At 66.8% G+C, this 54,414-nt stretch carries 59 protein-coding genes and 1 tRNA gene (2 of these 60 cut by a window edge); 39 read left to right on the top strand and 21 right to left on the bottom strand.

Annotated elements, in window-relative coordinates:
- The 5 genes from ACTOWJ_RS10805 to ACTOWJ_RS10785 all read right to left on the bottom strand — a co-directional run.
- A protein-coding gene (locus ACTOWJ_RS10805) for a hypothetical protein (RefSeq protein ID WP_441334609.1) crosses the window boundary here: on the bottom strand, positions 1–85 show its 5' end (the start). 794 nt of this gene lie to the left of the window's left edge; only the first 85 of its 879 coding nucleotides appear in the window; its start codon is at positions 83–85; the stop codon falls past the left edge of the window.
- A gap of 148 nt (positions 86–233) precedes the next feature.
- Entirely contained in the window at positions 234–1,364 is a 1,131-nt protein-coding gene (locus tag ACTOWJ_RS10800; protein WP_441334608.1) for a slipin family protein, read from the bottom strand.
- Positions 1,365–1,870: 506 nt separating this feature from the next.
- Positions 1,871–1,940 (bottom strand) — tRNA-OTHER (locus tag ACTOWJ_RS10795).
- 771 nt (positions 1,941–2,711) lie between these two features.
- Entirely contained in the window at positions 2,712–3,278 is a 567-nt protein-coding gene (locus tag ACTOWJ_RS10790; protein ID WP_441334607.1) for a cysteine hydrolase family protein, read from the bottom strand.
- A 61-nt stretch (positions 3,279–3,339) separates the two neighbouring features.
- Positions 3,340–3,702: an antibiotic biosynthesis monooxygenase family protein gene (locus tag ACTOWJ_RS10785; RefSeq protein ID WP_441334606.1), complete on the bottom strand. Its 363-nt coding sequence runs from the start codon at positions 3,700–3,702 to the stop codon at positions 3,340–3,342.
- A gap of 138 nt (positions 3,703–3,840) precedes the next feature.
- Here ACTOWJ_RS10785 and ACTOWJ_RS10780 point away from each other — a divergent pair, with 138 nt between their 5' ends.
- A complete protein-coding gene (locus ACTOWJ_RS10780; RefSeq protein WP_441334605.1) occupies positions 3,841–4,275 on the top strand; it encodes an Lrp/AsnC family transcriptional regulator in 435 nt (144 codons plus the stop codon).
- Between the two features lie 102 nt (positions 4,276–4,377).
- Here ACTOWJ_RS10780 and ACTOWJ_RS10775 read toward each other — a convergent pair whose 3' ends face one another.
- The gene (locus tag ACTOWJ_RS10775) at positions 4,378–5,367 is read right to left on the bottom strand and encodes a polysaccharide deacetylase family protein (RefSeq protein ID WP_441334604.1); all 990 of its coding nucleotides are present in this window, start codon (positions 5,365–5,367) and stop codon (positions 4,378–4,380) included.
- Positions 5,368–5,494: 127 nt separating this feature from the next.
- Positions 5,495–5,818: a DUF6249 domain-containing protein gene (locus tag ACTOWJ_RS10770; RefSeq protein ID WP_441334603.1), complete on the bottom strand. Its 324-nt coding sequence runs from the start codon at positions 5,816–5,818 to the stop codon at positions 5,495–5,497.
- Positions 5,819–6,071: 253 nt separating this feature from the next.
- Between ACTOWJ_RS10770 and ACTOWJ_RS10765 the strand changes: the two genes are divergently transcribed.
- The 10 genes from ACTOWJ_RS10765 to ACTOWJ_RS10720 all read left to right on the top strand — a co-directional run bounded on the left by ACTOWJ_RS10765 (position 6,072) and on the right by ACTOWJ_RS10720 (position 12,518).
- Positions 6,072–6,638 (top strand): RNA polymerase sigma factor, encoded by a 567-nt coding sequence (locus tag ACTOWJ_RS10765; protein ID WP_441334602.1) that lies wholly within the window; start codon positions 6,072–6,074, stop codon positions 6,636–6,638.
- Positions 6,635–7,135 (top strand): hypothetical protein, encoded by a 501-nt coding sequence (locus ACTOWJ_RS10760; RefSeq protein ID WP_441334601.1) that lies wholly within the window; start codon positions 6,635–6,637, stop codon positions 7,133–7,135. Before ACTOWJ_RS10765 ends, ACTOWJ_RS10760 begins: the two co-directional genes overlap by 4 nt.
- A 342-nt stretch (positions 7,136–7,477) precedes the next feature.
- A complete protein-coding gene (locus ACTOWJ_RS10755) occupies positions 7,478–8,035 on the top strand; it encodes an RNA polymerase sigma factor (RefSeq protein WP_441334600.1) in 558 nt (185 codons plus the stop codon).
- Positions 8,036–8,162: 127 nt separating this feature from the next.
- Positions 8,163–8,396 (top strand): RebB family R body protein, encoded by a 234-nt coding sequence (locus ACTOWJ_RS10750; RefSeq protein ID WP_441334599.1) that lies wholly within the window; start codon positions 8,163–8,165, stop codon positions 8,394–8,396.
- Between the two features lie 73 nt (positions 8,397–8,469).
- The gene (locus ACTOWJ_RS10745) at positions 8,470–9,420 is read left to right on the top strand and encodes a hypothetical protein (protein ID WP_441334598.1); all 951 of its coding nucleotides are present in this window, start codon (positions 8,470–8,472) and stop codon (positions 9,418–9,420) included.
- 279 nt (positions 9,421–9,699) lie between these two features.
- Positions 9,700–9,936, top strand: coding sequence for a hypothetical protein (locus ACTOWJ_RS10740; protein ID WP_441334597.1), 237 nt, complete (start codon positions 9,700–9,702; stop codon positions 9,934–9,936).
- The gene (locus ACTOWJ_RS10735) at positions 9,937–10,629 is read left to right on the top strand and encodes a hypothetical protein (protein ID WP_441334596.1); all 693 of its coding nucleotides are present in this window, start codon (positions 9,937–9,939) and stop codon (positions 10,627–10,629) included.
- A gap of 57 nt (positions 10,630–10,686) precedes the next feature.
- On the top strand, positions 10,687–11,010 hold the full coding sequence (locus ACTOWJ_RS10730; protein WP_036109022.1) for a RebB family R body protein: 324 nt from the start codon (positions 10,687–10,689) through the stop codon (positions 11,008–11,010).
- Between the two features lie 137 nt (positions 11,011–11,147).
- Positions 11,148–11,483: a RebB family R body protein gene (locus ACTOWJ_RS10725; RefSeq protein WP_441334595.1), complete on the top strand. Its 336-nt coding sequence runs from the start codon at positions 11,148–11,150 to the stop codon at positions 11,481–11,483.
- A 261-nt stretch (positions 11,484–11,744) separates the two neighbouring features.
- Entirely contained in the window at positions 11,745–12,518 is a 774-nt protein-coding gene (locus tag ACTOWJ_RS10720; RefSeq protein WP_441334594.1) for a Crp/Fnr family transcriptional regulator, read from the top strand.
- 196 nt (positions 12,519–12,714) lie between these two features.
- On the opposite strand, the gene ACTOWJ_RS10715 is transcribed toward ACTOWJ_RS10720, so the two are convergent.
- A complete protein-coding gene (locus ACTOWJ_RS10715) occupies positions 12,715–13,527 on the bottom strand; it encodes an arylesterase (protein ID WP_441334593.1) in 813 nt (270 codons plus the stop codon).
- 125 nt (positions 13,528–13,652) lie between these two features.
- Here ACTOWJ_RS10715 and ACTOWJ_RS10710 point away from each other — a divergent pair, with 125 nt between their 5' ends.
- Positions 13,653–14,339, top strand: a complete 687-nt coding sequence (locus ACTOWJ_RS10710; protein WP_441334744.1) for an ABC transporter ATP-binding protein — start codon at positions 13,653–13,655, stop codon at positions 14,337–14,339.
- A gap of 3 nt (positions 14,340–14,342) precedes the next feature.
- Entirely contained in the window at positions 14,343–16,847 is a 2,505-nt protein-coding gene (locus ACTOWJ_RS10705) for an ABC transporter permease (RefSeq protein ID WP_441334592.1), read from the top strand.
- Positions 16,848–17,315: 468 nt separating this feature from the next.
- Here the strand turns inward: ACTOWJ_RS10705 and ACTOWJ_RS10700 are convergent, their stop codons facing one another.
- Positions 17,316–17,573, bottom strand: coding sequence for a hypothetical protein (locus ACTOWJ_RS10700; protein WP_441334591.1), 258 nt, complete (start codon positions 17,571–17,573; stop codon positions 17,316–17,318).
- Positions 17,574–17,704: 131 nt separating this feature from the next.
- Positions 17,705–18,481: a hypothetical protein gene (locus ACTOWJ_RS10695; protein WP_441334590.1), complete on the bottom strand. Its 777-nt coding sequence runs from the start codon at positions 18,479–18,481 to the stop codon at positions 17,705–17,707.
- An 84-nt stretch (positions 18,482–18,565) separates the two neighbouring features.
- Between ACTOWJ_RS10695 and ACTOWJ_RS10690 the strand changes: the two genes are divergently transcribed.
- Genes ACTOWJ_RS10690 through ACTOWJ_RS10680 form a run of 3 tightly spaced genes read left to right on the top strand, consistent with a single transcriptional unit; the run spans position 18,566 to position 21,052 of the window.
- Complete coding sequence (locus ACTOWJ_RS10690; RefSeq protein WP_441334589.1) at positions 18,566–19,645, top strand: class I SAM-dependent methyltransferase; 1,080 nt, start codon at positions 18,566–18,568, stop codon at positions 19,643–19,645.
- Positions 19,642–20,343: a pseudouridine synthase gene (locus ACTOWJ_RS10685; protein WP_441334588.1), complete on the top strand. Its 702-nt coding sequence runs from the start codon at positions 19,642–19,644 to the stop codon at positions 20,341–20,343. The genes ACTOWJ_RS10690 and ACTOWJ_RS10685 overlap by 4 nt, the downstream gene beginning before the upstream one ends.
- Entirely contained in the window at positions 20,336–21,052 is a 717-nt protein-coding gene (locus ACTOWJ_RS10680) for an HAD family hydrolase (RefSeq protein WP_441334587.1), read from the top strand. Before ACTOWJ_RS10685 ends, ACTOWJ_RS10680 begins: the two co-directional genes overlap by 8 nt.
- A 168-nt stretch (positions 21,053–21,220) precedes the next feature.
- Here the strand turns inward: ACTOWJ_RS10680 and ACTOWJ_RS10675 are convergent, their stop codons facing one another.
- The gene (locus ACTOWJ_RS10675; RefSeq protein ID WP_441334586.1) at positions 21,221–21,772 is read right to left on the bottom strand and encodes a DUF1415 domain-containing protein; all 552 of its coding nucleotides are present in this window, start codon (positions 21,770–21,772) and stop codon (positions 21,221–21,223) included.
- Positions 21,773–21,779: 7 nt separating this feature from the next.
- Entirely contained in the window at positions 21,780–22,262 is a 483-nt protein-coding gene (locus tag ACTOWJ_RS10670; protein WP_441334585.1) for a YajQ family cyclic di-GMP-binding protein, read from the bottom strand.
- A gap of 237 nt (positions 22,263–22,499) precedes the next feature.
- On the opposite strand from ACTOWJ_RS10670, the gene ACTOWJ_RS10665 reads away from it, so the two are divergent.
- The 4 genes from ACTOWJ_RS10665 (at position 22,500) to ACTOWJ_RS10650 (ending at position 26,236) form a co-directional block, all read left to right on the top strand.
- Entirely contained in the window at positions 22,500–23,555 is a 1,056-nt protein-coding gene (locus tag ACTOWJ_RS10665) for an NAD(P)-dependent alcohol dehydrogenase (RefSeq protein WP_441334584.1), read from the top strand.
- A gap of 155 nt (positions 23,556–23,710) precedes the next feature.
- Entirely contained in the window at positions 23,711–24,247 is a 537-nt protein-coding gene (locus ACTOWJ_RS10660) for a DUF1453 domain-containing protein (protein ID WP_441334583.1), read from the top strand.
- Positions 24,248–24,418: 171 nt separating this feature from the next.
- Complete coding sequence (locus tag ACTOWJ_RS10655; RefSeq protein ID WP_441334743.1) at positions 24,419–25,261, top strand: DMT family transporter; 843 nt, start codon at positions 24,419–24,421, stop codon at positions 25,259–25,261.
- A 174-nt stretch (positions 25,262–25,435) separates the two neighbouring features.
- Positions 25,436–26,236, top strand: a complete 801-nt coding sequence (locus ACTOWJ_RS10650) for a VOC family protein (protein ID WP_441334582.1) — start codon at positions 25,436–25,438, stop codon at positions 26,234–26,236.
- Between the two features lie 165 nt (positions 26,237–26,401).
- Here ACTOWJ_RS10650 and ACTOWJ_RS10645 read toward each other — a convergent pair whose 3' ends face one another.
- Positions 26,402–27,031: an OmpW/AlkL family protein gene (locus ACTOWJ_RS10645; protein ID WP_441334581.1), complete on the bottom strand. Its 630-nt coding sequence runs from the start codon at positions 27,029–27,031 to the stop codon at positions 26,402–26,404.
- Positions 27,032–27,395: 364 nt separating this feature from the next.
- Here ACTOWJ_RS10645 and ACTOWJ_RS10640 point away from each other — a divergent pair, with 364 nt between their 5' ends.
- The 6 genes from ACTOWJ_RS10640 (at position 27,396) to ACTOWJ_RS10615 (ending at position 34,090) form a co-directional block, all read left to right on the top strand.
- Positions 27,396–27,590 (top strand): hypothetical protein, encoded by a 195-nt coding sequence (locus ACTOWJ_RS10640; protein WP_441334580.1) that lies wholly within the window; start codon positions 27,396–27,398, stop codon positions 27,588–27,590.
- Between the two features lie 130 nt (positions 27,591–27,720).
- Entirely contained in the window at positions 27,721–28,485 is a 765-nt protein-coding gene (locus ACTOWJ_RS10635) for a DUF2884 family protein (RefSeq protein ID WP_441334579.1), read from the top strand.
- Between the two features lie 524 nt (positions 28,486–29,009).
- The gene (locus ACTOWJ_RS10630) at positions 29,010–30,428 is read left to right on the top strand and encodes a dihydrolipoyllysine-residue acetyltransferase (RefSeq protein ID WP_441334578.1); all 1,419 of its coding nucleotides are present in this window, start codon (positions 29,010–29,012) and stop codon (positions 30,426–30,428) included.
- A 130-nt stretch (positions 30,429–30,558) separates the two neighbouring features.
- Complete coding sequence (locus ACTOWJ_RS10625) at positions 30,559–31,239, top strand: hypothetical protein (RefSeq protein ID WP_441334577.1); 681 nt, start codon at positions 30,559–30,561, stop codon at positions 31,237–31,239.
- Between the two features lie 145 nt (positions 31,240–31,384).
- Complete coding sequence (lpdA, locus tag ACTOWJ_RS10620) at positions 31,385–33,253, top strand: dihydrolipoyl dehydrogenase (protein ID WP_441334576.1); 1,869 nt, start codon at positions 31,385–31,387, stop codon at positions 33,251–33,253.
- Between the two features lie 126 nt (positions 33,254–33,379).
- Entirely contained in the window at positions 33,380–34,090 is a 711-nt protein-coding gene (locus ACTOWJ_RS10615) for a hypothetical protein (RefSeq protein ID WP_441334575.1), read from the top strand.
- Positions 34,091–34,185: 95 nt separating this feature from the next.
- On the opposite strand, the gene ACTOWJ_RS10610 is transcribed toward ACTOWJ_RS10615, so the two are convergent.
- Together ACTOWJ_RS10610 and ACTOWJ_RS10605 are read right to left on the bottom strand one after the other, a co-directional pair.
- Positions 34,186–34,992 (bottom strand): hypothetical protein, encoded by an 807-nt coding sequence (locus ACTOWJ_RS10610; RefSeq protein ID WP_441334574.1) that lies wholly within the window; start codon positions 34,990–34,992, stop codon positions 34,186–34,188.
- Positions 34,993–35,283: 291 nt separating this feature from the next.
- On the bottom strand, positions 35,284–35,511 hold the full coding sequence (locus tag ACTOWJ_RS10605) for a DUF2061 domain-containing protein (RefSeq protein WP_441334573.1): 228 nt from the start codon (positions 35,509–35,511) through the stop codon (positions 35,284–35,286).
- A 321-nt stretch (positions 35,512–35,832) separates the two neighbouring features.
- Here ACTOWJ_RS10605 and ACTOWJ_RS10600 point away from each other — a divergent pair, with 321 nt between their 5' ends.
- The 9 genes from ACTOWJ_RS10600 (at position 35,833) to ACTOWJ_RS10560 (ending at position 43,287) form a co-directional block, all read left to right on the top strand.
- Complete coding sequence (locus tag ACTOWJ_RS10600) at positions 35,833–36,201, top strand: hypothetical protein (RefSeq protein WP_441334572.1); 369 nt, start codon at positions 35,833–35,835, stop codon at positions 36,199–36,201.
- Between the two features lie 10 nt (positions 36,202–36,211).
- The gene (gene atpB / locus ACTOWJ_RS10595) at positions 36,212–37,048 is read left to right on the top strand and encodes a F0F1 ATP synthase subunit A (protein ID WP_441334571.1); all 837 of its coding nucleotides are present in this window, start codon (positions 36,212–36,214) and stop codon (positions 37,046–37,048) included.
- A gap of 78 nt (positions 37,049–37,126) precedes the next feature.
- Positions 37,127–37,414, top strand: a complete 288-nt coding sequence (atpE, locus tag ACTOWJ_RS10590; RefSeq protein ID WP_441334570.1) for a F0F1 ATP synthase subunit C — start codon at positions 37,127–37,129, stop codon at positions 37,412–37,414.
- Positions 37,415–37,503: 89 nt separating this feature from the next.
- Positions 37,504–37,974, top strand: coding sequence for a F0F1 ATP synthase subunit B (locus ACTOWJ_RS10585; protein WP_441334569.1), 471 nt, complete (start codon positions 37,504–37,506; stop codon positions 37,972–37,974).
- A 17-nt stretch (positions 37,975–37,991) separates the two neighbouring features.
- Positions 37,992–38,519, top strand: coding sequence for a F0F1 ATP synthase subunit delta (locus tag ACTOWJ_RS10580; RefSeq protein WP_441334568.1), 528 nt, complete (start codon positions 37,992–37,994; stop codon positions 38,517–38,519).
- Positions 38,520–38,660: 141 nt separating this feature from the next.
- A complete protein-coding gene (gene atpA / locus ACTOWJ_RS10575) occupies positions 38,661–40,211 on the top strand; it encodes a F0F1 ATP synthase subunit alpha (protein WP_441334567.1) in 1,551 nt (516 codons plus the stop codon).
- Positions 40,212–40,346: 135 nt separating this feature from the next.
- On the top strand, positions 40,347–41,210 hold the full coding sequence (gene atpG, locus ACTOWJ_RS10570; protein ID WP_441334566.1) for a F0F1 ATP synthase subunit gamma: 864 nt from the start codon (positions 40,347–40,349) through the stop codon (positions 41,208–41,210).
- Positions 41,211–41,279: 69 nt separating this feature from the next.
- Positions 41,280–42,707 (top strand): F0F1 ATP synthase subunit beta, encoded by a 1,428-nt coding sequence (gene atpD, locus ACTOWJ_RS10565; protein ID WP_441334565.1) that lies wholly within the window; start codon positions 41,280–41,282, stop codon positions 42,705–42,707.
- A gap of 154 nt (positions 42,708–42,861) precedes the next feature.
- Positions 42,862–43,287: a F0F1 ATP synthase subunit epsilon gene (locus ACTOWJ_RS10560; RefSeq protein WP_441334564.1), complete on the top strand. Its 426-nt coding sequence runs from the start codon at positions 42,862–42,864 to the stop codon at positions 43,285–43,287.
- Positions 43,288–43,482: 195 nt separating this feature from the next.
- Here ACTOWJ_RS10560 and ACTOWJ_RS10555 read toward each other — a convergent pair whose 3' ends face one another.
- Positions 43,483–43,866 (bottom strand): GtrA family protein, encoded by a 384-nt coding sequence (locus ACTOWJ_RS10555; protein ID WP_441334563.1) that lies wholly within the window; start codon positions 43,864–43,866, stop codon positions 43,483–43,485.
- A 150-nt stretch (positions 43,867–44,016) separates the two neighbouring features.
- Here ACTOWJ_RS10555 and ACTOWJ_RS10550 point away from each other — a divergent pair, with 150 nt between their 5' ends.
- On the top strand, positions 44,017–44,940 hold the full coding sequence (locus ACTOWJ_RS10550; protein ID WP_441334562.1) for a glycosyltransferase: 924 nt from the start codon (positions 44,017–44,019) through the stop codon (positions 44,938–44,940).
- 21 nt (positions 44,941–44,961) lie between these two features.
- On the opposite strand, the gene ACTOWJ_RS10545 is transcribed toward ACTOWJ_RS10550, so the two are convergent.
- Complete coding sequence (locus tag ACTOWJ_RS10545; protein WP_441334561.1) at positions 44,962–46,599, bottom strand: hypothetical protein; 1,638 nt, start codon at positions 46,597–46,599, stop codon at positions 44,962–44,964.
- 101 nt (positions 46,600–46,700) lie between these two features.
- On the opposite strand from ACTOWJ_RS10545, the gene glmU reads away from it, so the two are divergent.
- On the top strand, positions 46,701–48,065 hold the full coding sequence (gene glmU, locus ACTOWJ_RS10540; RefSeq protein WP_441334742.1) for a bifunctional UDP-N-acetylglucosamine diphosphorylase/glucosamine-1-phosphate N-acetyltransferase GlmU: 1,365 nt from the start codon (positions 46,701–46,703) through the stop codon (positions 48,063–48,065).
- Positions 48,066–48,104: 39 nt separating this feature from the next.
- Positions 48,105–48,854, top strand: coding sequence for a hypothetical protein (locus tag ACTOWJ_RS10535; RefSeq protein WP_441334560.1), 750 nt, complete (start codon positions 48,105–48,107; stop codon positions 48,852–48,854).
- 144 nt (positions 48,855–48,998) lie between these two features.
- Here ACTOWJ_RS10535 and ACTOWJ_RS10530 read toward each other — a convergent pair whose 3' ends face one another.
- Positions 48,999–49,745: a glucose 1-dehydrogenase gene (locus ACTOWJ_RS10530; RefSeq protein WP_441334559.1), complete on the bottom strand. Its 747-nt coding sequence runs from the start codon at positions 49,743–49,745 to the stop codon at positions 48,999–49,001.
- A gap of 102 nt (positions 49,746–49,847) precedes the next feature.
- Between ACTOWJ_RS10530 and ACTOWJ_RS10525 the strand changes: the two genes are divergently transcribed.
- Positions 49,848–50,228, top strand: coding sequence for an ArsR/SmtB family transcription factor (locus ACTOWJ_RS10525; protein ID WP_441334558.1), 381 nt, complete (start codon positions 49,848–49,850; stop codon positions 50,226–50,228).
- A 43-nt stretch (positions 50,229–50,271) separates the two neighbouring features.
- Here the strand turns inward: ACTOWJ_RS10525 and ACTOWJ_RS10520 are convergent, their stop codons facing one another.
- The 3 genes from ACTOWJ_RS10520 to ACTOWJ_RS10510 form a co-directional block, all read right to left on the bottom strand.
- On the bottom strand, positions 50,272–51,576 hold the full coding sequence (locus ACTOWJ_RS10520) for a sensor histidine kinase (protein WP_441334557.1): 1,305 nt from the start codon (positions 51,574–51,576) through the stop codon (positions 50,272–50,274).
- A 9-nt stretch (positions 51,577–51,585) separates the two neighbouring features.
- Positions 51,586–52,947, bottom strand: a complete 1,362-nt coding sequence (locus tag ACTOWJ_RS10515) for a sigma-54-dependent transcriptional regulator (RefSeq protein ID WP_441334556.1) — start codon at positions 52,945–52,947, stop codon at positions 51,586–51,588.
- A gap of 138 nt (positions 52,948–53,085) precedes the next feature.
- Positions 53,086–54,414, bottom strand: partial view of a DUF885 domain-containing protein gene (locus ACTOWJ_RS10510; RefSeq protein ID WP_441334555.1) — the 3' portion only. It continues 561 nt past the right edge of the window; 1,329 of the gene's 1,890 nt are visible here — the last part of the coding sequence; the start codon falls outside the window, past its right edge — the gene reads right to left on this strand; it ends in the stop codon at positions 53,086–53,088.

Here is a 54,414-nt window from a genome sequence, read left to right as displayed (position 1 = left end):
CTTGCCGGTCGTAAGGCGGGCGCGAGGAGTGGAAACCTCCGCGGCGCGGCCGCTCGACGATTACTTTGTACATGTCCTTACGCATATAGATGGAAATCCGATAGATATCCCCGCGCCGCGGTCCACGACCGCGCACGGTGAGATGGCCGCCCCGCGGGGCGGCGCTCGCGTTTTGCTTGGCGGCGTGCGCGCTATCGGAAGCCGGACGGCGATGGCGCCGTCCGATCCTGCGTTCAGCCGTTTCCCTTGAGGCTGACCAACTGCTTCATGACTCCCTCCAGACCGCCGAACACGGTCAACTTGTCGATCTTCTCGGTGATCTTCTCCAGCGCCTCGAGTTCCTTCAGGCGCATCAAGACCGGGCTTTCCTCGATCAGCTTGGCGGTGTTGAGCAAGCTACGCGTCGCATTCGCCTCTTCGCGGCGACGGATCACGTTGGCCTGGGCGGTCTTCTCCGCCTGCACCACGCCGTTGAGGATATCCTTCATCTCGCCCGGCAGGATCACGTCCTTGACGCCGACGCCGAGCACTTCCACGCCGACCGCGCCGATCGGGCCGCGCACGTAGGCGAAGATGTCCGCGTCGAGCGAAGCCTTGTCGCCGAGCAATTCGTCCAGGGTCTTGGACGAGATCGCCTTGCGCAGGCCGTACTGCAGCTCGCGGTAGACATGCTCGGTGTACTTGGCCACCTGCGTGCGCGCGGCGACCGGGTCGGTCACGCGCAGGCTCGCGGCCAGGTTCACGCGCAACGACACCTTGTCGCGGGTCAGCAGTTCCTGACCCGAGACTTCCATCGACTGGACGCGAAGCTCGACGATTTCCACCGCGACGTTCTTGCGCAGGTTCCAGAACGCGTACGCGCCCGCCTCCAGACGGCGCAGGAACTTGCCGTCGACGAACAGCAGGCCGGCCGACTCGGTCGGCACGTTGCCGGCGACGGCGACGCGATCGAGGTAGCCGAGCTGGCGCAGGCCGTTGACGACCTCGCGTTCCATCTCCAGACCGTCGCTCAAGGCGATGGCGCGGATCTCGATGGTCGCCAGGCCCTTCCAGTACAAACGGCGGGTACCCGGCGCGAGCACATCGGCGATGCGACCGTTGCGCAGCATCAGGCCGACTTCGTCGTTGCCGATATCGGCGAGCACGAAGTAGTCCTGCAGCTTGTCGCCGAGACTCGGGATCAGCGATTCGCCGTCGTTGCCGGCGTACTGGCTGTTGGCGATGGAATGCACGGCCAGTTCCAGATCGCGCTTGAAATCGTTGAGCTTGTGCACGCCGGGGCCGAGCACGCGCTCGATGCGGCGGTTGCGGTACACCAGGACGCGTTCGGCATCGCCGACTACGACCTTCTTCATCCAGAACATGACGGTCTCCTTGAGGTTCCGGTGGATCCGATCCGTGGCGGTGGCCGTTGCGACCGAATCGGTTGCCGCAAAGGCGCAGTGAACGCCGCGCACCAGGCGCAGCGGGGCTCGCGTCGTGCGCGCCGCGCGCGCAAAACGTGGGTGGGGTCCGTCGCATTCGGCGACGAACGGGATAAGGCGGAAACGCCCCTGACGCCGGCATCGCGGAACCCGCGCGCTGTTTGCGCGGAGCCGGCGCCGCCGGACATCGCGACGATCCTTGTCGCCGACGTCCGTGCCGCGCCGTTCCTTCGCCTTCAAGGCGCGGGTCCGGCGATGTCGCCGCTGCTGCGTTCCGTTACGCGTCCTGTAACAGCGACGTTTGACGAAACGCCGCACGGGGCGTTTCCTGGGTTGGAACTTTCGTTCCTGTGCAACTGCGTTTCAGGCAGTTTGGAGGGATAGCAGGAATTGAACCCGCGACCACAGCATCGCTGCTGCGCTCTACCAACTGAGCTATATCCAATGTGAAAGGGCCGGATTCGAACCGACGACCTGCGCACTACGTCGCTGCTCTACCGACTGAGCTACCTTCCTGGAGCAAAACCCAACCGCGCACTTCGGCATACGCCACGGCAAAGCCGCGCGCACCGGACGGGATCGCAACCCGTACCGCTGTAGTGCGTTTATGAGGTTCTGCTTATTGCCGTCCGTTGCCGAACGGCAATGCGTTCGGGCGCAAGCGCCCATTCCCGGTCGATCCCTCGCACCGCTCGTGCCGAAGCATCCAGGCACGGCGCTGTAAGCGCCTTTACGGTCGAACCCCTTCATCTCGGATGCTTCGGGGCCGCGCGATCGAACTGATTTTCAAGGGTTTTCCGATGTTCCTTTGCGGACGCTGAAACGAAAACGCCCCCGGTGTTGGACCGAGGGCGTCAGCGTTCCTCGGGAGATCGGGGCGACCGATCTCCCTGGCAAGGAGATCAATCCGGCGTGTGCAGCACCTGGCTGCGACCGCGCATCGACAGCGCGCAGTCGAACCCGCCGGGGCACGAGGGCCGCGGTGCGTTCTGCTTGGCGATGTGGTTGTCGAAATGCATGGGAAGGCGGTCGGTTGGATTGCGTCGCAAGGACGATGGGCGCGAACTCTACGCGCGCAAAATTACGGATGCAAGACCGTTCGTCGTCTCGCGAAAGGTTTTTCGCGGTCGATGTGATCGATGCGGATCGATTCACGTCGGCAGGTCGTGAGTGCATGTCGCTTCGAAATCGATCGGAGCCCCGTTCCGCGCGTGGGAGAGGGAGCAGGAGCGGCGGAAAGTTCGCGAGGTGCGGGGCGATGCGATTGCGTTGCGTGCATGCGATCGATCAGGACTCATCGATACTCGCCAGCAGCGCATCGGTATCGGTCACCTCGGCGAATTCCGCGCGCAAGGTCGCCAGATGCGCGCGGCTGATCTGCTCGGCGGGAATCGTCGATCCGTCGGCATCGATCAGATCGAAGCAATAGCAGGCATCGCCGACCACGACGGTGCGATAGCCCAGATTGCTCGCCATCCGCGCCGTCGTCGATACGCACATGTCGGTGCTGATGCCGAACAGCACGACGCGGTCGACACCGAGCCGTCGCAGACGCAAATCCAGATCGGTGCCGATGAAGGCGGCATTGACCGATTTGGCGACCACCGTTTCGCCGTCCAGCGGATCGAAGCCGTCGCGGAAAGCGTTGCCCGGATGCGAGGGACTCAGCGGCGATCCGGGCTGCACCGAATCGTGGCGGACGTGGATCAGCGGCCAGCCGCGTTGGCGCCAGGCCGCGAGCAGGCGTTGTCCGTTGTGTTCCATCGCCGGATTGCCGCGACGGCCCCAAGGCGGATAGTCGAAACCACGTTGGACGTCGATGGGAATGAGAGCGGTGTTGGCGGTAAAGCTCATGGGGGTAGTTTCGGTCTGTGGGTGGGGAACAAGGTGGCGGCGCCTGGATGCGATGCGGCGGTCACGGCGCCGCGCCGCGCGGTCCGCCATAGGCGCGTTGCACGATCGCCACGCGCTGCTCGAAGCGCCGGTACCAGCGACGATGGCCCAGATCCCGCACCGCCGCGTGTTCGGCGTGCTCGCGCCAGGCGCGGATGGACTGTTCGCTGTCGAAGTAGGCCACGGTGATGCCGAAGCCTTCGCCGTCGCGCACGGACTCCATGCCCAGGAAGCCGGGTTGCTGGCGTACCAGTTCGACCATGCGATCGGCCGCGCGGGCATAGCCGGCTTCGTCCTCGGCGCTGCGCTGGGACGAAAAGATCACGGCAAAGTACGGCGGCGGGGGCAGGTCGGCGAAGCGAGCGCTGGGATCGTGGGCGGACATGGCGGGAGCATCGGCTGCGCCGGCGGGCGAGGGCCCCATCCTGCGGATTCGCCCGCGCCGGTCTCAACCCGGCAGAATGACGGTTCTGGCCGGCGCGGCCGGGTTGCCGCCCCTCATGTAATCACGATGGTCACCACGATGAAGACGCTGGACGAAGTCGACCGCAAGCTGATCGCCCTGCTGCAGGACAACGCCCGTCTGTCGACGGTGGCCCTGGCCAAGGCGGTGGGCCTGTCGCGCAGCACCGTGCAGGAGCGCCTGCAGCGCTTGGAAACGGCCGGCGTGATCGCGCAGTACACCGTGCGCCTGGGCAGCGGCGGCGATCCGCTGTGCGCCTGGCTGTTGTTGCGCTACGCCGAGGGTTTCAGCTGCGACGACATCGTGCCGCCGCTGGCGCAGTGGCCGCAGGTGCGGCTGGTGCACAGCGTGGCCGGCGAGACCGATCTGATGGTGTTGGTGGAAACGCGTTCGCCCAGCGAACTGGCCGATCTGCGCGAACGCGTGGCGGCGATGAAGGGCGTGGACGACGTCACCACGATTCCGATTCTGCGCACGGCCTTGGATCGTTTATAGCGCCCAGGTTTGTGGTGTCGTGGTCGCGGCTTGCGCCGCTCCTACAACATCTCGTCTGCAGGAGCGGCGCAAGCCGCGACCGCGACACCGCACCGCCCGGCGTCACTCCGATTCAAGCTGGGCCAGACTCATCACCCACGCGGGCACCTCCGGCTCGTCGGCGAAGAAACTCGCCGGTTTCTTTTCGCCGATCGCCCAACGATGCAGCCAGCTCGGACCGGCCGGGCCGGTGTAGGCGTCGGTGCGCTCGTAGGCCCGATCGCGCATGGCCTCGTCCAGGCCGATGAAACGGTAGCCGCGCTTGCGCGCCATCGCGATCAGATCGCCGTAGCTGGCCGCGTTGAGCGCATTGGCGTGGATCAGCCAGATATGCGGCAGGTTGTAGCCGAGCAGGGCGATGGACTGTTGCTCGTAGTAATCGAGTTTGAGCCCCATGTAATGGATGTAGTCGCGGCGCAGCTTCGACTTCAGCTTTTCGGCCTTGGGCGAGGCGTCGGCGCGCAGATACGCGGCGGCCCAGATCCAATCGGAGTTGTCGACCGTCACCGGCGCGATGCGGTAGCCGTGCGCGGACAGGAACTGGGCCAGATCGATCTTGTCCTGCGCGCTGCGTCCGGCGCGCAGATACGGATGGCGGAACCAGTGCGGGGTCTGTCCGCGGCTTTGCAACAGCGGGCGCAGTTGGCGTTCGCCGCGCAGGATGTCGTCGCGATACGCCGGCAGGCCGACCGCATGCAGGTCGGCGTGGCTGTAGCTGTGATTGCCGAGCGTGGCGCCGGCGTCGAGCCAGTCGCGCAGCATCGCCAGGCGTTCGGGCTCCACTTTGCCGTCGGCTTCGAGTTTGCCTTCGTTGACGAAGCCGATCGCCGGCACGCCGGCCTGGCGGATCGCCGCGACCAGGCGGCGGTGGTCGGCGATGATCGATGCGGTCGACACTGCGGGCAGTCGTACCCAGGGCAGGTCGTCGATGGTCATCGCGATGCGCCGGTCCGGCGCGGTCTTGTCTTTGCCCGGATCCTTGGCCGCCGCCGCGGCGAGCGCGGGCAGGGCGAGGATCAACAGGCTGGCGAGCAGCGAAGCGAACGGGCGCATGCGGATCTCCGGTCGGGGACGCAGCGATCATCGCCGCGTCCGCGCCGCATGCCTACCGTCCGACCTCGCAGCTGCGCACTGGGTCGCGCAATCGCCGCGGGCGGCCGATCGCGCGGCGTCGGAGCGCTCAGTCGAGTTTGCGCGAAATGACGTAATAGACCAGATTGCCGATCCCGACCGCGGCGAGCAGCACGGCGATGGTGCCGGCGTTGACGTCGCGCCAGCCGGCGCCTTCGATGATGGCGAAGCCGATCGCGAGCAGCACCATCACGATGCCCCAGCGCAGCGCGCCATGTCGGCGGCGGATGTCCTCGTCGCGGGCCATCGAGCGCAACAGCTCTTCGGCGCCGCCGGTCTGCAGCGCCTTGCTGCGGAAACGCGCTTCCACGACGATCTTGATCGCCAGGACGATGCAGACGAACAGGGTGATGGGGACGAGGATCTCGGGCATGGCGGCAGTCTCTTCGGTTCGGGGCTTGCGGCAATGGATACGGGCCGGTCGATGTCGGTTGCAGCCGTTGCGGGCAGGGTCGGCGAGCGCCGGGGCGCGCGCTGCGCCGGGTTCCGGCCGCCGCCCCGTTCAGCCAGCGGGCCGGAGCGGGCGACGGACAAGTGACAGGTATCATCGCGTGAGCGGTGGCCTCGCCACTGCAACCGCCGGCCGCCAGACCGCATCCTGTTTCTCCGATGACCGGTCTTACCTCATGAACGACGATCGCGCCCTGGTCGAAGCCGTCCTGGCTCGCACGCCGGGCGCGTTCGAGCGCCTGGTCCGCGAGTACCAGGGGTTGTGCTGGCACATCATCCAACGGATGGTCCGCCACCCCGACGACACCCGCGAGCTGTGTCAGGAGGCGTTCTTGCGTGTGCACCAGTGCCTGCACCAGTACCGGTACGAGAGCGCGCTCAAGTCCTGGATCGGCCAGGTGGCCTATTCGGTGGCCAAGCGGCATCTGGAGCGCAAGCGGATTCCGATCGTGGAAACCTCGGCCGACGAAGACGCGCTGTCGCCGTTGGAGATGGTCGGCGACGGCTTCGATCTGGAAGCGGCCTGCGCCGACGAGGAGATCGCCGCCGGTCTGCACGCCGAGATCGAGGCGTTGCCGCCGTTGCAGCGGACCCTGCTGACCCTGTATCACCTGGAAGAAGTGCCCATCGGCGAGATCGCGAAGATGACCGGCCTGGCCGAGGGCACGATCAAGAGCCACCTGTTCCGCACTCGCGCGCGTCTGCGCCAGCGCCTGGAAGCCCGGCTGGGAGAAATCGCATGAACCGTAAACCCGACGCTCACGCCGCCGCCGCCGATACGGTGCGCTGGGACGATCCACGCATCGCTCGCGAGTGGCAACTGCAAGAGCGCGCTCAACGCGATGAGCGCGCCGGCGCGCCGATGGCCGAGGCCGATCCGCGGCTGGCCCAGTACCGATTGCTGACCCGGGCCTTGCGCGCGCCGGTGATGGAGCCGATTCCGTACGGGTTCGCCGAACAGATCGCGCGACGCGTCGAGGCCGCCGCTGTCGGCAACGACCGGGTCGAGCGCTACCTGCAGCAGCTTCTGCTCGGTGTGCTGGTGGTGCTCGGCGTGGGCATGGCCTGGTCGACCGCCGCGAGTTGGTTGCCGAGCGTGCAGGCGCCCTTGCAGCAACTGCCGCAGGGCAGTCTGACCTGGGGCGCCCTGGCCGGCGCCTGTTGCCTGCTGACCTGGGGATGGGACCGCGTGGTCCGTATCGTCGGTTCGAGCAGGCCCGACGCAGGGCGCGCGGCCTGAGCCGCATCGCCGCGCCGTGCACGGTATTTGCCGCATCGGAAACCTGGCCGGCGCTTGAGCAACTTCGCTGCGTCGGCGCGCATCGCGCGTGGCCGAGGAGCGCGAATGTGAGTCTGGGCCTGCTCTAAACAGTCCTTCGCGCAAGCGCGCACGCCGCAGCATGCGTCGCGCGCGCTTGCGCCGGCGCGATGCGGTTGGCCAAGGACGCGGAAGAATTCCTGTATCGCGACGGCGTGCGCAGTTCGCTGCCGTCAGCGCCTCGCGTGTGTCACCCAAGTAACAGCCATTGCCGGACCCCCTCACCAGACTCGGTTCACATGCCGACAACAGGAGAGGCGAGTGATGGAACGTACCCGGCCGGAACGTCCTGATTTCAGGGCCGCAGATGAGATGTTCGCCAAGGCCTGGCGGGTCAGCCTGCCCGAACTGGAGGCGCGCGCGCGACGCTTCGCCGAAGGTCAGCGCGACCGCGCCGAGGAACTGCTGGCCAATACCGCGATCAAGGCGCTGTTGTTCATGCGCCGCTCGCCGGAGACCGTCACCGACCCTTGCGGATTCTTGTTCGTAGTGCTGCGGCACGTGTTCCTGGACAGCGTGCGCCGGCGCGGGCGCGACCGCGAAGTGTTCGACCGCAATCGAGAGGTCGACGGCGAGGTCGGCGGATTCGCCCACGACGGCCTCTCGGCCCTGCAGAAACTGGAGCTGGATCAGCAACTGGACCGGGTCGTGGCCGCGGTGGCGCGGATGAGCCGCGAGCAACGCCGGCTGTTCGCCTATCGCTTCATCGACGATCTGCCTTACCCGGTGATCGCCGAGAAGCTGCACATCAATCAGCCCTTGGCGCGCAAGCGGGTCGAGCTGCTGCGCAATCGGCTCAAGCTGGTGATGCGCGCAGATTGATCCGGCGCCGGCGCGTGGCCGCTCGCGCGCGGCCGCATCGTTGGTTCCGGCGTCGGGTTTCACAAGCGTGGCCGGACCGCGTTCCACCCGGATAGACCCGCAATGAACTCAACCCAAGGACAGGCTCATGGCCGATACCCCCGTCAACTCGCAGATCACCGACGCCGTCACCCAGACCAACGTCAAGGTGGTCGCCGAAGCGCCCGCGCAAGCCATCGCTTCGCTGTATCAGGTGTCCAGCCATTCCACCGGCTTGGCGTTGCAGAACGCCGTGCACAGCCAGCAAGTGCTCAATCAGATCTCCAGCGCGGTGGTGTCCAAGGCGGTGCAGTTGATCATGGCGGTAGGCGACAAGCCATGAGGCGTGTCGCCGGGCGGTCGGGGCGGTCGGGTAAGGGGCGGGTGGGATCGATTCGGCGCGCGGGAGAATCGCTATGAAGTTCTGGTTCGGTAAAGACAAGAATCCACCGGCGGCACCGGCCACTGCGACCGCTGCTCCGGCAGCGCCGGCCTCGGCGAACGCGCCCGCAAACACCGGCGCCAATACCGGCGCGAACGCAGGCGCGACGCCGATGGCGGTGAGCGCGCCGATCGCCGCGGCGCCGAGCCTGGCGTCCGCCGCCGCTTCGCCGCCGCCGGCTGCGACGGATGTGCCTGCGGCGACACCTTCCTCTGCCGCGGCCGCCGCGCCATCGCCGTCATCCGCCGGCGGCGCGACCGCGCCGGCCGATTCGTCCTCGGCGGCGTCGAGCGCCGCATCCGCGCCGCCATCCGTACCCGCCGGCGGTGCCGCGTCGACTTCGGCCGCGGCCGCCGCTCCTGCATCTTCGGCTTCGTCGAGCGCCGGCTCGGCGCCCGCGTCCAATGCGGGCAACGGTTCCAACGGTTCCAATGCGTCCAACGCTTCCGGCCCTGCGCCCGCGCCTAAAGCGCCGTCGTCGCCGGGCGGCTCGGGCGGCGGTGCGACGACGGCGACCGATGCGCTCAATCAGCAGATCGTGCAAGCGGTGCAGTTCACCAACGCCGAGACCGCGTCCTACGCGCCGGCGCAGATCGCCACCGGTCCGGACATGATGATCAGCCAGGCCGCCGGCCTGGTCGCGCAATCGGCCGCCGCGTATTTCGATGGCGTCACCAAGATCGCCCTGGCCAGCCAAGGCGTGCTGATGAAGCAGATGACTCAGGACCTGGTCGAGAACAAGCCCGTGCAAGCCGCCGAGGACGCGCTGGGCATTCTCGCCACCGACATCTTCATGGGCGCCGCGGCCGCGGTCGCCGCCGCCGCGGGCGCAATGGAAGCCGAGTCGGCGAAGTTCGCCATCGACCGCATCGACCAAAGCATCGAGAAATATTCGGCGCTGTTGAAGAACCAAAAAGGGACTTGAGCGATTCGGCTCCGGCCGCATCGTCGGAGCCCGATACCAGGCCCTGCTGGATCGTCGCCGTCGCATCCGGCGCCGGGGTTCACCGTCCTCGTCGCGAGCGGACGCCCGTTGGGCGGCCGCGATGCCGGAGCGTGGCGGCGATTTCGGCTCGTGTCGGACCACCACGACCGATGTCGGCCGCAAGCCGCCGGCCTGGGTCGCCGCCGCGATGCGCAGCCGGCCCCGGCCTGATCGGCGGCCGCATTGCGTATCGCATGACTTGTAGGACCGGAGTAGGCCATGAACGAGAATCTGCGCTATCTGTTGCATGAAGAGCTTGAAGATCTGTTCGATCCGCCCGCCGCGCAGGCGGCCGGCGAGCACGGCGACAGCGACGAGGCGAGGCCGCAACGTATAACGGCGCCGATTCCGGCCGCGCAAGCGCTCCGCTCGATCCACCCATTCGAGGCCATGGCGGACCGGCCGCGCGAACGCGCGCTGCTGCCCAGGTGGCGGTGTCCATGGGGAGGGCGCTGAATGTCCGCCGCCGCGCAAGATCCGATCGCCGCGCAAGCCACGCGCGCCGCGCTCGACGACCAGGTGCGCCGCTTCGCGCGCAATTGGCTGGGCCGCGAGCTCGATGAGAACGAGCATGCGCAACTGGCGATCTTTCTCGCCGCGCTCGACCCGGCTTCGCGCGATCAGGCCAGCAATCTGCCGATGGCCACCGGCCTGCGCGATCAAGCCGGTAACACCATCGATGCGGGGCGCCAACGCATACAAAACATGATCCGGCAGAGTCTGGGGCGTACCCAGGCGGCGGTGATCGGCAACGCCAAGGCCGAGCGCGCGGCCGAAACCGCGGTGCTCGGCGCAGTCGAACGCGCCTCCTCGTTGCAGGATCTGCGCCCGACCAAACCGGCCGCGGGCGCCGCGGATTCGCGCGAAGATCCGTTGATCGCGCAGATCGCCGGTCGTCTGACCGAGCTGATCAAGATCGAGGTCGAGGCGTGCTTCCAACAACAGTTCGGCCCGCTCGCGCTGCAACTGCAAGCGGTGATCGAAGCGGCGCAGGCCAGCGGATTGCTGCCGAAAGCCGAGTCCGACGCGGCGGCGGAATTGCCCGCGAAGCCCACAGAAAACAGCGGAAAAACAGCGGCTGCAGGTGCGCACGCCGATGCCGCGGAAAAACCCGCGGCAACCTCCGTGCCGGCTTCACAAGCCGATTGATGATTCGTTCTTCAGCAACGTACGGCATCGGCCGTACCTCATCCTAAGGAGCTCGACATGGCATTCCCTACCGCCGTCAACGATCAAATCACCGATGCCGTCACCCAGTCCAACGTCAAGGTCATCGGCGAAGCGCCGGCCTTCGCGATGGGTTCGATCTACCAGTCGATGGCCCACTCCACCGGTATCCTGTTCGAGAACGCAGTGTCCGCGCAGCAGCAGCAGAACACACTGGCACAGGCGGCGGCCAACCAGGGCGTGATGCAGATCTACAGCCTCGACACCACCGCCGCCGCCGGCGCCACCGAGAAGGTCGCCCAGACCGGCGTGTCCGACAACCTCACCAGCCTGCTGACCGTGCTGCAGGCGTTCAAGCCCTAAGCCGTAGAACGCCACGATCCGTCCGTGCCGGCCGGATCGCAGATGCCGGCTCGAGTCTCGCTTGAGCCTGGCCGGCATCGGCTCCGCGCCGCTCACCGACCGTCGCAATCACGATCACCGTAACCGAGGATTTCCACATGGCCTATCCAACCGCAGTCAACAATCAGATCACCGACGCCGTCACCCAGTCCAACGTCAAGGTCATCGCCGAAGGTCCGGCCTTCGCGATGGGCTCGATCTTCCAGTCGTCGGCCCACTCCACCGGCATCTTGTTCGAAAACTCGATCGCCGCTCAGCAGCAGCAGAACACCCTGTCGTTGGCCGCGGCCAACCAGGGCGTGATGCAGATCTACAGCGTCGACACCACCGCCGCGGCGGGCGCGACGGAGAAGATCGGCCAGACCGGCGTGTCCGACAATCTGACCAGTCTGCTCACCGTGTTGAACGCGTTCAAATCGCCGTCCGGCCTGTAAGCCGCGACGGACGCGATGCCGGACCGCAGCGCGGCGCCGGCATCGTAGCCGCCGCGCGCGCCGCGGACGGCGGTACGGCCACGACGCCGCGACTGCGCGGGAGCCATCGCTCCACGCCGGGCTTCGTCCTCGCCGCGGCTTTCGAACGAAGACGTCCACAGGGGGCGTTATGAAACCTGCCATCGGCCGCGGGTGCGGCCGTCACGACCCGTGCGAGCCCGCCGATCGCCTTGCCGATCGCTCCGGCTCGCGGCCCGCGCTATGTCGCTGACACCCGACGACGGCGTCGCCGTGCGCCGGCGGCGCTGGGGCCTGGACCGCTGCGCGCTGCTGCGCGGCCTGCCGGCGACGCTGCTGGAGCACATCGCGCGCCACAGCACCGAACTGAATCTGGAAGAAGGCGACGCGCTGTTCTTCAAGAACGATCCCAGCGACTTTCTCGCCTTCGTCGTGCACGGACGCATCTACAAGCTGCTGTACGGGCCGGATGGACAGGAATTGATCGTCGATACCATCGAAAGCGGCGAAACGGTCGACGAAACGCCGTTGTTGGACACCCACTCGCACACCTTCACCGCGGTGGCCTACAGCCCGACCCGGGTGCTGCTGTTCTCGCGCCGGCATTTTCCCAGCCTTACCAGCGATCCGGTGGTGATGGACCGCGCCCACGTCTGCCTGTGCCTGCGTCTGCGGCATGCGGTGGAGAGCCTGGAAACCATGTGCCTGCACCGGCTGGAATCGCGCCTGGCGCGCTATCTGCTGTCGCTGATGAACACCCAGCCGCGGCCGCGCGACGGCGATTTCGAAGTCGCGCTTCCGCCCACCCAAAGCATTCTGGCGGCGATGGTCAACGCAAGCCGGCCGAAATTGAACGCGCAGTTGCAGACCTGGCACCGCAGCGGACTGGTCAGCCGCAAGCGCAACATCCTGCGCATCAACGATATCGACCAGTTCCGTTGCAAGGCTTATCTGAGCCGCGATACGGATCGATCGAATCCGCAAACGCGTTCGACCGCGGCGCGGCGTTTGGCTTGAGTGTTTTGCAGTCGCAGTCGCAGTCGCGATCCGCAACGCCCGGCCACCAGACCCGAGTACTCCCTCCGAAGCGTTCCCCCCTTTGAAAAAGGAGGGCAGGGGGATTTGCTTTGGCTTCGAAGCAAAAGCAAATCCCCCACGTCCGCTGCGCGGCCGTTCGCCCCCGTTTTTCAAAGGGGGCAACAGCTCATAGTGCTTACTTCAGCATCGGCCCCAACTTGCTCCACACATGATCGCGCAACTTGGGTTGCGCGCTGGCGATAGGATGCAGGTTGTCGGCCTGGAACGCGTTGCGGTCCAGCGCGATGGGTTCGAGCAGGAACGGCAGCAGCTGGGTGCGATATTGCTGCGACAACTCGCGGTAGTTGCGCTCGAAGCCGTCGGTGTATTCCTTGCCCAGGTTCGGCGGCATGCGCATGCCGATCAGCAGCACCTGCGCCTTGGCCGCTTGCGCGGCCTGGATCATGCGCTGAAGGTTGGCGCGGCTCTGCGCCAGTTGCAGGCCGCGCAGGCCGTCGTTGGCGCCGAGTTCGATCACCACCACCGCCGGGCGGTTGCGCTGCAGTTCGCCGGCGATGCGCGAGGCGCCGCCGGCGGTGGTTTCGCCGCTGATGCTGGCGTTGACCACGCGCCAGCCCGGCTGGGTCTTGGCGATGCGCTCGGCGGTCAGCGACACCCAGCCCTGCGACGCGGCCAGGCCGTAACCGGCCGAAAGCGAATCGCCCATGAACAGCACGGTGCGCGCGGCCTTGCCGGCGGGGGCGGCGACTGGGGCCGCGGCCGCCGCCTTGACCGCCGTGGCGGGCTGCGCGGACAGCGGTGCGGCGGCGCTGAACAACGAGACGGCGGCGATCAGCGCCGCGACCGCGCCCATGCCGAGGCGGCGTCCAGTACCGATGGCCCATTGAACCCGGCCGCCGGGTACCGCATATCCTGTTCTCGTGCGGGTATTTTCATTGCGATCGGCGGCGCCGCGCTCGGCCCGACCGTCCAGATTCTTAAAGATCATTTAATAACGTCTCCCGAAGATGCGGCGAGGCAAGCAGAAGGACGATCATGGCAGCTTCCAATCTCGCTGATTCGATCATGGCGCAGGACATCGTGAAAGGCGTCGACGAACCGCAAGCTGAAGCGATGCGGCCGGCGGCGCGCGTGGCGACGCTGGAAGTCGACGGTCTGGGCAAGCATGTCGCGCTGCCCTCGGGCGAACTCACCATCCTCGATGGGGTCGGTTTCTCGATCGCCAAGGGCGATACGGTGGCGATCGTCGGCGCGTCGGGTTCGGGCAAGAGCACCTTGTTGTCGCTGTTGGCCGGACTGGATTCGCCGAGCACCGGCACGGTCAAGCTCGACGGCGAAACCATCTCCGCGCTCGACGAGGACGGCCGCGCGCGAGTGCGCAGCGAGAAGGTCGGCTTCGTATTCCAGAGCTTCCAATTGCTGCCGTCGCTGACCGCGCTGGAAAACGTGATGCTGCCGCTGGAACTGCGCGGCGATCGCGATGCGCAGACGCCGGCGAAGGCGATCCTGGCCAAAGTCGGCCTGGACCAGCGTCTGGATCACTATCCGCGGCAGTTGTCCGGCGGCGAACAGCAACGCGTGGCCTTGGCGCGCGCGTTCGTGACCCGGCCCTCGTTGTTGTTCGCCGATGAACCCACCGGCAATCTCGATACCCACACCGGTCAGGCGATCATCGAACTGCTGTTCCAGCTCAACGCCGACGCGGGCACCACGCTGATATTGGTGACTCACGACGAACACCTGGCCGAACGCTGCCATCGGCGCATTCGCCTGGACAGCGGCCGTCTGGTGCAGGGCTGAACCATGGGCCGCACTTTAGCGATGGCGTGGCGGCAACTGGGCCGCGATCTGAAAGCCGGCGACGTGCGCATCCTGCTGGCCGCGCTGGTGTTGGCGGTGCTGGCGGTGACCGCAGTCGGCTTCGTCACCGATCGCGCCGAACGCGCGCTGGCGATCGAAGCCAATCGCCTGCTCGGCGGCGATGCGGTGATTCGCGCGGATCAGCCGATCCGGGGCAAGCTGCGCGAAGCGGCATCCGCACCGGAACTGCGCCGCGCCGAAGCCACCGAACTGCAGACCATGATCCGCGTCGGCAATCGATTGCAGTTGGGCGATCTGCGCGCGCTGGGCAGCGGTTTCCCGCTGCGCGGCAGCTTCCGTATCGCCGACCGCGCCGGCGCCGTCGAGCGCGATGCGCAAGGCGTGCCCGCGCCCGGCACGGTGTGGATGAGCCAGGCCGGCGCCGACACGCTCGGCGCGCAGGTCGGCCAGGAGATCGCGATCGGCGATTCGCGCCTGCGCCTGGCCGCGCTGGTCACGCAAGAACCCGATGCGTCGCTGGACTACTTCAACATCGCGCCGAAGGTCTTCCTCAATTTGTCGGATCTGCCGGCCACCGGCCTGATCCAGCCAGGCAGCCGCATCCGTTATCGCTTGGTGATCGCCGGCGCGCCGGGCGCGGTCGAGCGTTTCGTCGCCGCGGCCAAGCCCACGCTCGGCCGCGGCCAGCGCCTGGAAACCATTTCCGATGCGCGTCCGGAAGTACGTTCCGCGCTGGATCGCGCCGGCCGCTTCCTCGGCCTGGCCGCCCTGGTGTCGGTGGTGCTGGCGGCGGTAGCGGTGGCGATGGCCGCGCGCCGACACAGCGAACGGCATCTGTCGGGCACCGCGGTCATGCGCTGCCTGGGCGCGAGCCAGCGCACCCTGGTCGGCATCCATGTCGGCGAGATGCTGTTGCTGGGCCTGATCGCCAGCGCGATCGGCGTGGCCTTGGCGTTCGGTCTGCAATGGGCGATCGGCGGTTGGCTGGAACAGAGTTTGAAGATGTCGATCCCGGCCGCGAGTTGGTTGCCGGCGTTGCAGGGTTTCGGCGTCGGCCTGGTGGTGCTGCTGGCCTTCGGTGCGCCGCCGGTGCTGGCGCTGCGCCGGGTGCCGGCGTTGCGGGTGTTGCGTCGCGATCTGGATCCGACCGAGCCCAGCGCCTGGCTGGTCGCGGTGGCCGGTTTGATCGGGCTGAGCGCGCTGCTGTGGTGGAAGGCCGGTTCGGTCGCCTTGGGCGCGTACATGCTGGCCGGCATCGCCGCGACGCTGGCGGTGTTGGCGCTGTTGGCCTGGGCGCTGATCGTGGTGGTGCGCCGCTTGCGCTCGCGTCTGCGCGGCAGCCTGCGTTACGGCCTGGCCAACGTCAGTCGCCGCGCCGGCACCAGCATCGCGCAGGTGTCCGCGCTGGGTCTGGGCCTGATGGCCTTGTTACTGCTGACCTTCGTGCGCACCGATCTGCTCGATCGCTGGCAGTTGGCTCTGGCGGCGGACGCGCCGAACCGCTTCATCATCAACGTCCAGCACGATCAACTCGACGACGTGCGCAAGTTCGTCGGCACGCGGGGGTTGGCCGCGCCGACGTTGTTCCCGATGATCCGCGCGCGCCTGGTCAGCCACAACGGCAAGCCGGTGACCGGCGACAGCTACATCGAGCGCGGCGATCGCGCCAAGCAGCTGGCCGAACGCGAGTTCAATCTGTCGGTGGGCGACACCCTGCGCGCGGACAACAAGCTGGTCGAAGGCAAGTTCTGGGCGTCGCGCAAGTTGGCGCAGCCGGAGGTTTCGGTCGAGGAAGGTTTCGCCGAGACGCTGGGCTGGAAGATCGGCGACCGCATCGGTTTCGATATCGCCGGGCAGAACTTCAGCGCCAAGATCACCAGCCTGCGCAAGGTCGACTGGGAGAGCTTCCGACCCAACTTCTTCGTGGTCGCATCCCCTGGATCGATGGATGGTTACCCGGCCAGCTACATCACCGCGATCAGCGTACCGGCGCAGCAGACCCGCTTCACCTCGCAACTGGTCGAGCAGTTCCCGAACCTGTCGGTGATCGATGTCGAGCAGGTGCTCAAGCAAGTGCGCAGCACCGCCGACCAGGTGTCGACCGTGGTCGAGGTGGTGTTCTATTTCTCGCTGGTCGCCGGCTTGTTGGTGTTGATGGCGGCGGTGAGCGCGAGCCAGGACGAGCGGCTGCTCGAAGGCGGAGTGATGCGCGTGCTCGGCGGCAGCCGGCGGCAGTTGCGGCTGGCTCAGGCGTCGGAGTTCGCCGCGATCGGCCTGCTCTCGGGCTTGACCGCGTCGATCGCCGCCTCGGTGCTGGCGGGCGTGGTCGCGGTGCAGGTGTTCGACCTGCCTTGGGAGTTCGATTGGCGCATGACTGCGGCCGGCGGCGGCCTGGGCGTGTTGGCGGCGCTGGCGGCGGGCATGTATGCGACTCGCCGCGTATTGGACGCGCCGCCTTCGGTGACGTTGCGTGAGTTGCAAGGGTGAGCGAGCGCACGCTTGCGAGCCACCGGCTCGCGCGCTCGCGAACGCCCGACGCACTGCGTCGGGCCGGGTCGTAGTATCGGCCGAGGTGTTGCCTCGCTTGCGAACTCCACCGGCTCGCGCGCTCGCGAACGCCCGACGCACTGCGTCGGGCCGGGTCGTAGTATCGGCCGAGGTGTTGCCTCGCTTGCGAACTCCACCGGCTCGCGCGCTCGCGAACGCCCGACGCACCGCGTCGGGCCGGGTCGTAGTATCGGCCGAGGTGTTGCCTCGCTTGCGAACGCCACCGGCTCGCGCGCTCGCGAACGCCCGACGCACTGCGTCGGGCTGGGTCGTAGTATCGGCCGAGCTGTTGCCTCGCTTGCGAACTCCACCGGCTCGCGCGCTCGCGAACGCCCGACGCGTCGGGCCGGGGCGTAGTAGCCGTAAGGACGCCGCTTCGCTACGCAGCTTAGTCTTCCGTGTGAAAGCTCAGACGTTGAGTTGCGGCTGCGCCTGAAACCTGCGCGCATAGCCGCGTTCTTCCGCGACTCGTTCGACTTCGGTGTCGGCCAGCTCGGGCGCGGCATACACCGCGTACACCGGCGCACCCTCGCGCAAACCGACATGATGCAAACGGTAGCGCTGCGCGCCGCTGCCGGTATCGGGCGGATAGTGAAGCGGCGGTTGGCCGCCGTCGAAATCGAGTTCGCTGTTGTCGACGGTGCCGCCGACGAATAAGGCTCGCATCGCGGGTCGCTCCTCAAGCAATGAACCGTGTTCCATGCTCGCGGCCGCGGCGTTGCGAGGGAATGAAGTTAGCGTCTAATGCGCGTATTGCGCGCTAAACCGCGCGATCGCGTTCATGAGTGCGACGCGATTCATTCGCCCGGCGACAAATGCCCGGAGAACACCCGATGGCGCGGATGCAGGCGCAGCCACAGCGTTTGCGCCAGCAACAGCGCGCCGATCGCCACCGCGCTCCAGGCCGCGATGTCGGCGCCTTCGAGCGCGGATTCGGATTGTTTTACGTAAACGCCGGCCAAACCCCACAGCGCGGCGAGCGCATAACCCAGGCTGCCGCGCATGCGCGCGTTCAACACCCACAACAGCAGCGCGGCGGTCGTCAGCAGGGCCAGGCTCCAAACCAGACGGTCCACGCCCGACAACAAACCGTAGGCGACGATCACCTGCGCGGTGTTCAGGAACGCCGCCAACGACAGCCAGCCGGCATGCAGCGAGAGCGCGAACTTGGCCCACACCGCTTGCCCCGGCAGCGGCGTGGGATCGCGCGCCAGCACCACCGCGGCCCAGGCCATGCAGGCCAGCGCCAGCCAGATCACCGCCAGCGCCAGCCAGAACCACTGCTGCGAGAAGATCGGCATCCACAGCGCGGTCAGGGTGAACCCGGCCGCCGCGGCCGGGCGCACCCGCAGCAAGGTCTCGTCCTGGCTGACCCGCGAGCGCAGCTGCCACAGCGCGAAGGCCAGATCGAGCAGGAAAATCAGGCCCCAGATCGAGAACGCATAGCCGGCCGCGACCAGCAAAGTGGGGTAGCGGTCGGAGATTTCGCCGTTATCGGGGCCGAAATAGCCCTGCTGCGAGAACCAGGCCATCGTCGGCATCAGCACGGCCGCGGTCAGGACGGGCAGGCGCACGGCATCCTCCTTGCGATCCAATGCCACACCCTAGCGCGGGGCCGCGTAAAATCGGCGCGATGACTCAATCCACCGCTACCTGCCATGCGCGTTGACGCTTCAGACGACGCACTCGACACCCTGTTCCAGCCATTCGCCGACGGCGTGCTGAGCTGGCCCGAACACGGCGGCGCGCTGTTCCTGCGCGCGCGCGACGGCGTGGGCCTGCGCCAGCGGCCGCGCCCCGGGCTGGTCTGCGAGCAGGACTACAAGCCCGCGGTCGATGCCCTGCATCGCGGCGGCCTGGACACGGTCGAGCTGGAATCGCTCGACCCGGCGCTCAAATATCCGTTGGTGCTGGTGCTGCCGCCGCGTCAGCGCGAGGAGGCGCGCGCGCTGTTCGCCCAGGCCATCGCGCGCACCGCGCCGGGCGGGCGGGTGCTGGCCTGCACCCGCAACGACGAGGGCGCGCGTTCGGGCGAGGACGACCTGGGCCGCATCGCCGGCAAGGTCGGCAGCCTGTCCAAGCGCAAATGCCGGGTGTTCTGGACCGCGCCGCTGGACGGCCCGGCCGACCCGGAGCTGGCGCGGCAATGGGCCGCGCTCGACGCGCCGCGCGAGATCCTCGGCGGCCGCTTCCGCAGCCGTCCAGGCGTATTCGCCTGGGACCGGATCGATCCGGCCTCGGCCCTGCTGGCCGCGCATCTGCCGGCCGATCTGAGCGGCCGCGCCGCCGATCTGGGCGCCGGGTACGGTTATCTGTCGGCGGAGCTGCTGGCGCGTTGCCCGCGCATCGCCGCGCTGGATCTGTACGAGGCCCAGGCCCGCGCCCTGCAACTGGCGCAGGTCAATCTGCAGCGCGCGCAGACCGCGGTGCAGCTGGAGTTCCTCTGGCACGACGTCACCGCCGGCCTGACCAAGCGTTACGACGTCATCGTCAGCAACCCGCCGTTCCATGCGCAGGGTCGCGAAGAACGCCCCGACATCGGCCGGCGTTTCATCGCAGTGGCCGCCGAGGCGCTCAATCCCGGCGGCCGCCTGTGGCTGGTCGCCAACCGCCATCTGCCGTACGAAGTCGTGCTCGACGAGCGTTTCGGTCAAGTCCGCACGGTCGCCCAGCAGGGCGGTTTCAAGGTGGTCGAGGCGATCAAGGCGACCAAGGCCGCGGGCAAGGCGCGCGCATGAAACTGGTCAAACTGATCGCCAACCTCGGCTACGGCAGCCGCAAGGATGTCACCGCGATGTTCCGCTCCGGCCGCATCACCGATGCGCAGGGCGAGGTGTTGTACGCCGACGACAAAGTCGAGCACGACACCATCCGAGTCGACGGCGAGCCGCTCGATCCGCCCGCGGGACTGGTGATCGCCCTGAACAAACCAGTCGGCTACACCTGTTCGACCAAGGATCAGGGCCGCATCGTCTACGACCTGCTGCCGCCGCGATTCCGCCTGCGTTCGCCGCTGCTGTCCACGGTCGGCCGGCTCGACCGCGACACCAGCGGCCTGCTGTTGTTCACCGACGACGGCGGTCTGCTGCACAGAATCGTGTCGCCCAAGGCAAACCTGGCCAAGGTCTATGAGGCTACGCTGGCTTCGGATCTGAGCGGCGAGGAAGGCGCGATCTTCGCCAGTGGCGAGCTGATGCTGGAAGCGGAGAAGACCCCGCTGGCGCCGGCCGCGCTGGAGGTGTTGGAGCCGCGCCGAGCGCGCCTGACCCTGACCGAAGGCCGTTATCACCAGGCGCGGCGCATGTTCGCCGCGGTCGGCAATCACGTCGAAGCGCTGCATCGTTCGCGCATCGGCGGTTTGACCTTGCACGATCTTCCGGGCGGGCAATGGCGCACGCTCGATTCCACCGACATCGAGACCTTGTTCCGTGGCTGAGTCCGCATTGCGTCCCATCGAATCGATCCCCGCGGCGGTGTTGTTCGACATGGACGGGCTGATGCTCGACAGCGAACAGGCGATGCTGGAAACCTGGCGCGAAGCGGCGCTGGCCGAATCCATCGACGCCGACGACAGCCTGTGGCTGGCGATGGTCGGCGTGCACGACCGCGCCAGTTTCGCGATGCTGACTCAGCGGCTCGGCGAAGACGCGGCCACGCGGCTGCGCGACACCAGCTACCGCTTGTACGACCAGCGCGTGGTGGCGGGTCTGCCGCGCAAGAGCGGCTTGCTGGAATTGCTGGATCTGCTCGAAGCGCACGGCATTCCCAAGGCGGTGGCGACCTCGACCCGGCGCGAACGCGCGCTGAGCAAACTCGCCGCGAGCGGGCTGATCGACCGCTTCGCGGTGATCGTGACCGGCAGCGATGTCGAGCATCCCAAGCCGGCGCCGGACATCTATCTGCTGGCTGCGCGCGAACTCGGCGTGGACCCGCGCCGCTGCCTGGTATTGGAGGATTCCGAGCCCGGCGTGCGCGCCGCCTTGGCGGCCGGGGCGATGCCGATCCAGATACCGGATCTGATCGAGCCGGGCGAGGAACTGCGCGGCTTCGGCCATCGCATCGCCGCTTCGCTGGAGCAGGTGCGGGAGATGCTGGCTGGGGTGCTGGGTGGGGGTGGTGCGTCGGCGGTGGCTGTTCGCGGTTAAAAGCAAATCCCCCCTTGCCCCCCTTTTTCAAAGGGGGGAATCGATAGGCTGGTTATGGGCGAGCTTGCCGGCAACGAAGCCGCATCGCCTCAGCCACTTCGAAACACCAAGACATTCCCCCCTTTGAAAAAGGGGGGCAGGGGGGATTTGCTTTTGGCTCTCAACTACTCAAGACGCCAACAACTTCCGCCATCCCTCAAACCCCAGCCGATCCAGCGTCTCCAGATTCCGCTCCACGATCACCTCCGGATCCGGGAACGCCGCCACCGCGCGTTCCACGCTGGCTTCGCGCAACAGATGCAGGGTCGGGTAGGGCGAGCGGTTGGTGCAGTTGCCGACCTCGTCGAAATCGGTGCCGGCGAATTGATAGTCGGGATGGAAACTGGCGACCTGAATCTCGCCTTCCAGATCCAGCGCCGCGATCGCGCCGTCGGCCAGTTCCAGGAAGTCGTTGAAGTCGAGGAAATCGGCGAACACCCGCGGGTGGATCAGCAAGGTGGTGTCGATCTTTTCCGGATCGCTGCGCTCCAGCAATTCCAACTCCGAAGCCAGTTCCTCCAGCAACGCCTCGCCGGTCTGCGCCTGGCTCAGCACGAAACGCACCTGGCCCTTGGCCAGCACCGCCTTGGCGAACGGACACAGGTTCAGCCCGATCACCGCGCGTTCCAGCCAGCGGCGGGTCGCGGCGATCGGGTCTTCGGGCGGCGCGGCGTCGCTCACGGCGCGCTCAGTCGCGGAAGTTGTCGAACTGCAGCGGGCGTTCGAAATCGCCGGCCTTCAGCAGCGCGATCGCGCCCTGCAGGTCGTCGCGCTTCTTGCCGTTGACTCGCAGTTTGTCGCCGTTGATCTGGGTTTCGACCTTGAGCTTGGCGTCCTTGATCGCCGCGGCGATCTTCTTGGCCAGCTTCTGCTCGATGCCTTGCTGCACGGTGATCTTCTGCCGCGCGCCGGCCAGATTGGATTCGACATCGCCGAATTCCAGGCAGCGCGCATCGATCTGCCGCGCCGACAGGCGTTGGCGCAGGATCAGGGTCATCTGCTCGAGTTGGAACTCGCTCGGCGCGGACTGGGTGATCTGCTTGTCGTCGAGCACGAACTTGGCGTCCACGCCCTTGAAATCGAAGCGGGTCGACAGTTCGCGGTTGGCTTGGTCGACCGCGTTGGTCAGTTCATGGGTGTCGACTTCGGACACGACGTCGAAAGAAGGCATGGCGCACTCGCAGTGATGGGGGAAACGCGCAAAGGGTAACGCAAGCGCGGCGGCGATACGCAGCGTTGCAGCGGAGATGCGGTCAAGTATCCGGCGGTTTGACGCCGCAGCCACGCCGCGCGCCTAGAATGGACCGATCCGCTTCGGCCCCGTCGCGCGATCGCTCGAGTTCGCGCCGCGGCCGGCGCGCCGGCCCTGGCGCCGTCGCGTCCCGTCTCCACGCCACCTGGAACCCCCATGTCCAAGACCGCCGCTTACGCCGCGCAGAACGCGCATTCGCCCCTGGCCCCGTTTTCGATCGAACGCCGCGAACCCGGCCCGGACGACGTGCTGATCGACATTCTCTATTGCGGCGTGTGCCATTCCGACATCCATCAGGCTCGCGACGAATGGGGCGGATCGACGTTCCCGATGGTGCCGGGCCACGAAATCGTCGGCCGGGTGGTTCGGGTCGGCGCCGAGGTCCAGGGCTTCAAGCCCGGCGACGCGGTCGGCGTGGGTTGTTTCGTCGACTCCTGCCGCGAATGCGCGCAGTGCAAGGCCGGCGAAGAACAGTACTGCGACCAGGGCATGACCGGCACCTACAATTCGCACGAGCGCGGCACCGGCGCGCCGACCTACGGCGGCTACTCGACCCGCATCACCGTCGATCAGGCCTATGTGCTGCGCATTCCCGAGTCGATTCCGCTCGACCGCGCCGCGCCGCTGCTGTGCGCGGGCATCACCACCTATTCGCCGCTCAAGCATTACGGGGTCAAGGCCGGCGACGAGGTCGCGGTGGTCGGCCTGGGCGGCCTGGGCCACATGGCGGTCAAGCTGGCGGTGGCGATGGGCGCGCGGGTGACCGTGCTGAGCACCTCGGAATCCAAGCGCGAAGCCGCGTTGGCGCTGGGCGCGCACGCCTTCGCCGCGACCCGCGAGAAGGGCACGTTCAAAGCCTTGTCGCGTTCGTTCGACTTCATCATCGATTCGGTCTCCGGCGATCACGACTACAACGCCTATCTGGGGCTGTTGAAATTCGACGGCACCATGGTCCTGCTCGGCATTCCCGAGACACCCTCGACGGTGGCCGCGGGCGCGTTGATCATGCAGCGGCGCAAGCTCGGCGGCTCGCTGATCGGCGGCATCCGCGAAACCCAGGAAATGCTGGATTTCTGCGCCGAACACGGCGTGGCCTCGGACATCGAGCTGATCGATATCGCGCAGATCAACGAGGCTTACGAGCGCATGCTCAAGGGCGATGTGCGCTATCGCTTCGTGATCGACATCGCCAGCCTCGACAAGGCGGCCTGAGGCGAGGGTAGGCACCCGACTGTAGGAGCGGTGCGAGCCGCGACCGCGTGCTGGCCGGTCGCGCCGCATGCGTGGTGTCGCGGTCGTGGTCGCGGGTCGCGCCGCTCCTACAGTCGGACACCTGCCAGGCACGCCGCCGAGGTTAAGCTGCCCCCATGCCGCTGCTCCTGATCCCCTTGGCGCTGTTGATCCTGCTGGCCCTGTGGGCGCTGCTGATTCCGATCGGCCTGATCCAGCGCTACCGCTACGGCAAGGCACGCCGGCGCGCGTTGCCGTGGGCGGTGAGCCTGGCGGCGGGGTTGTCGTTCGCGTCGCTGCTGCTGTTGTTCCTCAGTGCCTGGGCAATCGGTCACTGGGTCGCCGATGCGCCGACATACGCCGCCACGGGCTTTCTCGGCGGCGGTGTGCTCGGCGTGATCGGTCTGGGGCTGACCCGTTTCGAGGACGAAGCCAAAGGCTTGTTCTACACGCCCAATCGCTGGCTGGTGCTGGGCCTGACCCTGCTCGTCGCCGCGCGCATCGTCTACGGTCTGTGGCAGACCGCGCACGCCTGGGGCGACGGGCACGAAGACTGGCTGTCGCGTCAGGGCAGCCTGCTCGCGGTCGGCGGATTGCTGTTGGGGTATTACCAGATCTACACCCTGGGGCTGCGCCGCAGACTGCGCCGGCGCGCGACCCGGATCGTCGGATGAGATGACACAACGCAGATGACGCGCCGCTGGGCGCCGGTCATGATGGCCAGTCTTCTTTTGCCCGGCCGCCATGACCGTTCTTCCCCGCTTCCGCATCGCCGATCCGGACGCCGCCCGCGCGGACGTGTCGTGATCGCCGCCCATCCCCGCCAGCGCCGGGCGATCGCGACCATGCTGGTCGCGGTGCTGATGTTTTCGCTGATGGACGCGCTGCTCAAGCTGTTGTCCGAGCACTACCCGCCGTTCCAGGTGGCGACTCTGCGCGGAATCTCGTCCTTGCCCTTCGTGCTGGTCTGGGCGATCGCCAGCACCGGCCTGAAGCCCTTGTTGAAGGTGCGTTGGCCGCTGCACCTGCTGCGCGGCGTGCTGGGCGTGGGAATGATGGCCGCGTTCGTCTACGGCGTGAACCGGTTGCCGCTGTCGACCACGTATTCGATCTTCTTCATCGCGCCGCTGCTGATCACCGCCTTGTCCGGACCGATGCTGGGCGAGCAGGTCGGGCCGCGGCGCTGGGTCGCCATCGGCATCGGCCTGCTCGGGGTGGTGGTGCTGTTGCGTCCCAGCGGCGAGGGCATGCTGAGCCTGGCCGCGCTGGCGGTGCTCGGCGCGTCGACGGCGTATGCGATCAGCGCGATCACCGTGCGCCTGCTCGCGCGCACCGACAGCACCCAGGCGATGATGCTGTGGCTGATGGTGATGATCACCTTCGGTTCCGGCGCTCTGGCCTGGTCGGGCTGGGTACCGCTGCGCGGCGAGGACTGGTGGCTGATCCTCAGCCTGGGCGTGTTCGGTACGGTCGGCCAGTACGCGATCACCGAGGCGTTCCGTCTGGGCGAGGCTTCGCTGATCGCGCCGTTGGAGTACACCGCGCTGATCTGGGGCGTGATTCTGGACCTGAGCCTGTGGGGCGTGCTGCCCGATTCGATCACCTGGGTCGGCGCGGCGATCATCGTCGCCAGCGGCCTGTACCTGCTGCGCCGCGAACGGGTGCATACCGAAGCCGAACATCCCTGAGCCGACTCGGAGCCGATTCGGAGCCGACTCGGAGTCGTCCTGGTTCAGCTTGCGCGACCGCGTCGCGACGGTTCAGCGTGAGCCGGCGTGAACTTGCGCGCTTTTCGCCGCAGCGCGCCATGACGATTTGTTCGCCACGGCGTAGTGTCGAAGCGTAGTCCGGGGAGAAACAACATGACCGCGCTCGTCCACGCTCCCGGGGCCCCGTGCTGGTTCGAGTTGGCGACCGACGATCAGCCGGTCGCCGAGGCGTTTTACAGCGCATTGTTCGGTTGGACGGTCGAGCGCACGCCGATGCCCGACGCCAGTCTGTATACGATTTTCAAGCTAAACGGCCTCGACGTGGCCGGCACCTACAGTCTGGTCCCCGGCGCCTTGCCCGGTCCCGACGGCAACCATTCGCCGCATTGGGGCGTGTACTTCCGCGCCGCCAACTGCGATGCGGTCGCCGCGCGCGCGGTGGCGCTGGGCGGACGCATGATCGCCGCGCCGTTCGAACTGATGGAACACGTGCGCATGGCCGTATGCGCGGATCCGGAAGGCGTGGTGTTCTCGCTCGCCCAGCAGCGCGCGCATCCCGGGGTGGATGCGCTCGGGGTCGACAACGCGGTGTGCTGGGCCGAGCTGGCCACGCGCGACATCGCCGCGGCGGAAGCCTATTACCAGCAATTGTTCGGCTGGCGCATGCAGGCCCATCCGCAGGCGCCGAACGGTTACCGGGTGTTCGTCGACGAGCAGCGCATGCTCGGCGGCCTGCTGCAGATGCAGCCCGATTGGGGCGATCTGGCGCCGCACTGGTCGATCTATCTGCAGGTCCCCGACGTGGACGCCTGCGTGCAGCGCGCCCTGGTGCTGGGCGGGCGGTTGGCGTTCGCGCCGTTCGACGCCACCGGCGTGGCCCGCATCGCCCGTCTGACCGATCCGCGCGGCGCCGCGTTCTACGTGATCCATTTTCTCGACGGCGGTTCGAAGTAGCGGCTGCCGGGCTTGCGCGCGTGCGTGGGCTTGCGAAAAAGAAACGGGCTCCCGAAGGAGCCCGTTTTGTCTGCGCGGCTGTCGATGGCGGCTGGGATTTGCAGCCTTCAGAGCAACCGCTTGTTCACTTGCGCGGGTATGACCCGATTCAACCTCGACGGTTGATCAGAAGCGCGCGCCGATGCCGACGCCCACGGTGACCGGGTTCAGCTCGGCTTCGCCGACCTTGACGCCGTCGAGCTTCACGTCCGGCTTGCCCTGCATGTAGCGCACGTCGGCGCGGGCGAACCAGGTCGGGTTGATGTTGAGATCGACGCCGGCGGTGGCCATCGCGCCCTTGGCGTTGTCGATGCCCAGGCGGTTGCCGCTGCTCAGCGATTCACCGCTGTAGTTGGCTTCGTAGTAGCCCAGACCCACGAACGGACGCACGATGCTGTCGGCGCCGCGGAAGTGGTACTGGCCGCTCAGCGCGACCGGCTGCGAATCGACGCTGCCGATCTTGCCGCCGCCGGCGTTGATGCGCTGACCGAGCTTGTCGGCCGCGCCCCAGGCTTCGATGGCGATGTTGTCGTTGATGTACCAGCTGGCGCTGAGGGTCGGGGCGCCGCCGCCGTCCACGTCGGTGCGTACGCCGCCGATCTGCGGATTCTTGGTCGGTTGGCTCAGCGAGTAGCCGCCGACGATGGCGAAGCGCTTTCCGCTGGCGCTGTCGGTGCTCGCATCCTGAGCGAAGGCGGCCGGGGCGAAAGCCAGGGCGCCGATCATGGCAAGGGTCAAATGACGAAAGCGGATCATGGAGTGGACTCCTGTTGTTGTGTTGCGTGACGCCTTGGGGGAGGCGGTGCGCAAGGTAGCAACGCGTGCATGAACCGAACTTGCCGCGCGAATGCGCGTGAAGGAACTTTTCACGCGTGAGCCGTGTTAGAGCCGCGTTTTCAAGGGAAAAATGAACGAAATGAACACATTGGGACTGGTGGGAATTCGTCGTCGACGAGCGCTTCGTCGATGCCGCCGCGTGCGGTATCGCATCGGCTGTAAACCTTGGTGTGGCGGGGAAATCGCGTGAAATAAGCGGTTTCATGCTCGATGAGCGCGACTTGAACGCCGCGCAGATGCGCGCCGCGCGCAAGCGACGATCAATGCATTCGCCGCGCGCGGGATGGCGATCGATGAAAATCGCGCACATAAACGGCGGGAAAACGGCCCTTTCGCGCGCGGCATTCAGTGCGCTCTCGCCACCGCGCAGACCCGATTCGACGCGATGGCGATCGAATCGCTCCGCGAACTCGATCCGACCGGCGCGCTTGCGCGACTGCGATGCGCCGCGCATCGCGCCGTCGTCCCGATGCGCTAGGCTGTGGTTAGCCAAACGCCACGATCGGCACGGCCAACCGCCATGACAAAGGTAATGCCGTCCATCGGCACAGGTATCTGACCCACGGCCACGGCAAGCTGTGAACCATTCCACCGTCAAGGATCCGGCGATGCGCGCACGTTTTCCGCTCCGACTGACCGCCCTGGCCGCACTGACGCTGGCCGGCGGTTCCGCGTTGGCCGAGGTCCGGGTCGACGCCACCTGCGAAATCGACAGCGCGTATGAGCTGACCCTCAACGAGCGCAGCCTGATCCTGACCCGGAAGCTGGGCGAGCCGAAGGCGATCGTGATGCGCCAGGGCCGGATGTTCGTCGACGATCGCTGGGTGACGTTGAGCGCCGACGACGCGCGCCGCATCGCCGAGTTCGAGCGCGGCACGCGCGCGGCGATGCCCGAGGCCCAGCACATCGGCCGCGAGGCGGCCGACATCGCCTTCACCGCGCTCGGCGAGGTCGCCGCCGTGCTCGGCAACAACCCCGACCGCACCCGCACCCATGTCGAGAAGGCGCGCAAGCAACTCGATGCGCGTTTGGCCAACGTGGTCACCCCGACCCGTTTCAGCGGCAAGGCCCTGGGCGACGGCATCGGCGAGGCCTTGGCCGACACCCTGCCGATCGTGATGGGCGAACTGGTCGGCGGCTCGGTCACCGCGGTGTTCAGCGGCGACCTCGATCGGTTCAAGCGCCTGGACGCGATCGACGCCAAGGTCGAAGCGGCGGTGCAACCGCGCGCCGACAAGCTCGGCCTGCGCGCCGATGCCTTGTGCCAACGCGTGCGTGGGCTGGACGAGTTGGACAATGCCTTGAGCTATCGCTTCGCGGGCAAGCCGCTGGATTTGCTCAAGGTCGAAGTCAAGCCGAGCCAGTCGAAATAAGCGGCCCGTCTTCGGTCTCCCGATCGAGGCCGGCGTCCCGTCGGACACGCTGTCGTTCTGTCGAGGCGGAATCACGGCCGCAAGCGTGGCCGCGCACAGGTAGGTCGGTTAGGTCGTGATCGGCGTATCGCAGTCGCGGCTCGCGCCGCTCCTACCCCAACTTCGTCCCCCGGCCTCCCTGTAGGAGCGGCGCAAGCCGCGCCCGCGCCCTCTAGGCCGCGGCGTAAGCAGCAGCACGCTCCGCCACCAGCACACGGCCTACACAACCGCCCGTACCTCTCCCGTCGACACCAAGTCGCCCTCAAGGACGCCGCCCAGGCGGCGCGCCGCAACCCCGTCCTGCGACCGGATTTCCCCCGGATACCTCCCTCCCGACCCGGCCAGTACCCCGGCGTACGCAAGACCGCCGCAGTAACTTCGCTGTGCCGCGTAGGCCTTTAGTACTGCAGTGGCCCGCGTGCGGTTGGCGTGATCGCCTGCACACGCCACAATAGGGTTTTCGCGCATTGCGGAGCCCCACGAACATGGCTGATCTGAAGGAAGCACGCGTCCCCGACATCGGCGACTACGACGGCGTACCCGTCATCGAACTGCTGGTCGCGGTCGGCGACACGGTGACCCAGGATCAAGGCCTGGTCACGCTGGAGTCCGACAAGGCGACCATGGAAGTACCGGCGCCGTTCGCGGGCGTGATCCGCGAACTCAAGGTCAAGATCGGCGATCAGCTGGCCGAAGGCAGTGTGGTGGCGTTGATCGAGCCAACCGAAGGGGACTCGACCGCAGCGCCCGCGAAAGCCGAAGAGCCCGCCAAACCGGCTGCGCCCGCCGCTCCCGCCAAAGCCGAGGCCCCCGCGCCGGCGAAGCAGGAAGCTGCCAAGCCCGAAGCGCCGGCCAAGTCCGAAGCCGCTCCGACGCCCGCCTCGATTCCGGGCGCCAACGCCGGCACCGACCCCGAAGCCATGCCCCCGCGCACCCCGCCGGTCGCTTTCACCGCCGAAGAGTTGATGCCCGACAAGGTGCCGTACGCCAGCCCGGCGGTACGCCTGTTCGCGCGCGAGCTCGGCGTGGACTTGGCGCGCGTCACCGGCAGCGCGCGCGGCGGACGGATCGGCAAGGAAGACGTGCAGTCCTTCGTCAAGGGCGTCATGCAGGGCGGCGGCGGAGCACCGGCCAGCGTCGGCGCGGCGCCGAGCCTGGGCGGCGGCCTGAATCTGCTGCCGTGGCCCAAGGTCGATTTCAGCAAGTTCGGCGAGACCGAAACCAAGCCGCTCTCACGCATCCAGAAGCTCTCCGGCGCCAACCTCGCGCGCAACTGGGCGATGATCCCGCACGTCACCCAGCACGACGATGCCGACATCACCGACCTGGAAGCGCTGCGCGTGGCGCTCAATAAGGAAAACGAGAAGGCCGGCCTCAAGCTGACCATGCTCGCCTTCCTGATGAAGGCTTCGGTTTCGGCGCTGCAGAAGTTCCCGACCTTCAACGCGTCCCTGGACGCGACCGGCGAGAACCTCACGCTGAAAAAGTACTTCCACATCGGTTTCGCCGCCGACACCCCCAACGGCCTGGTCGTGCCGGTGGTGCGCGACTGCGACAAGAAGGGTGTGCTGCAGATCGCGAAGGAAACCGGCGAACTCGCCGCCAAGGCGCGCGACGGCAAGCTCGGCCCGGCCGACATGAGCGGCGGTTGCTTCTCGATCAGCTCGCTCGGCGGTATCGGCGGCACCGCGTTCACCCCGATCGTCAACGCGCCGGAAGTGGCGATCCTGGGCGTGTCCAAGTCGGCGACCCAGCCGGTGTGGGACGGCAAGCAGTTCGCGCCGCGCCTGATCCTGCCGCTGTCGCTGTCTTACGATCACCGGGTCATCGACGGCGCCGCCGCCGCGCGTTTCACCGCGTATCTGGCGCAGTTGTTGGCCGACATGCGCCGCGTGCTGCTGTAACGCCCGCCGAGCCAGGCGCCGTTGCGACGGGCGGCCCCGCGATCGATGCGCGGGGCGGCTCGCGGCGGCGGCTCCGATCCGCGTCGTTCCGTTCGTCCATGCTCGCCGTTCAACAGGATCGCCCGTCGCAATGATTCGTTCTTCGCGTAACGCCTCCGCCTCCCGCCGCCTGGCCTGGTTCGGCCTCGCCGCCGTGCTGGCCGCGCCGTTCGCGCAGGCCGCCGATCAGTGTTCCTTCGCCCTCGGCCGCGGCTGGCCGCCGGCGACCGAGAACCACGGTTCGGCGGTCGAGCAACTGATCGCGGCCAAGTCCGAACCGCGCCTGAGCCTGACCTTCCTGCCCACCCGCGGCGCCGAAAGCGGCCTGCTGTTGATTCCCGCCGCGGGCGACGCCGACTGGACCGTGCGCCATGCGCTGCCCAGCGAGCGCGTGGCGGTATGGAACTCCGCCCGCGCCAGCGGCGCTCTGGAACTGCGCGTGGATCAGGAAGTCGAGAACGAGGAAGCGCCGATACCGGCCGCGCTGGCCCAGCGCGTGGTCGCCACCTGGAAGCGCGCGCTGGAAACCATGGCGCCGCGGGACAAGCCGGCCGAGTTCCAGGACAAGGACCAGTTGCTGTTCGTGGTCGACGGATTGCGCGTCAGCGGCACGCGTCCGGACTGCGGCGCCGGCGAGCCGCTGATGGAGCAGGTCAGCCTGTTGATCGAAGCGTCCAACGAAAGCGCCTCCAAGCGCGAGCGCCGCTGGCGCGCGCTGGGCGAATCGCTGGACGAACTGGACAAGCAATTAGGCGAAGTCGCGGCGCCTTGAACCTCCGCCCGCCCGCGCTCAGGCGCGCGCGGGCCTTTATCGCAGGCGCCGGCCGTCGCGGCGGGCGCCGAACGCACGGTCCGGCCGTGCGCACCCATGGCGGACGCCCACGCGCCCGCACCCGATTCGAAGAGGACGCAGCGCGATGGCCAGCAGCATTGAAGTAAAGGTTCCCGACATCGGCGACTACGACGACGTACCGGTCATCGAATTGCTGGTCGCGGTCGGCGACACGGTCAAGAAGGATCAGGGCCTGGTCACGCTGGAGTCGGACAAGGCGACGATGGAAGTGCCGTCCTCGGCCGACGGCGTGGTCAAGTCGATCAGCGTCAAGGTCGGCGACAAGGTGGCCGAGGGCGCGGTGATCGTGATCCTGGAAGCCGAAGGCGCTGCAACAGGCGCAAGCGACACCAAAGCACCTCTCCCGCCTGCGGGAGAGGTCGCCGCGCCCCGCGCGGCGGGTGAGGGCACGCCGGCCGGCGCGCCCCCATCCCAGCCTTCCCCCGCAAGCGGGGGAAAGAGCGAATCCACCGCGAGCGCGGCATCGAATGCCCCCTCCACGCCCGCGCCGACCGCTGCCGCCGCGAGCGGCCGCAAGGCCGACGTCGAGTGCCGCATGCTCGTGCTCGGCTCCGGCCCCGGCGGCTACACCGCCGCGTTCCGTTCGGCCGATCTCGGCCTGGATACGGTGCTGGTCGAGCGCTACGCCAGCCTCGGCGGCGTCTGCCTCAACGTCGGCTGCATACCGTCCAAGGCGCTGCTGCATGCCGCCGCGGTGATCGATGAGGCCGAGCACGCCAGCGACTACGGCGTCAGCTTCGCCAAGCCGAGCATCGACCTGGACGCGCTGCGCAAGTACAAGGAAAAAGTGGTCGGCCAGCTGACCAAGGGCCTGGCCGGCATGGCCAAGCAGCGCAAGGTGCGCGTGGTCGCCGGCACCGGCACGTTCGTCTCGCCCAACGAACTGGAAGTCAAAGGTGAGGGCGGCACCCAGTTGATCCGCTTCGAGCAATGCATCATCGCTGCCGGTTCGCAGGCGGTGAAGCTGCCGGGCTTCCCGTGGGACGACAAGCGCGTGATGGATTCCACCGACGCGCTGGAGCTGGCCGATATTCCGAACAAGCTGCTGGTCGTCGGCGGCGGCATCATCGGTCTGGAAATGGCCACCGTGTACCGCGCGCTGGGCAGCGAAGTCACCGTGGTCGAGTTCATGGACCAGTTGATGCCGGGCGCCGATCCGGATCTGGTCAAGCCGCTCGCCGATCGGCTGAAGAAGCAGGGCGTGGCGGTGTATCTGAAGACCAAGGCCGCCGGTACCGAAACGTTGAAGGAAGGCATCAAGGTCAATTTCGAAGGCGAAAAAGCCCCCGAGGCGCAGGTCTACGATCGCGTGCTGGTCGCGGTGGGCCGTTCGCCCAACGGCGGCAAGATCGGCGCCGACAAGGCCGGCGTGACCGTCACCGAACGCGGCTTCATTCCGGCCGACCGGCAGATGCGCACCAACGTGCCGCACATCTTCGCCATCGGCGATCTGGTCGGTAATCCGATGCTCGCGCACAAGGCCACGCACGAAGGCAAGCTCGCCGCCGAAGTCGCCGCCGGCGAGAAGAAAGAGTGGGTGGCGCGAGTGATCCCGTCGGTGGCCTACACCGATCCGGAAATCGCCTGGGTCGGCGTCACCGAAACCGAAGCCAAGGCCAAGGGCCTGAAGGTCGGCATCGGCAAATTCCCGTGGGCCGCCAGCGGCCGCGCGATCGGCATTGGCCGCACCGAAGGCTTCACCAAGCTGATCTTCGATGAAGCCAGCCAACGCATCGTCGGCGGCGGCATCGTCGGCGTGCACGCCGGCGATCTGATCGCCGAAGTCGGTCTGGCGATCGAAATGGGTTGCGAAGTCGCCGATATCGGGCACACCATCCATCCACATCCGACTCTCAGCGAGTCGGTCGGCATGGCCGCGGAGGTGTTCGATGGAACGATCACGGATTTGTATATCCCCAAGAAAAAGGGGTAAGGCCAGCGCGCTGGCGCTAGCGTTGGTCGTCGGCTTTTACGCGATGCAAGCGGCGGCCCTGTCCTGAGGCCGCCGCCCCAACCCCAGGACGAAGACTATCGTGCCTGCCCGCAGGGGCAGGCCTGGATGGACGGCGCCCGCGCGCGGATGCAGCGGGCGCGCCTGCGCCAGCCGGCATCGCCGCCGCGCGATCCGGCGTTGCGCGAAACCGTGCGGCGCTTGAGCGCTCTGGCTTTGCACGGCGGCTATGGCAGCCAGAGCGCCTCGCACGACGCCGTTTCCGCGGCTCTGGCTGCGGCGGCCGCCGCTGCGGATGCGGCAGCCGCAGCCGCGGCCGCAACACCTCCCGGCGCGACGCCTGCCCATCGCAAGGAATCCCGTGCGCCCGAACCGCGCGTGTCGGTGGCCCAGGCACGGACAGCGGCGCAGCAACTGCGCGAGATCCTGCAGCGCCGGCCAATGCCCGGCGTCGACGAGATCGGCGCGGATGGCGTCGAGGCGTTGTGGAGTGGGATTTACCGCGACCGCGACGACAGCGGGCGCCAATTGCGGCTGGCCGAAGCCTTCCTCGAGACGCAGCGGCGGATGCCCGGCGCGGGCGGATATCTGATCCGCGAGGCGATGGAGCGGGTCGATCAACTGCGCCTGGCCGAAGGCCGGCTCCAGCGCTATGGCACCCAGTTCGACATCGTCGACGGCAAGGTCGCGCCGCGGCCGGTCGAAAGCGCGCAAGCGGCCGAGGCCTACCGCAGCGAATTCGAGCGCATGCCTTTGGCGCTGGAGGCATGCCTGCGCGGGCGCTTGAACAGCCCGCGCGCGTTTGTGCCGGAGCTGTAAGCGACGCCGGCGGGCCTCATCGGAAGACGGCCTCCAGGTCGGATGCTCTGGCTCGATAAGAACCCAGGGCATCGGACCTGAAGGTCCGGCCGCAGTCAGAACGAGAACGTCACGCCGGCCATCGGCCCCTTGAAACGCTGGTCCAGGCCGACCACGCCGTCGTTGCCGCTGCGCTTGGCGTCGATCTTGAACCAGTCGTAGCCGGCGAACACGCCGAAGCTTTCGGTGAAACGGTATTCGACCAAGGCATTGGCGCGGCTGATGTCGCCGTCGTAATCGCCGAAATCGCCCCAGCCCGCGTCGAGGTACTGGCCTTGCACGACGAAACGCCAATGTTCGTTCGGCGACAAGGTCAGGCGCGAGCCGACCACCGGCGCGTAGCCGTCGTCGCTGGAACTGGTGCGGTAGCTGCTGGTGCCGGCTTCGGCGTTGAGCTTGCCTTCCAACTTGGCGTACTCCACGCCGATCTGCAGGCCCCAGCTCACCGTGTCGGTTTCCACCACCGCGTAGTCGTACATCACGCTGGCCAATTGGAACTTGGTCTTGGCCTGGGCGAAGCTGCCGGCCGGAATGGTGGTGTCGTCGAAGGAGATGTTCTCGCTCAGCGTGGCGCGCTTGCTCTTGTCGTAGCTCCAATAGTTGAACAGCAAGCGGTTGCGTTCGCTGAAGCGGAACAGGCCCTCGATGCGCGGCACGGTTTCCTTGCTGCCGAAATCGAAGTCCTGGCTGAACCGGTAGGGCTGGCCGCGGAAATTGGTGCCGGCGCTGAGTTCGCCGCTGGTGTCGACCGACATCGCGCCCAGTCGCACGGTGAAACGATCGTCTTCGGCGTGCGCAGGCAGCGCGAACGTGGCGCCCGTCGCGGCCAGCGCGAGCGTCAATGGAAGAAGTTTGTAAGTCACAGGGTCACTCCGTATGCGGGGGATGCAGCACAGTTCATGTACTGGTGCGTACATGAATGCCGTCGCCGGAGTGGAGTGGTCGTGAAAAAAACGGGAGCGGCCGAAACGGCAAAGTCGAACTTGCGGAAAAGGTGATAACGCTCACAAAAGACGAAGCCCCGGCGGGTCATGCCGGGGCTTCGGGGTGCCCACCGCTGCTTTTGCCATTGACGAGGAGAGAGAGGCGGCGGGCGTTCACTGATACTGACCGGAGCTTCGATAAAAGGTTCCGCAGTTCGTCAAAGATTTCGATCAAGTCGTCAGCGCGCCACCCGAATTTGCTGAACCGGCAAGCGCGGCTTCGGCGCGGCGGCGCTCGATGCGCTTCCACACCTTTTCGTGCAGATGGAACGCGACCGTGTTGCAGGCCGGTTCCACCAGGGCCAGCGCGCCGCCGACCCAGACGCTGCCGGTCATCAGGTAGCCGACCAGGAAGGCGACGCAGAAATGGACGGCGGCGAAGCTGAGGGTCTTGCTCATGGCAGTGATCTAGATGAGAATGATTCTCAACATGCGCCGACCCTGGGGAAAAGCAAATCGATTCTCGCAACCGGTTCGATAGCCTTCAGCTATGGCGAGCCGGCCTGGCGCAGCCTTGCTTACCTGGGAGGTAATTCAACGTCCTAGCGCTGGGCCGCATAGTCGCAGCCATGAAACTGGTCGCGATCGCTGTCGCCGTAACCCAACACAGCGCCTATGGCAGTCCCGTGACTGCCGCCGGTTGCCGCAAAGTCGCTCGCGTTCTATACTTTTGCGGCTCTACCGGGCGCTTTGCGCCAACCCCAGACCGACGAGACCCGCGTGCACGATCCAATGTCCGCAGGCCGCCGGCTAGCGTCGCGCGCGATTGCCTGGCAAGCCGGCGCAACGGCGCTGACGGCGCTGGCCTTCCTCTCCTTCGGCGCGAACTTCGCGCTGGCGGCAGCGGTGGGCGGCGGGGCCGCGGTGGCTGGCAGCCTGGTGGCGGCCAGGATGGCATTGGGGGGAGGCGTGCAACCGGCCGGTGCGGCAGTAGGGCGGTTGTTGGCCGGAGTCATATTCAAGTGGGTGGCGGTCTTGATGGTGTTCGGACTCGGTATGGTCCGATGGCATCTGCCGCCGCTACCAATGCTGGTGGGATTGCTGGCGGCGACGCTGGCCTTCGTACTGGCCAATCTTTTGAAACGATAAGGTGTCTTTCGTGAGTGAACAGACCGGTTCGGGCGGCCTGAACGAATACATCACGCACCATTTGACCCACAACACCAGTGAGGTCTTTGGCAGCGATGCATTGTCGAAGTTCAACTTCGACTCGTGGATCGTGGCGTTGGTGCTCGGTCTGGTGTTCATCCTGTGGTTCGGCCTGGCCGCGCGCAAGGCGACGGCAGGCGTTCCCAGCAAGGGTCAGGCCTTCGTCGAGATCATCCTCGAGTTCATCGACGGCCAGGTCAAAGACACCTTCCACGGCGATCGCCGTTCGGTGACGCCGCTGGCGCTGACCATCTTCATGTGGGTCGTGTTCATGAACACGATGGACCTGCTGCCGCTGGATCTGTTCGGCTGGCTGGTCCACACCACCCAAGGCGCGGAAGTCGCGCACCACACTTATTTCCGCGCGGTTCCCACCGCCGATCTCAACACTACCTTCGCGCTGTCGGCCTCGGTGTTCTTCATCCTGATCGGCCACGCCATTTCGGCCAAGGGTGCCGGCGGTTTCGGCAAGGAACTGGTCACCGCGCCGTTCCACGCGCACGGCGTGATGAAGATCGTGCTGGCACCGGTCAATCTGGTCATGAACATCATCGAGTGGCTGGTCAAGCCGGTTTCGCTCGCGATGCGACTGTTCGGCAACATGTACGGCGGCGAGCTGGTGTTCATGCTCATCGCCGGTCTGCTGGGAAGCATCTACACCTTCGTGCCTGGCGTGCTCGCCAACGCCGCCTGGGCGATCTTCCACATCCTGATCATCCTGTTGCAGGCCTTCATCTTCATGATCCTCACGGTCGTCTACATCGCAGGCGCCCGCGAAAGCCATTGATTCGAGCAACGCCCTTTTTCGTTTTACCTATCCGTTTTCCCTTCACCGTTTAGCACTACCTCTACCAGGAGAAGCACCATGCTCGTCGAGAACATCGCCAACGTTCAGGGTCTGACCGCGATCGCGATCGGCATCATCATCGGTCTCGGCGCTCTGGGCGCCTGCCTCGGCATCGCGCTCATGGGCTCGAAGTTCCTTGAATCCGCCGCGCGCCAGCCGGAGCTGGTGCCGATGCTGCAGGGCCGTATGTTCCTGCTCGCCGGCCTGATCGACGCCGCGTTCATCATCGGTCTCGCCGTCGCTCTGTTCTTCGCGTTCGCCAACCCGCTGATCGGAGCCATCAAGCTCGCTGCCGCCGCTGGCTGATCAGGCAGAGCCGTGCCCCCATCGGGGCGCGACTCGGCAACCCGGGCCGGCACTCGCCGGCCCAACGTAAGTAACGTCGAGGACCCGTCATGAATCCCAACATGACTTTCTTCGGCCAGATGCTCTCCTTCGCGATCCTCGTATGGTTCACGATGAAGTTCATTTGGCCGCCGCTGAACGCAGCGATCGAAGCGCGCCAGAAGAAGATCGCCGAAGGTTTGGCGAACGCTGAAGGCGCCGAAGTTCTCATCCAGCAGGCCAAGGCGCAGGCGGATGAGATCGTGCGCGAAGCTCGTACCAAGGCTAACGAAGTCATCGAGCAGGCTCATCAGCGCCACAATCAGATCGTCGATCAGGCCAAGACCGAAGCGATGGTCGAAGGCACGCGTCTGAAGGCAATGGCCGATGCCGAAATCGCCGCGGCATCCGACCGTGCCCGCGAGGATCTGCGCAAGCAGGTGTCCGCGCTGGCCGTGAGCGGTGCCGAAAAGCTGCTCAAGCGCGAGATCGACGCCAACGCCCACAAGGCGTTGCTCGACGAGCTGGCCGCAGAAATCTGATCGGATAGCCCAAGCAGATGAGCCAGAACCTCACCCTCGCCCGTCCGTACGCCCGCGCCGCATTCGCGCTGGCGCGCGAAGCCGGCCGCCCCAGCGAATGGTCGCAAGCGCTCGCCTTCTCGGCGCGCATCGCGGCCGATCCGCAGGTGCAATCGCTGCTCGGTCACCCGCAGCTGACCTCCGGCGACGCCGTCGCCCTGGTCGCGATCGACGGCGCGGAAGAGTCCGTGCAGCGCTTCCTGGCGCTGCTGGCCGACAACCGCCGTTTGCCGCTGCTGCCGGAAATTTCCGGCATGTTCGATGAGCTGCGTGCCGAGGCCGACCGCGTGGTCAAGGCCAAGGTCACCTCCGCGAGCGACCTGCCCGCGGCCGAACTCGATGCGATCAAGGCCGCGCTGACCAAGCGTTTCGGCCGCCAGGTCGAGGTCGAGACGGCGGTCGACGCATCGCTGATCGGCGGTGCGGTGATCGACGCCGGCGACGTGGTGATCGACGGCTCGCTCAAGGGCAAGCTCGCGCGCCTGCAGACGGCGCTGGCCGGTTAATTGCCGGGACCTAAGGAATAGGAAGCAGGGAATCGTCGAAGCTCAAGCTCTTCCGATTCCCGACTCCCGATTCCCGACTCCCGAACCAAAAGAAAGCACCCGCGCGTCGCCCCATCGCGATGCAGGACCAAGGAAACGACAATGGCAAGCACCCAGCTCAACCCGTCCGAAATCAGTGAACTGATCAAGACCCGCATCGAGAAGGTCAAGCTGGCCGCCGAAGCGCGCAACGAAGGCACCGTCACCTCGGTCGCCGACGGCATCGTGCGCATCCACGGCCTGGCTGACGTGATGCAGGGCGAAATGATCGAACTGCCGAACAACACCTTCGCGCTCGCGCTGAACCTGGAGCGCGACTCGGTCGGCGCCGTGGTGCTGGGCGATTACGAACACCTGGGCGAAGGCGACATCGCCAAGACCACCGGCCGCATCCTGGAAGTGCCGGTCGGCCGCGAACTGCTCGGCCGCGTGGTCAACGCGCTCGGCGAGCCGATCGACGGCAAGGGTCCGATCGGCGCGACCCTGACCGCTCCGGTCGAGCGCGTCGCCCCGGGCGTGTTGTGGCGCAAGTCGGTTGACCAGCCGGTGCAGACCGGCTACAAGACCGTCGACGCGATGATCCCGATCGGCCGCGGCCAGCGCGAGCTGATCATCGGCGACCGTCAGACCGGCAAGACCGCGATGGCGATCGACGCGATCATCAACCAGAAGGGCACCGGTATTAAGTGCATCTACGTCGCGATCGGCCAGAAGGCCAGCTCGATCGCCAACGTGGTGCGCAAGCTCGAAGAGAACGGCGCGCTGGCGCACACCATCGTGGTCGCCGCGACCGCGTCCGAATCGGCTGCGATGCAGTACATCAGCGCCTACTCGGGCTGCACCATGGGCGAGTTCTTCCTCGATCGCGGCGAAGACGCGCTGATCGTGTACGACGATCTGTCCAAGCAGGCCGTGGCCTACCGCCAGATCTCGCTGCTGCTGCGCCGTCCGCCGGGCCGCGAAGCCTACCCGGGCGACGTGTTCTACCTGCACAGCCGCCTGCTCGAGCGCGCCGCGCGCGTCAACGAGGACTACGTCGAGAAGTTCACCAACGGCGAAGTCAAGGGCAAGACCGGTTCGCTGACCGCGTTGCCGATCATCGAAACCCAGGCCGGCGACGTCTCGGCGTTCGTTCCGACCAACGTGATCTCGATCACCGACGGCCAGATCTTCCTGGAAACCGACCTGTTCAACGCCGGCATCCGCCCGGCCGTGAACGCCGGTATCTCGGTGTCGCGCGTCGGCGGCGCCGCTCAGACCAAGATCGTCAAGAAGCTGTCGGGCGGCATCCGTATCGCGCTCGCCCAGTACCGCGAGCTGGCTGCGTTCGCGCAGTTCGCTTCCGACCTGGACGAAGCCACCCGCAAGCAGCTCGAGCGCGGCCAGCGCGTCACCGAGCTGATGAAGCAGAAGCAGTACGCGCCGATGCCGATCGCCCTGCAGTCGCTGTCGATCTACGCGGTCGACAAGGGCTACATGGACGAAGTGCCGGTGGCCAAGATCGGTGCGTTCGAAGAAGCGCTGCACGCGCACTTCGTCAACACCGCCGGCGAGTTGGTCAACAAGATCAACACCACCGGCGATTGGAACGACGAGATCGAAGGCGCCTTCAAGAAGGGCATCGAAGAGTTCAAGCAGACCGGGACCTGGTGAGGTCGGTGAAGCGGGACTAGGGAGTAGGGGTTAGGGAACTGCGGAGCCAAGCGGCCGGCAGTTCCCCGCGAAACCCCAGTCCCCCAACCCCGCTTTCAAACCCCAATCCCCTAAAGCGAGCAAAGCGAGCGAACAATGGCCGGCGGCAGAGAAATCAAAACCAAGATCAAGAGCGTGCAGAACACCCGCAAGGTGACGCGCGCGCTCGAAATGGTCTCGGCTTCCAAGATCCGCAAGGCGCAGGATCGGATGAAGACCTCGCGCCCGTACGCGCGCGTGATCAAGCAGGTGATCGGTCACTTGGCCCAGGCCAATTCCGACTACCAGCATCCGTACATGGTCGAGCGTAAGGATCCCAAGCGCGTCGGCTACGTGATCGTGTCGTCCGACCGCGGCCTGGCCGGCGGTCTGAACAACAACATGTTCCGCAAGCTGCTCGGCGAGTTCCGCAAGTGGCAGGAGCAGGGCGTCGAGATCGACGTGGTGACCATCGGCCAGAAGGCTTCGGTGTTCTTTCGTCGCATCAAGGTCAACATGCTGGCTTCGGTGACCCACCTGGGCGACCAGCCGCACGTGGAACAGTTGGTCGGCGTGATCAAGGTCATGCTCGATGCGTACAGCGCGGGCAGCATCGACCGCGTGTTCGTCTGCTACAACGACTTCGTCAACACCATGACCCAGCGGGCGGCGTTCGATCAGCTGCTGCCGCTGCCGGCGCCGGAAGCCCAGGTCGCCAAGCACGACTGGGACTACATCTACGAACCCGATGCGCAGACCGTGCTCGATCACGTGCTGACCCGCTACATCGAGTCGCTGGTGTACCAGGCGGTGCTGGAGAACGTGGCGTCCGAGCATGCCGCGCGCATGGTCGCGATGAAGTCGGCGAGCGACAACGCGACCAAGCTGATCGGCACCTTGAACCTGGTCTACAACAAGGCCCGTCAGGCCGCGATCACCCAGGAAATCTCCGAAATCGTCGGCGGCGCCGCGGCGGTCTAATCCATCCGGTGGGCGCGGCCAGGGGCCTGCGACCACGAGCAGCATTTGAAAGTTACTGAGGAATCAAAGATGAGCAGCCAGGGCAAGATCGTTCAGATCATCGGTGCGGTCGTCGACGTCGAGTTCCCGCGCGAGTCCGTGCCGCGCGTGTACGACGCATTGAAGGTCGAGAACACCGCCATCACCCTCGAAGTGCAGCAGCAGCTCGGCGACGGCATCGTCCGCGCGATCGCGCTGGGCTCCACCGACGGTCTCAAGCGCAACCTGATCGCGACCAACACCGGCCGTCCGGTCTCGGTGCCGGTCGGCGTAGGCACGCTGGGTCGCATCATGAACGTGCTCGGCGAGCCGATCGACGAACGCGGCCCCGTCCACACCGACGTGCAGTGGGAAATCCACCGCCCGGCGCCGGACTACGCCGATCAGTCCTCGGGCAACGAGCTGCTGGAAACCGGCATCAAGGTCATCGACCTGATGTGCCCCTTCGCCAAGGGCGGCAAGGTCGGCCTGTTCGGCGGCGCCGGCGTAGGCAAGACGGTCAACATGCTCGAGCTGATCAACAACATCGCGACCCAGCACTCGGGTCTGTCGGTGTTCGCCGGCGTGGGCGAGCGGACCCGCGAAGGTAACGACTTCTATCACGAGATGAGCGACGCCAAGGTCATCGTGCAGGAAGACCTGTCGAAGTCGAAGGTGGCGATGGTGTACGGCCAGATGAACGAGCCGCCGGGCAACCGTCTGCGCGTCGCGCTGACCGGCCTGACCATGGCCGAATACTTCCGCGACGAAAAGGACGCCAACGGCAAGGGCCGCGACGTGCTGTTCTTCGTCGACAACATCTACCGCTACACCCTGGCCGGTACCGAAGTGTCGGCGCTGCTGGGCCGCATGCCGTCGGCGGTGGGCTACCAGCCCACGCTCGCCGAGGAAATGGGCGTGCTGCAGGAGCGCATCACCTCGACCAAGACCGGTTCGATCACCTCGATCCAGGCCGTGTACGTTCCCGCGGACGACCTGACCGACCCGTCGCCGGCGACCACCTTCGCCCACCTCGACGCCACCGTCGTGTTGAGCCGTAACATCGCGTCCCTGGGTATCTACCCGGCGGTCGATCCGCTCGACTCCACCTCGCGTCAGCTCGACCCGAACGTGGTCGGCGCCGAGCATTACGACACCGCGCGCCGCGTCCAGGCCACCTTGCAGAAGTACAAGGAGCTCAAGGACATCATCGCGATCCTGGGCATGGACGAGCTGTCGGAAGAAGACAAGACCGCCGTGGCCCGCGCCCGTAAGATCGAGCGCTTCTTCTCGCAGCCGTTCCACGTCGCCGAAGTGTTCACCGGCGCGCCGGGCAAGTACGTGTCGCTGAAGGAAACCATCCGCGGCTTCAAGGGCATCTGCGACGGCGAATACGATCACCTGCCGGAACAGGCGTTCTACATGGTCGGCGGTATCGAAGAAGCGGCCGAGAAAGCCAAGAAGATGGGCGTGGGCTGAGTGGAGCAGAAGCGGGATTAGGGAATGGGGGTTGGGGAACTGGAGTTTTCGGTTCCGGTCGATCCCCGATCCTGCGTAACTGCAGTTCCCCAACCCCGCTTCTAGACCCCGCTTTTCAAGCCCCGCCTCATCACTCCGAACGAGACCCACCACCATGGCCACTACCTTCCGTTGCGACATCGTCAGCGCCGAGGAAGAAATCTTCCACGGTGAGGCGACGCTGCTCGTCGCCACCGGCGAGATCGGCGAACTCGGCATCGCGCCGCGCCATGCGCCGCTGATCACGCGTCTGAAGCCCGGCAAGGTCGTGGTGACCCTGCCGAACGGCGAGCAGCTGGATTTCGCCGTGTCCGGCGGTATCCTGGAAGTGCAGCCGCAGGTCGTGACCGTGTTGGCCGACACCGCGATTCGCGCTCAGGACATCGACGAAGCCGCCGTGCGCGCCGCCAAGGAAGAAGCCGAACGCGCGCTGGCCAACCGCGGTCCGCAGATGGACGTTGCCGAAGCTCAGGCCAAGCTCGCCGAAGCGATGGCGCAGCTGCAGGCGCTGGAGCGTCTGCGCAAGAACATGCGGCACTGACCGGTCGGCCGCTTCACGACGCTTACGAAAACGCCGGCCTTGCGCCGGCGTTTTTCGTTGGGGGATGGAGCGGGGAAGAAAGGCGGGGTTGGGGAAGTCGAATCATGTTGATCGGGACGATCAACCAGAACCGAAGCCTTACAGTCCCCAACTCCTAACGCCTAACCCCGCACCAACCCCAACACCAACCAGAGCTCAACGCCGATAAACCCAGTAACGCGAAACCATGAAGCCCACGCCGGCCAGGGTGATTTCGATCGCCGGCTTGGCGAGCCAAGTCCAGCGCAAGCCCGCATGGCTGTTGACCAGGCTGACCGCCGCGGTGCTGGCGAGAGTGGTGCAGATCCACAGGGTCGCGAAGCGGGCGAACTGGCGCCGGCCGACCGTGGTGTCTTCGCTGGCGAAGGTGAAGCGGCCGTTGAGCCAGAAGCCGAGCGCGGCGCCGCTGACGCGGCCGGCCAGATTCGCCGCTTCCACCGGCAGGCCCATATGGCTCAAGGCCACCATCACGGTCCAGTCGACGCAGTACTGCAACGCGCCGAACATCAGGTAGTTGCGCCCTTGCCGGGTCAGGCTCACGCGTGCGCCTCGGGGCCCGGGCAGGGACATGCGGAGCATGGACGGCGGAGCGAAGCGGGGGGCGGGGCCATGCCTCTATTCTAGCCAGACGCTCCCGCCCGGACCCTGTACCATCGCGCCATTCCACCCTCGGCACTACGGAGCGCCGGCTTGCGCAGCGCGGTCCTGATCCCCTGTTACAACGAAGCCAGCACGGTCGCCAAGGTCGTTGCCGACTTTCGCCGCGCGCTACCCGAGGCGCAGGTCTGGGTGTTCGACAACGCCAGCACCGACGGCACCGCCGAACTGGCGCGCCAGGCCGGAGCGCAGGTGTACCGGGTGTCGGCCAAGGGCAAGGGCAACGTGGTCCGGGCGATGTTCCGCGAGGTCGAGGCCGACGTCTATCTGATGGTCGACGGCGACGATACCTATCCGGCCGATCACGCGCGCGTCTTGCTCGAAGACATCGTCGACGGCCGCGCCGACATGGTCGTGGGCACCCGGCTGGAGCAACACGACAGCGCATCGTTCCGGCGTTTCCACGGCTTCGGCAACAAGCTGGTGCGTTGGAGCATCGGCCGCCTGTTCGGCCAGCCGGTGCGCGACGTGCTGTCGGGCTATCGCGCGTTTTCGCGCCGCTTCGTCAAGTCGATGCCGGTGCTTTCGCGCGGATTCGAGATCGAAACCGAGATGACGGTGTTCGCGATGGCGAACGCCTTCGTGTTGACCGAACGCACCGTGCCTTATGGGGTGCGTCCGGAAGGCAGCGAATCCAAGCTCAGCACCTTCCGCGACGGATTCCGGGTGCTGCGCACGATCGGATTTCTGTTCAAGGATCTGCGTCCGCTGCTGTTCTTCGGCGTCGCCGCATTGCTGGTCGGTCTGGCCAGCCTGGGTTTCGGCGCGTTCGTGATCCACGAGTTCGGCCGCACCGGCGAAGTCACCCATCCCTCCACGGCGGTGCTCGCCGCGGCGCTGGCGCTGACCTCGTTCATCCTGCTCGCCACCGGGCTGATCCTGGATACGGTGAATCGGCGCTCGAACGAAATCCTGCGGCTGATCACCGATCAGGTGGTGCGCTACAAATCCGAGTGATGCGACCGGCGCGCGGCGCGGTTATTTCTCGGTCGTGCAGATCGGCTTGAACGACGCGCGCGCCAGCGGGCACAGCTCGATTTCGGCCAGACTGTCCTCGACCGCCAGACAGGTCCCGCCGACGCTCAGACCGTACAAGGCGATGCGATCGGCGGCCGGGTAATCCACTTGCTCCGGGCGCAGCAGCCACAACGGCCCGGCATGACCGGCGATGGTGCGTTCCACCCGTTCCTGCAGGCGCGTGCAGCGCTGCGGATCCATGAAGTTGTTGCGGATCGCCATCGCCGGCACCTCCGCCGGCAGGAACGCGACCGCGTGTCCGATCGGCGAGTCGGTACTGGTCAGCACGATGCTGTCGTTGGGCAGCGGCGGGAATCGGACTTCGATCATCGGCGAGCGGTACGGATCGCGGCCCCAACTGGGGTGCTTGGTCGGCGCCACCACCAACACCATCGCCACCAGCATCGCGGTGCGGGTCCAACGCCAGGCGAACAGCATCGACACCGTCCCGACGATCAGCGCCGAGAACAACAGTTCCAGCGGCAGCAGGTAACGGTAGATGCTTTGGATGAGCAGCCAGGAGAGGTAGCTGATCAAGACGAAGGCGAGCAGCGGCCAGCGCAGCGCGGCGGCATTGTGTTCGGCGGCCGCCAGCGCGACGGCCGGCGCGACCGCATCGGCCGATGCGGTGTTCGCCGCGCCCGCGGCGGGGCCGGCGACGGCAGCGAGCGCGCGGTCGCGGCGCAGCCACATCCAGCCGCCGAGCGCGAGCAGGCCGAGCAGCACGCGCGGATCGGCCAACACCTGCTCGGAGAAATTACGGCTGCGGCGCAGCAATCGCAGCGGCGAGTCGAGCATTTCGAGCGGACTCTTGGGCAGGTAGCGCAGGTCGCGCCACGCATCGGGGACGGTGTCGGGCGAGAGGAACCAATGATTGAAATACGGAAACAGCGGATTGCCGTGTTCGCGCCACAGATACCAGCCCCACGGGCCCCAGCACAGCGCCGCCCCGACGCCGCCGCCCAGCGCCAGCGCGCCGACGCGCAGCGGCAACTGGCGCACCGGCCCGGCGATCAGCGCCGCGGCGATGAAACCCAGGCAGTAGGTGATGCCGGTGAGCTTGAGGCCGGCCGCGGCGCCGGCGAACAGGCCGACCGGCAGCCAGGTCGCGACAGGCCCCCGCCGCCCTTGCGAGCGCGCCCACCAGTACACCGCGCCGAGCACGAACGCGCCGACGAACTGGTCGTTGAAGGTCGCCCCGGTGCTCGGATACGCCGCAGCGCCGGTGATCAGAACGAATCCGGCGATCCAGGTGCGCGCGCGGCTGCGCTGGGCCGGCATCAGGGTATCGAGCAGGCGCAGGCCGAAATACAGGCCCAGAACGCAGGGAATCGCCAGCCACACGGTGATCGGCACGCCGCCCAGGCCGGCCCGGACCATCAGCGCGAAGGGAATGTCGACGATGGGGTTGTGCCAGGTCTGCAACTGCGCCGCCGCGATGTCGCCGTCCAGGCGCCCCTCCATCCAGGCCAGGGGCGCGTACAGGTGATAGTTGCGCAGGTCCCAGTTCGCGTCCTGGCGCAGTGCTATCGCCGCGAGCGCGGTGAAGAATAGGGCGACCAGGACGGCGGTTCGCCAGGAAGCGCGCTCAGCGGGCATGCAGGGTCCTAGGTGGGGCAATTGATAAGATTCGGCCCAGACGGGGGGCCCACGTCAAGTAACCGAAGGTAAGGAAGATTTCATACATGGCTCATGAGTCGATGAACCCGTTGCACGTCGTCATTCTCGCCGCTGGCGAGGGCAAACGCATGAAGTCGGCGACGGCCAAGGTGCTGCAGAAGATCGCCGGCCGGCCGATGCTGGCGCATGTGATCCAGACCGCGCGCGCGCTGCGCCCGGCCGGCATTCACGTGGTCTACGGCCACGGCGGCGAACAGGTGCGGCAGGCCTTCGTGGGCCAGTCCGATCTGCACTGGTCCGAACAGGCCCAGCGCCTGGGCACCGGTCACGCGGTCCAGCAGGCGATGCCGGACGTGCCGCAGGACGCGCGGGTGCTGGTGCTGTACGGCGACGTGCCGCTGATCGCCGCCGACACCTTGCACCGGCTGCTGGCCTCGCCGGGCCGCCTGGCGGTGTTGGTGGCCGACCTGGACGATCCGAGCGGCTACGGCCGCATCGTGCGCGATCCCGAAGGTCGGGTCGGCCGCATCGTCGAGCACAAGGACGCCGACGAAGAACAGCGCATGATCCGCACCGTCAACACCGGCATCCTGGTCGCCGACGGCGAGCCGCTGCGGCGCTGGCTGGAACGGCTGGGCAACGACAATGCCCAAGGCGAGTATTACCTCACCGACGTGTTCGCCTCGGCCACCGACGAATACAGCGCGGCCGAAATGGTGCACGTGGACGATCCGATTGAGGTCGAAGGCGCCAACGATCCGTGGCAGTTGGCCCAGCTCGAGCGCGCCTACCAGCGCCGCGCCGCGCGCGCGGTCTGCCTGCAGGGCGCGCGCCTGGCCGATCCGTCGCGGTTCGATCTGCGCGGCGAGGTGCGGGTCGGCCAGGACGTGGAGATCGATGTCGACGTGGTTCTGGAAGGCACGGTCGAACTCGGCGATGGCGTGGTCGTGGGCCCGTTCTGCCGGCTCAAGGACGTCAAGCTCGGTGCCGGCACCGTGGTGCGCGCGCATTGCGATCTCGACGGCGTGGTGGTCGAAGGCGCCGCGCAGATCGGCCCGTACTCGCGCCTGCGTCCGGGCACGGTGCTCGCCGACGGCGCGCACGTGGGCAATTTCGTCGAAACCAAGAACGCGCGCATCGGCGTGGCCAGCAAAGCCAATCACCTGACGTACCTGGGCGATGCGGTGATCGGCGCCGGCGTCAACGTGGGCGCGGGCACCATCACCTGCAACTACGACGGGGTGAACAAGTCGATCACGACGATCGAGGACGGCGCCTTCATCGGTTCCAATTCCTCGCTGGTGGCGCCGGTGACCATCGGCAAGGACGCGACTATCGCGGCCGGTTCGGTGATCACCAAGCCGGCGCCCGCGGGTGAGCTGAGCATCGGACGCGCGCGCCAAAGCATGGTGGAAGGCTGGAAGCGGCCGACCAAGAAGAAATAGTCGCGGTCTTCGGTCCGCGGCATGACGGAGCCGGCACGCGTGAACCTCAGCATCGATGAAGCCGAGTTGGATCTCGGCTTCGCCAATCCGCTCATCCAGGACCGGCCTTCGATCCTGATCGGCCGTGTCGCCCTGGGCGTCGAGGAGATGCGCCGGCTCGGCGGCAGCGCGGCGCGCGAACTGTTCGTATTCGGAGCCAAGGCGCCGCTGCCGCCGGACCCCAGGTTCGGCGACAGTTGGCGCAATGAGTTTTCGGTGATCGAAACGCCAGCCGGCGAGACCATGCGCGAGCACCGGCTCGCGCAGCGCGGGGCCACGATGTTTCTGGCGCAGGGCGAAGCCGGTCGCTACGACATGGTCGACATGCTCGCGCGCGAAGACATTCGCTTCCTTCACCGCAGGCCCAACTGGAAAGCGTCCGACGCCAGCATCCCGCGAGGTGAGGGTGGGCTGTATCACTTCGCGCGGCAGTTCTACGTACGCGAAACTACCAGCGCGCGCGAATACTTCGGCGCCGGCAGTGCGGTCTATGTTTTCGTGGAGTCGCGCCCGGACGATCGGTTATCGGTGCAGTTGTTCGTCCAGGACATGTCCGAGCAGACCGCCGAGGAGCACTATCGTCTCGAAGCGATGATGGCCGAGTTCGATCGTCATCGTGACGACGGCGAAAAGACCCAAAAGTTGATCCGCGAAGGCGACCGGCATTTCCACGCCTACGTCATGGATCACCCGCGGGTCCAACGCGAAACGCTCGAGTACTTGCTCAAGCACGTCGGCAGCAAGCGCTAGCAGACGCAGATTCTGAAGTTGTTGAAAGCACGGGCGTGAGCCGGTAAGCCCGACGCATCGACTCACTCATGCTCCACGCCGCGGTCGAAACCGCGGCGTGGAGCCCGATGTCGCGACGCCCGCAATTGCGGGCGTCGCCATGCGTCAGCGCGTACCGCCGCCGGCCAGCAATTGCTCGCCGGTGAGCCAGTACGAATCGTCCGAAGCCAGGAACACCGCGATCGATGCGATGTCGTCGGGTTGGCCGATGCGGCCCAGCGGGGTTTGTCCGATCGCCCAGGATTCGAAATCCGAACCGATGAAACCGGCCGAATGCGTGCCCTCGGTTTCGATCATTCCCGGATTGAGCGAATTGACCCGGATCTTGCGCGGGCCGAGTTCGCGCGAGAGCACGCCGGTGATCGCATCCACCGCGCCCTTGGTGCCGGTGTAGACCGCGCTATCGGCGGGAGTGATGCGGCTGACCACCGAACCGATGTTGATGATGCTGGCGCCTTCGCCCAGATGCTTGGATGCAGCCTGGGTGGTCAACAACAGGCCGAGTACGTTGACGTTGAACTGCTGGTGGAAATGCTCCTCGGTGATTTCGGCCAGCGGCGCGAAGGCGTAGACGCCGGAGTTGTTGACCACGGTGTCGAGACGGCCGAACTTTTCGACCGTGGCCTCTACGATGGCCTGCGCATCGGCAGCCTTGGATACATCGCCCTGCACGGCGACGGCCTGGCCGCCGGCGGCTTGAATGGCGGCGACCACGGCGTCGGCGCCGGCCTTGCTGGTGGCGTAATTGACCGCGACCGACGCGCCTTGCGCGGCGAGCGCCTTGGCGATGGCCGCGCCGATGCCCTTGGATGCGCCGGTGACGAGGGCGACTTTGCCTGCGAGTTTGCTCATGACGATGGAGTCCTTTGGTGGGGAATGAAGTGGGGGTAAATTCCAGTAGTTCAGAACATATGAACTATTGAACTAGAAATCAAGGGCCGATAAGATGGGCCCATGAAACCGCTGGTGCACCCCTCGATCGAGGACATCACCGTGGAGGGGGTTCTCCACGCACTGTCCGACCCCGTGCGCGCGGCGATCTACGCTCAGATCGCCGGTTCGGCGTGCGCCCTGAACTGCTCGAACTTCCTGCAGATCAGCGACCGCGAAATCCCCAAGTCCACGCTGTCCCTGCATTTTCGCGCCTTGCGTGAGGCCGGGCTGATCCGCAGCGAGCGGCGCGGGGTGGAGATGCACAACACCACGCGTTGCGCCGAGCTCGAACAGCGTTTTCCCGGACTGCTGCCGGCGATCCTGCAGGCGCACGCCGTCCAAGCGGCTGAACGCGCGCGCGCGGCCAAGCGACGGCAGGCCGCGGCGAAAAAGACCGGTTAACCGGATCGGAAACGTGATTCGGGCCGGATCGCCCGCAACGGGCTCAGTCGGGCAACACCATCGACACGCACAAACCGCCGCCTTCGCGATTGAGCAAGGCGATGCGGCCGCCATGCGCCTCGGCGATTTCGCGTGCCAGCGCCAGACCCAAGCCGGTGCCGTTGCGCTTGGTCGAATAGAACGGCAGCAGGGCGTTGGCGAGCACGGCTTCGTTCATGCCGCTGCCGCGGTCGAGCACGTCGATGCGCCAGCCGTCGGGCATCCGGCGCAGTTGCAGACGCACCTCGTTGGCCGGTGAGCCGGACTCGTGCGCGTTCTTGAGCAGATTGATCAGGCATTGCTCGAGCTGGGCCACGTCCACCCGCACGATCGCCTCGCCTTGCACGCCGTCGAAGGCGAAGTCGACCTGGCTGCGCAGTTGCTCGACGAAACGCGACCATTCGATCGGCTGCAACCGCGGCGAGGGCAATTTGGCGAAGCGCGCATAGTCGCGGATGAAGCCTTCCAGATGCCGCGCGCGGTCTTCGATGGTGTTGAGCGCGGTCGGCAGTTTTTCGTACTGGCCGCGCCGCACCAGCTCGGCGCCCGAATGTGCCAGTGAGGCGATCGGCGCCAGCGAGTTGTTGAGCTCGTGGCTGATCACCCGGATCACTTTCTTCCAGGTCTGCACTTCCTGCCGGCGCAGCTCGGCGGTGAGCTGGCGCAGCAACACCAGTTCGTGGGCGCGGCCGTTGAGGCGGAACACGCGCCGCGACAAGTGATAGATCTCTTCGTTCTCGATATCGCCGACGCTGAACATGCCGTCGCCGCCGCGTTCGATCGCTTCGCGCATCGGCACCGGCGCGCGGGTGAGCAGTTCGGCGAAATCCTGGCCTTCCAGGCGTTTGCCTTCGCCGAGCATCTTGCGCGCCGCCAGATTGCCGTGAACGATCCGTCGCGCCGGGTCGATCAGCATCATCGCCACCGGAGTGTTCTGGACCATGGTGTCGAGCAACAATTCGCGCTGGACCAGGCTCAAGCGCTGTTCGCGCAAGGTGTCGCCCAAGCGGTTGTGGCTGGCGACCAGGTCGCCCAGATCGCCCTTGCCGGGCCAATGGAAGCTGATCGAGTAATCGCCGTCGCGGTAGCTGGCGACCGAGCCGGTCAGCGCGCGGAACAGCGAGTACATCGGCGCGAACGCGCGCTGCACGTGATAGATCAGCAGCGGCGCCAGCACCGCGAGCACGATCGCCAGGGCCCACCAGGGTTGGGCGAGGCGGCGCGAAAGCCACAGCGTCGCCGCCGCGCCGGCCGCGAGATAGGCCAAGGCGATCGCACCGAACACCAGACTCAAGGGGAGGCGGCGCATGATCGCTCCTCAGTCGCGCTTGATGCCGAGCCGTTCCAGGCGCCGGTACAAGGCCTGACGCGACAGGCCCAGTTCGCTCGCGGCCTGGGCCAGCACGCCGCCGGCGCGGTCGAGCGCGGCTTCGATGGTCGCCCGGTCGAGTTCGTCGGCGCCGACGACTACCGTCGCCACGTTCGCCGGCGCGGAGGGCAGGCCGAGATCGGCCGCGCCGATGCTGTCACCGCGCGCCAACAATGCCGCGCGCTGCAAGGTGTTGCGCAGCTCGCGCACGTTGCCGGGCCAGGCGTGTGCGAGCAGGGCGCGTTCGGCGTCCTCGCTCAGGCGCTTGCCGGCGGCCAGCGGATTGTCCTGCAGGAAAAAGCGCGCCAACGGCAGCACGTCGTCGCTGCGCTCGGCCAGCGGCGGCAGGTCGATCTGGATGGTGTTGAGGCGGTAGTAAAGGTCTTCGCGGAAGCGGCCGTCGCGGATCATCGCCGGCAGATCGGCGTTGGTGGCGCTGATCACGCGCACCTTGACCTGGCGTTCGCGGTTGGAGCCCAGCCGTTCGAAACGGCCGGTTTCCAGCACGCGCAGCAATTTCATCTGGCCGGCCGGCGGCAGGTTGCCGATCTCGTCGAGGAACAAGGTCCCGCCGTCGGCGGCTTCGAACTTGCCCTCGCGCATCTTGTTGGCGCCGGTATATGCGCCGGCTTCGCTTCCGAACAACTCGGCTTCGATCAATTCGGTGGGCAGCGCGCCGCAGTTCAGAGTCACGAACGGGCCGGATTTGACCGCGGAATTGGCCTGCACGATCTCGGCGATCTTTTCCTTGCCCGCGCCGTTGGGCCCGGTGATCAGCACCGGCACGTCGGCGCGCGCGACGTGGCAGGCCAACTCGATCACCCGCGCCAGCGGTTCGGAACCGAACACCAGCCCGCGCAGGTTGTAACGCGCTTCGAGTTCGCGATGGGCGCGGCGGCGTTGCCCGTGCAGGCGCGAGACCTCGCGCGTGCTGGCGCCGAGTTCGAGCAGATTCTCCACGCTGGCGAGCAGCTTCTGATCGTCCCAGGGCTTGGCCAGGTAGTCGGCGGCGCCGGCCTTGGCCAGATCCACCGCGATATCCAGATGCGTCCACGCGGTCAACAGGATGATCGGCAAGTCCGGATGGCGCGCGCGGATCGCCCGGAACAAGGCCACGCCTTCTTCGCCGGAGGTGGTGTCGGCGGTGAAGTTCATGTCCTGCAGCACCAGGCCGATGTCTTCGCGCGCGAGCGTGTCCAGCCCTTCGGCCGGCGATTGCGCGGTGATGACCCGGATCTCGCGCAGGCCGAACAGCAGGTCCAGCGCGGTGCCGACCGCCGGGTTGTCGTCGATGACCAGGACCGTGCGCATCGGGGTTCCGTGTGGAGGGGCGGGACGAGCGGAGTGTTTCGATCGTGGCGAGTATGCCAGCGGCGGCGCGGTGCGGCGAATGCGCCGTCGGCGGCTCGGCGCGCCGCGTGCGCGCGTCGAGCCGCCGCGGGCGCAGGCTTACTTGGCGCGCGTGTCCGCGCCGTCGGCCGCGCCGACCGACGCGATCCAGGCGTCGATGCGGGTTTCCAGTTCGCGCAACGGCAGCGCGCCGCCGCCGAGGATCTGATCGTGGAAGGCGCGGCGGTCGAAGCGCGGCCCCAGCTTCGATTCGGCGCGTGCGCGCAACTCGCGGATCTTGAGCTGGCCCATCTTGTAGGCCAGCGCCTGTCCCGGCCAGGCGATGTAGCGATCGGCCTCGGCCTGGATGTTGGGCTCCTCCATGTCGGAGTGATCGCGCATCCACTGCACCATCTGTTCGCGGGTCCAACGCTTGTGGTGAACGCCGGTGTCCAGCACCAGGCGGTTGGCGCGGACCAGCTCCTGCGACAGACGGCCGAAGTCGCTGTAAGGATACTGATAAAAGCCGACTTCCTTGCCGAGGTCTTCCGAATACAGGCCCCAGCCTTCGATGAAGGCGGTCTGGCCGAGCAGGGTGCGGAACTTGGGCAGTTCCGGCAGCGCGCGCGACATCGACAACTGCAGATGATGACCGGGCACGCCTTCGTGATAGGCCACCGCTTCGATGGTGGTGAGCAGGCGTTTCTCCGGCTCGCCGGTGTTGACCGTGATCAGGCCCGGCCGCTTGCCGTCCGGCGTGCCGGGCATGTATTGCGCGGCAGAGGCTTCCTTCTCGCGCCAGGCTTCCACCGATTGCACTTGCACCTTCGTGGTCGGCAACGTGCCGAACAGTTCCGGTAGCCTGGTTTCCATGCGCGCCAGGTACTCGCGGTACAGCTCCAGAATCTGCTCGCGCGATTTTGCGTGGTGCTTGGGATCGGCGGCGACCGCCGCGCGCATGCTCTTGAGGTCGTCGTAGCCCAGGCGTTTTGCGATCTGGGTCTGGGCCTGCTCGATGCGTTCAACCTCGCTCAGGCCGATGCGGTGGATCTGCTCGGGCGATGTCGAGGAGGTGGTGAACTGTTCGATCGCATACTTGTACAGGCCGTCGCCGCCGGGCAGCGACCACACGCCGTATTCCTTGCGGCCCTGCGGCGCGTATTCCTTGGTCACGAATTCGGCCAGACGGCGATAGGCCGGACGTACTTGCTGATCGACCGCTTCGAGAATCTGCTTGCGCAGACGTTCGCGCTCGGCCGCCGGCACGCTGTCGGGGAATTTCTTCAGCGAAGCGGCGAACACGCTGTCCTGCGCGGCGATATCGGCGATGCCGTTGCATTGCGCGGCGACCTTCTCCAGCAGGTAGCGCGGCTGCATCAGCCCGTCCTTGGCGCCCTGGCGCGCGGCTTCGGTGACCTGGTCGAGAATGCGCGGGATCTCGCGCAGGCG

The organism is Lysobacter sp. CA199 (genome assembly GCF_052078715.1).
GTDB lineage: Bacteria > Pseudomonadota > Gammaproteobacteria > Xanthomonadales > Xanthomonadaceae > Lysobacter.
Note: the sequence above shows the minus strand (reverse complement) of the source record. Positions and strands in the feature narration are given on the sequence as shown.

Coding starts and splice junctions, on each gene's coding strand:
- ACTOWJ_RS10800 (WP_441334608.1), bottom strand. CDS start 1,364: ATGTTCTGGATGAAGAAGGTCGTAGTCGGCGATGCCGAACGCGTCCTG.
- ACTOWJ_RS10790 (WP_441334607.1), bottom strand. CDS start 3,278: ATGAGCTTTACCGCCAACACCGCTCTCATTCCCATCGACGTCCAACGT.
- ACTOWJ_RS10785 (WP_441334606.1), bottom strand. CDS start 3,702: ATGTCCGCCCACGATCCCAGCGCTCGCTTCGCCGACCTGCCCCCGCCG.
- ACTOWJ_RS10780 (WP_441334605.1), top strand. CDS start 3,841: ATGAAGACGCTGGACGAAGTCGACCGCAAGCTGATCGCCCTGCTGCAG.
- ACTOWJ_RS10775 (WP_441334604.1), bottom strand. CDS start 5,367: ATGCGCCCGTTCGCTTCGCTGCTCGCCAGCCTGTTGATCCTCGCCCTG.
- ACTOWJ_RS10770 (WP_441334603.1), bottom strand. CDS start 5,818: ATGCCCGAGATCCTCGTCCCCATCACCCTGTTCGTCTGCATCGTCCTG.
- ACTOWJ_RS10765 (WP_441334602.1), top strand. CDS start 6,072: ATGAACGACGATCGCGCCCTGGTCGAAGCCGTCCTGGCTCGCACGCCG.
- ACTOWJ_RS10760 (WP_441334601.1), top strand. CDS start 6,635: ATGAACCGTAAACCCGACGCTCACGCCGCCGCCGCCGATACGGTGCGC.
- ACTOWJ_RS10755 (WP_441334600.1), top strand. CDS start 7,478: ATGGAACGTACCCGGCCGGAACGTCCTGATTTCAGGGCCGCAGATGAG.
- ACTOWJ_RS10750 (WP_441334599.1), top strand. CDS start 8,163: ATGGCCGATACCCCCGTCAACTCGCAGATCACCGACGCCGTCACCCAG.
- ACTOWJ_RS10745 (WP_441334598.1), top strand. CDS start 8,470: ATGAAGTTCTGGTTCGGTAAAGACAAGAATCCACCGGCGGCACCGGCC.
- ACTOWJ_RS10740 (WP_441334597.1), top strand. CDS start 9,700: ATGAACGAGAATCTGCGCTATCTGTTGCATGAAGAGCTTGAAGATCTG.
- ACTOWJ_RS10735 (WP_441334596.1), top strand. CDS start 9,937: ATGTCCGCCGCCGCGCAAGATCCGATCGCCGCGCAAGCCACGCGCGCC.
- ACTOWJ_RS10730 (WP_036109022.1), top strand. CDS start 10,687: ATGGCATTCCCTACCGCCGTCAACGATCAAATCACCGATGCCGTCACC.
- ACTOWJ_RS10725 (WP_441334595.1), top strand. CDS start 11,148: ATGGCCTATCCAACCGCAGTCAACAATCAGATCACCGACGCCGTCACC.
- ACTOWJ_RS10720 (WP_441334594.1), top strand. CDS start 11,745: ATGTCGCTGACACCCGACGACGGCGTCGCCGTGCGCCGGCGGCGCTGG.
- ACTOWJ_RS10715 (WP_441334593.1), bottom strand. CDS start 13,527: ATGATCTTTAAGAATCTGGACGGTCGGGCCGAGCGCGGCGCCGCCGAT.
- ACTOWJ_RS10710 (WP_441334744.1), top strand. CDS start 13,653: ATGCGGCCGGCGGCGCGCGTGGCGACGCTGGAAGTCGACGGTCTGGGC.
- ACTOWJ_RS10705 (WP_441334592.1), top strand. CDS start 14,343: ATGGGCCGCACTTTAGCGATGGCGTGGCGGCAACTGGGCCGCGATCTG.
- ACTOWJ_RS10700 (WP_441334591.1), bottom strand. CDS start 17,573: ATGCGAGCCTTATTCGTCGGCGGCACCGTCGACAACAGCGAACTCGAT.
- ACTOWJ_RS10690 (WP_441334589.1), top strand. CDS start 18,566: ATGCGCGTTGACGCTTCAGACGACGCACTCGACACCCTGTTCCAGCCA.
- ACTOWJ_RS10685 (WP_441334588.1), top strand. CDS start 19,642: ATGAAACTGGTCAAACTGATCGCCAACCTCGGCTACGGCAGCCGCAAG.
- ACTOWJ_RS10670 (WP_441334585.1), bottom strand. CDS start 22,262: ATGCCTTCTTTCGACGTCGTGTCCGAAGTCGACACCCATGAACTGACC.
- ACTOWJ_RS10665 (WP_441334584.1), top strand. CDS start 22,500: ATGTCCAAGACCGCCGCTTACGCCGCGCAGAACGCGCATTCGCCCCTG.
- ACTOWJ_RS10660 (WP_441334583.1), top strand. CDS start 23,711: ATGCCGCTGCTCCTGATCCCCTTGGCGCTGTTGATCCTGCTGGCCCTG.
- ACTOWJ_RS10655 (WP_441334743.1), top strand. CDS start 24,419: ATGCTGGTCGCGGTGCTGATGTTTTCGCTGATGGACGCGCTGCTCAAG.
- ACTOWJ_RS10650 (WP_441334582.1), top strand. CDS start 25,436: ATGACCGCGCTCGTCCACGCTCCCGGGGCCCCGTGCTGGTTCGAGTTG.
- ACTOWJ_RS10645 (WP_441334581.1), bottom strand. CDS start 27,031: ATGATCCGCTTTCGTCATTTGACCCTTGCCATGATCGGCGCCCTGGCT.
- ACTOWJ_RS10640 (WP_441334580.1), top strand. CDS start 27,396: ATGGCGATCGATGAAAATCGCGCACATAAACGGCGGGAAAACGGCCCT.
- ACTOWJ_RS10635 (WP_441334579.1), top strand. CDS start 27,721: ATGCGCGCACGTTTTCCGCTCCGACTGACCGCCCTGGCCGCACTGACG.
- ACTOWJ_RS10630 (WP_441334578.1), top strand. CDS start 29,010: ATGGCTGATCTGAAGGAAGCACGCGTCCCCGACATCGGCGACTACGAC.
- ACTOWJ_RS10625 (WP_441334577.1), top strand. CDS start 30,559: ATGATTCGTTCTTCGCGTAACGCCTCCGCCTCCCGCCGCCTGGCCTGG.
- lpdA (WP_441334576.1), top strand. CDS start 31,385: ATGGCCAGCAGCATTGAAGTAAAGGTTCCCGACATCGGCGACTACGAC.
- ACTOWJ_RS10615 (WP_441334575.1), top strand. CDS start 33,380: ATGGACGGCGCCCGCGCGCGGATGCAGCGGGCGCGCCTGCGCCAGCCG.
- ACTOWJ_RS10605 (WP_441334573.1), bottom strand. CDS start 35,511: ATGAGCAAGACCCTCAGCTTCGCCGCCGTCCATTTCTGCGTCGCCTTC.
- atpE (WP_441334570.1), top strand. CDS start 37,127: ATGCTCGTCGAGAACATCGCCAACGTTCAGGGTCTGACCGCGATCGCG.
- ACTOWJ_RS10585 (WP_441334569.1), top strand. CDS start 37,504: ATGAATCCCAACATGACTTTCTTCGGCCAGATGCTCTCCTTCGCGATC.
- ACTOWJ_RS10580 (WP_441334568.1), top strand. CDS start 37,992: ATGAGCCAGAACCTCACCCTCGCCCGTCCGTACGCCCGCGCCGCATTC.
- atpA (WP_441334567.1), top strand. CDS start 38,661: ATGGCAAGCACCCAGCTCAACCCGTCCGAAATCAGTGAACTGATCAAG.
- atpG (WP_441334566.1), top strand. CDS start 40,347: ATGGCCGGCGGCAGAGAAATCAAAACCAAGATCAAGAGCGTGCAGAAC.
- atpD (WP_441334565.1), top strand. CDS start 41,280: ATGAGCAGCCAGGGCAAGATCGTTCAGATCATCGGTGCGGTCGTCGAC.
- ACTOWJ_RS10560 (WP_441334564.1), top strand. CDS start 42,862: ATGGCCACTACCTTCCGTTGCGACATCGTCAGCGCCGAGGAAGAAATC.
- ACTOWJ_RS10545 (WP_441334561.1), bottom strand. CDS start 46,599: ATGCCCGCTGAGCGCGCTTCCTGGCGAACCGCCGTCCTGGTCGCCCTA.
- glmU (WP_441334742.1), top strand. CDS start 46,701: ATGAACCCGTTGCACGTCGTCATTCTCGCCGCTGGCGAGGGCAAACGC.
- ACTOWJ_RS10530 (WP_441334559.1), bottom strand. CDS start 49,745: ATGAGCAAACTCGCAGGCAAAGTCGCCCTCGTCACCGGCGCATCCAAG.
- ACTOWJ_RS10525 (WP_441334558.1), top strand. CDS start 49,848: ATGAAACCGCTGGTGCACCCCTCGATCGAGGACATCACCGTGGAGGGG.
- ACTOWJ_RS10520 (WP_441334557.1), bottom strand. CDS start 51,576: ATGCGCCGCCTCCCCTTGAGTCTGGTGTTCGGTGCGATCGCCTTGGCC.
- ACTOWJ_RS10515 (WP_441334556.1), bottom strand. CDS start 52,947: ATGCGCACGGTCCTGGTCATCGACGACAACCCGGCGGTCGGCACCGCG.